Source organism: Haladaptatus pallidirubidus (genome assembly GCF_020700235.1).
Lineage (GTDB): Archaea > Halobacteriota > Halobacteria > Halobacteriales > Haladaptataceae > Haladaptatus > Haladaptatus pallidirubidus.
On the sequence record NZ_CP085303.1, the window covers coordinates 115,344 to 173,014 of the forward strand.

The window sequence follows — 57,671 nt, forward strand, 5'->3', positions numbered from 1 at the left end:
GGTTACGATATTTACAACGACAAGCATTTGGCCAATTGGATCCCAATCTTGATGGGATAACCGATAGGCAATCGCATGAAAACACCCAAGCCCTGTAAGTGTGAAAATAAATCCAATGCCTATAACACAAACAAACCAAAGAGAAACACTTATACTTCCAATCGTAATTTGTGGCCATCCTGCGAGAAGTCCTCCTCCACTAGCCTTACTTCCACCAGAAGGAGTGGGGACTCCAAAACCGAGAACAATTGCAAAGATACCCACCAGAATACTTTTGAAATACTGTTTGTGAACCCATACCGTGGGAAGATTGTCTGCAACAACATATGCAGTGAGGAAACCGACTGGGAGAAAGGAAATTATTCGGCGGCGATTAGACCCAACCATAAATACAACACCAATTACAACACCGTAAACGACTGCCCAGATATAATTGTATAAGGAAATGACCATTAAATTGGTGAGTGCGAGCGCTTTGAGCCGAGGATCGGTTCGGTCTATGAACTGATAGAATCCAATCAAAAGGCAGAGAAATATGAGCGTAAAAGTAAACGCTTTATGACTTGTTTCTCGGAGACGATTAATAAATCCTGCAAAAATAAAAGGGGCAGGGGAAAATGTGAGAAATCCCCACCACGGACGGTTGGGGACAGCTTCACGATAGATAAAGAAGAAGATAAGAAGAATAGTAGATAGTGCGATTGAGCCAATAATTGGACTTAAGAATTCAGTTTCCATCGGTGTAATACCAGTAAGAATAACTAACTGTGTAATTAATAATTGATGTGCAGAGCCATTGAAATACCGGAAGCGGTCTGTTAGAGATCCTGTGTTTAATAATGTGTGTAAGTCAATAAGAAACCGTGCTTCATCTGTTGTCGCTCGATAGGGGAGAATAATCGAGATGAGTGCAGAAAATGTGAAGACAAAAGCAAGTATAACTAGCAGAATTTTCGACTCTCGTTTCATGGAATATATCTTGTATCGTCAAGGATTTAAACATGGCCTTTTAATTTGTGAAAATTTAATTATTAATATCAATTCTGGTTATAAAATTATTAATATTTAATTATATATTCAACCATTAAAATTGGTTGTCATTTCTGTTCACTCATCTATTTGTTTATAAGATAGTGGTCCACTGTTTGTTCGAGTCCCTCTTCAAACGACCACTTTGATTCCCATCCAAGATTCTCTATCTTAGTCGTATCAAGAGCATATCGCTGATCGTGTCCTGCTCGATCATCAACGAACTCAACAAGGTCCTCACCAGCGTTAACATTATTAATAATTTCTTGTGTTACTTCGATATTTGTGCGTTCATAACCACTACCGATGTTATATATTTCACCTATGTTGCCGTCCCGAATAACAAGATCAAGCGCTCGACAATTATCTTCTACGTAGATCCATTCTCGGACATTCAATCCATCTCCATAGACAGGAAGTGATTTCCCTGCTGCAGCCCGCCTAATAAACTTTGGAATGAGTTTTTCACGGTGTTGTCGTGGACCGAAATTGTTGCATGTTCGTGTTATGACAATTGGGAGGTCATGTGTTATAGCATAGCTTTGGGCGAGTAGGTCGGCGCTTGCTTTTGTCGCCGAATATGGGTTTCGTGGTCGAAGGTTATCATTTTCGGAAAATTTTCCGTCAAGAATTTCGCCGTACACTTCGTCCGTGGAAATTTGTAAAAAACACTGTATTTCAGTTTCGGTAGCTGCCTCGAGAAGTGTTTGAGTTCCCATAACATTTGTCTCTACAAACGGGTAGGCACCCTCGATAGAGCGGTCTACATGCGATTCAGCAGCAAAGTTGACAACAATATCAGCGTCTGCAACGAGATCTGTGACTAAATCACGGTCACAGATATCACCATTAATGAAAGTATGGCGTGGATCATCTAAGACACCACTGAGGTTGCTGCGAGATCCAGCATATGTAAGTTTGTCAAGTGTAGTGATTTGAATATCGTTTCGTTCGGTGAGAAGATAATGCACAAAGTTAGAGCCAATGAAGCCGGCACCACCTGTGACAAGTATTTGCATATTAGTCTCTTAGTTAACGGCACTTATTTACATTTCTATCGAGATTTATCCTATATGCGGATACTTGTCATTGGCGCAAGCGGGCTTTTAGGTAGCAATGTAATAACGGTTAGTCAGGATAGGGATATTGATGTTGTGGGAACGTATCATTCGTCAAAACCATCCTTTGATATTCCGCTAGCTAAATTAGAATTGCAGGATATTAAACGATTCGACGAAATTTTAGATTTTTATACGCCAAACGCTGTTATCAACTGTGCAGCGATGACGGATGTCGATTCCTGCGAAAAGAATCCCAATCAGGCGTATGCTGTAAATTGTAATGCACCGGGAGTACTCGCAGAACACTGCACTAAACACAATGTAAAATTCGTTCACGTTTCAAGCGATTATGTGTTCGATGGGACTGCGGTAACTCCTTATACCGAAGAAGCTAGTACGAATCCGGTACAAGTTTATGGTAACTCAAAGTTAAAAAGCGAAGAGAAAGTTACAGCTGCAAATAGAGAGGCACTGATCACTAGACTCTCGTTCGTTTATGGAATTCATGGTGATACAAAGGAGCTCACAGGATTCCCCGCATGGATATATAGTCGGTTAAAAAATGACCAACCAACACCATTGTTCACCAACCAACGAGTAACACCGACTCGTGCTGGCCAAGCCGCCGAAACATTAATAGATTTACTCATCTCAAAAGAATCAGGCATATATAATGTTGCCTGCCGATCATGCGTATCTCCGTATGAGTTCGGAATCAAAATCTGTAATCGCTTAAATACTAAGAATGATCTCCTCAGTAAAGGGTTGCAAGATGATATTGACCGTTCTGCCGCTCGCCCATCCTATACATGTCTAGATGTTTCAAAGGTTGAAGATTCACTTGACCGTTTGCAGCCGACCCTCGAAACAGAGCTGAACGAAATAGAGAATGCGATATTCTAACTTCTATATTTGGTACTGATCACGGTGGTTTAAGAAGTGCTGTTTATCAGTTTCTGAAAGATCCTTAAATCGAAGGACAGTTTGGCAATTTAAGCCAGGACACTTCATCACTCGATTTCTCTCAAGCTCATTTGCCGCTACAACTGTGCTACACTTTGGACAGGTGAACGTAATAATGTGCATGGTTAGAGTTTGAGCTGGGAGTTTTCGCCTACAACAAGTCGCTGACCTTTTGGTAGACAGTCATCTGCATTTCCAATATTTGCACCTCGACCGAGTAGGCCATCTACAATCTTTTTTGAAGTCGTGATTTGAGAATCACCGATGACAACACTATTTTCAATATGAACGCCATCGAGCGTTGTATTTTCACCAATTGATGTATATGGACCAACGTAAGTCCCATCTCTAATTATTGACCCATCACCAATCGATACTGGTCCACGGACGACCGCTCCAGATTCGATGGTAGCTGATTCAGCCAGGCCAATTTGACCACTTGTCTCTGCTCCGTTTTCGATGGTCCCACGTAGTTTTAGTGACTTATCTTCAAGTACAAGCCGGTTAGCCTCGAGAATATCCTCAGGCTTCCCCGTATCCTTCCACCAACCTCCGACGGTATGAGAGTCGATTTTATAACCATCTTCAAGAAGATACTGAATTGCGTCAGTGATTTCCAGTTCACCGCGCCATGAGGGTTCAAGGCGGTCTATAACATCGAAGATGGCAGGAGAAAACACATAGATACCGATGAGAGCAAGGTTGCTCGGTGGATCGTCTGGTTTTTCAATTAATCGTTCGACGTTCCCATCATCATCGACATCTACAATGCCAAACTGGTGCGGCTTGTCGACTTCCTGAAGTGCAATTCCTGCACCGTAGTCTTTAGATTTGAAGCTTTCTACGAGGTCACTAATACCAGACTTAAGAATATTATCGCCGAGATACATTACAAAATCGTCATTCTCGACAAAATCACGAGCACATCCAGCCGCATGCGCGAGTCCAAGTGGATTCCCTTGGACTATATAAGTGATATTAACATCGTATTTTGACCCGTCGCCCAGAAACTCTTGAATTTCATTCCGTCCTTTATTGCCAAGAACAACTCCGATTTCGGTAATCCCTATATTTTTAAAATCCTCAATAGCATATTCGAGCACCGGTTTATTAGCAACAGGAACTAGTTGTTTAGGTCCCGTATGTGTAATTGGTCTAAGACGAGACCCTGTTCCGCCAGAAAGAAGTACTCCTTTCATATTATCACCCATGTGGTTCACTTTGCCAATCTAATGGTATTTTTTCAGTATCGTATGGAAGTCGTTCCTCATCTGGATCATTGTAGTTATAAAGCTCCGTAGGATAATTGAGGAGAAACGCTGGCTCATCACCAACATTTTTGAATCCATGCCAACAATCCCCTGGTATCCTAATGACTTTTGAATTATGTTCACCAATTATAAACGTATTAAGTTCATCTTTTGTAGAGGACTCTTCACGGTCATCATAAATTCCAACTTTAATACGACCTTTTGGACAAATGAAGTGATCAATTTGACCTTTGAGATGTCGGTGCCAAGCTCGAACTATTCCGGGATATGTCATCGAATAATACGACATCGCCGGTTTAGTCTCGTATTCTTCCCAGTCTTCACGGAAAGCTTCAACAAGATGACCGCGCTCATCAGTATTCACTTGTAATGATCGGACGGAAACTCCTTCAATCATATTTATTAATATTATTAAGGTTTCTACTGACTATTCTTCTTTGGTTTGTTTTATCTTTCATTGTAAGTTTGTTTAAGTCTTTTGAGTTCCACGGTTATATTATTTTCGATTTTATTAATCATCATATAATCATTTTTATCCAAACTATTTGTGATGAAAATCGAACTCACTTGGACAATACCGAAGAAACCAATAAGACCAACTAACGCAAAAATTGAAATAGAGTCATCGGGAATTATGCTTCTTGTGATTAAGGCAGAGGTTATCGAAAGCACTGATGGTTGGATCAAATTCATGGTGAAAGGGTGGCCACCAATAGCATTGTAAATGGCAAGAATTTCAACCAAATTGAAAACTGCATATCCTAAAACTGTACCAATTGCTGCACCAATTATTCCGTATTTTGGTATAAGTAAGAGATTCACAATAAAATTCACTATTACTCCGCTCATAGCTGAGATGAGTTCTACTCTAGATTTATTTATTGCCTTAAGTGTAGTACCTGTTGGGCCAACAATTACCCGAAGAAAATAACCAAAAATTAGAACTGTTAATGCAGACGAAGCAGGCAAGTAACTTCTCCCGAATAAGTTTATTATTACACTATCAGAGTATAACCCAGTTACTAATACTATAGGGAGAGTTATTGAGGAGATCCATTTGCTGGAATATCTATATAACGAAATTAAACCAGAATCGTCACTATTTTCATAATGCTCAGTAGCTAGTGGAAGATAAAGAAACGTTACCGAGCTTAAGACAAATAGTGTAATTTGCCTAAGAGGTTGGATAGCGCGATATTGGCCAACGGATTCAGAATTCAAAAACACTCCAATCATAATGACGTCCAAATTCGATAAAAATAACACAAAAGAGGAGCTGATTGCTAATGGCCAAGAAAAAGACCATAATTTTTGAATTGTTGTCTTTTGTGGTGGAGTGTTAATAATGCTAGATATAGGTAAATATTTTATCGAATAATAGAAACTGAAAAGGAGTACGAATGTTGGAAGTGAAATCCAATATCCAATAGCACCGATAATAGGATAGTCAAAGAATGCCAAAACGAAAAAGACAGATAAAGCAAGAATTGGTCCTGCAATGTCTCTAGATAATATCATTGACTTTGACTCTTTTCTACTTCTAAGAATAGAAATCATTACTCGAGAAAGGGGAAAAATGAGAGTGTAAAAGCTAAAGATTGCCAGTAGACCAGGTAATTTTTGGTCATCCATTACTGCTCCAATTTCATATCTTGTAGAAATTATCAGAAAAGTAGATATCATTCCAGTTATAGCCACAATAAGGAATCCACTCTGTACATATCGTGCTTTTGTTTCTTCAAGATCCGAAGCTGATAAAAACCTTGTGACTCCGTCTTGGACTCCAAAGATAGCAATCCCACCAATAGATGAAACAATTGTATAGGCTAATGCTATATGTCCAAATTGCGTTGGTGATAGCTCCCTAACAATAGATACTTGAGCCCCTAATCCTAGCAGACGACCTATTACCATACCAACGAAAACAATACCAGAACCTTTCACTAGCTCTAGTATACTATTAGATGTTTTTGTCATTATAGATAATTAAATTATATAATCACATATAACCAAGCTCTTTGAGTTGATCCTTTGTTGATTCTGATATATCAGGAGTTACATTAGTTTTCTTGACACTGTCCTTATAATCATTTATATCTATGCTAAACTGTTTAATAGCAAATTCAAGAAATTCAGGATCTACCGAAACTTCTTGTTGCCAAGATTTTTTCTCAGGATTCAATTGGAACTGACGCTTGTTCCCTTCTGAATCCCATATTATTTTCATATACTTTTCAAAGTCATAAACTGTTCTTTGAGCGCGATCCCAGAATTTATTATCATTTTCGTCAACCTCACCTCTTCCTGAGCCAATCAGCTCACTTTTTATTACATTCTTATCAACATCTGCTTTGGAATCAGTACAAAGTGATTCAATTAATCCCGGTAGTTGTGTATGTGATATTTCTTTTGGAGAAATATCTTGAGAGGAATTTATAACTAGAAGTGGTACATGGAGTAACCCCTCACTAAGACTTGCTGTATGCTCGATGAGTTTATCATCCTCATCATAACCCAAGTTTTCCCCATGATCTGCTGTAATTATAAATACAGTTTCAGAATTCTTACTAATTTCTTTTTTTATAAAGCTTGAAATTAACTTATCAAGGTAATCAATAGATTGATTATACACTGTTCTAAAATGTTTTATCTCATTTTGAAAGACTCCATCACCACCTGTTCTATTCCACTTGTCCATATTGATCGCATCAGAACTCCATGAATTTGGAACCTTTTCCCCTAAATTATTATATTTCCAAACCTTATGGTGTGGGATGTGAGCTTCCATAAGATTCATGAATATAAATGAATCGTTGGTAGTTTTGTTCAATTTATTTGATGCCATATTTAATATAGAATTTCCACCATAATCCATAAATCTTGGAATTGGATATCCAGATGTGATAGTCGATAATTTAAACATTAAACCATTGCCAAGACTCTCAACAGTATTGCTATCTTGTAGTGATTTCCGTAAGTGATCTACGATTCCTTGTGATTCCCGAGGATCGATTCCATTTGGAAATCGACTACTTTGGCTAATAGTGAATGTTTCATCAAACCATTTATCCCATCCAAATGTTTCTGACGTGAATTGATTAGCTGAAATACTAATGCATTTATGTGGGATACGTTCAGTCAATACAGCATTGTTATCTAAATCTTTAAAGGTTTGGTGATGTGTATGGACACCGTGTTCATACGGTAACTTTCCAGTCAGCATTGTAGCGTGGGATGGAATCGACCATGACGAACCAGCTCTACACTGATCGAATTCAATATCTGCTAATTTACGAAGTCGTGGAGCATATTTATCAAATTCTCTTTTTCGAACGGAATCGAGACAAATTAATACAACGTTATTACTCATGTGTATTATTATTTCAATTTTAATAACTTCTTTCAGCTAAGTGCGATTCAACCAATAATCTATAAAAATAGGCCGATACACTTAATCCTATCTATAAGATTGTTCCTTGATCTAATTAAATTATAATTTTCGTTCATTGAACGTTAAGTATATAATTATAATAAATACAAAGAATTTGAAATGATAAGCCAGTACAAATAGAAAAATAGATCAAAAACAGCTTAATGAGCAGCTGAAAGATATAGGTTATACAGTATAAATGCAAAATATTCAACTATAAATGCCACTATTTATAGCCTAACGCTTCTAATTGGTCTTGTACCATTTGACTAGTTGAACCTTCACTATTTTGTTCCCAAGAGTCTGGTAAAGAATGGGATAATTTCGTAACGTCTATATTTGGATCGAAATTTTCACCATCATCGGTCACACAAGCTGCCAAAGAGATATTATCGTGTTTAGAATGAATAAGCTTCTTTCCGTTTTTATATACAGCCTTTCGCTCGGGTCCATAACGCACTCCCTCACATAACACTGCTCTATCCTCTGGAAGATTATGTCTCCACGACATACCAGAAGTGTCTATATTTTCATTAAATATATATTCAATTAAAGTTGCGGGAAGATCTATAAGTGAAGCATACCCACCCGATGGCTGTAACTTTTTATTGTTTGTTCCAACAGGAACTCGCGCAACTTTATCAAATGGCGTACCACCATGTCCTACACCATAATTTGGCCTAGAATCAGTGAATTCGTGATCTATTTGATAGTGTTCCCAAAAGGCTTCACCATGGTCACCAATTAAAACGAAAAGGGTATTTTCATCTTTACTAAGTTTTCTAAGAGACTCACTCACATAATCAAGTGCAGCTTGATAAAGACGTAATTTATTTTTCCTATAATATTTACATTCATTGCTCGCATTATAGGAGCGGGTATATTTTTTAATAACAGGAAGATGGGGAAGATCAGTATCGACATCTCTCGCTTCAATAAATCTTTGAGGCGGTTCAACAGGTGCATGAAGATCTCCTAAATGTAAATATGCGAATGTTTTATCCTTCGATTTACGCCAAGATCTATAATATTCAGAAAGGGTTTCTGCAGGTTCATCAGCCCAAACTCGATGTTTCATGAACCATGTTTTCGAAGCCATAAATGGCATTGGAAACCCAAACAAACCAAGAGTACTATATCCATATTTTTCAAATACTTCGGGAAGAGACATGTTTTGGTTGAATTGTTCAGGCATTGCAAATGAGTCATCATCAACCATCGTATGCGCAACAGACCCATGTTCGTGAGGGTATTTACCTGTTAGAAAACTCGTCACAGAAGGAAATGTCCAAGTGCTCCCACTAACAGCTTCGGACCAATAGAGAGGAAGATCTGGTACCGAATCTGGCCTTAACGCATCGATACACACCAATAACACATGATTATATTGCCCAGGTTTTTCCGATATGTGCATTAGATCATGGTCGAAATTCGCTTTTTTAGATAAAGCCCTGAAATATAATGGCCGCAATCGTCTTTTCGCCGAATTTACATTCATATTTAACATTGTAAGATTCTACCCTTTTAAGCTTTTAGTTTTTATATATCATAGTAATTAAAGATATCCTAAGTCCTCTAAACGATTTTGAACGTCACCTTCTACTTCGTTTTCTAAATCTCTAGTTTCTACATCTAAATCAGCAAGACGACTCATAACAGCTTCTTGAATTCGATTAGTTTCTGAATTCTCATCAAAAGAAACTTGTTTTGGCCTTGGTTTTCGAAGATCGAAAAGACGCGTATCATCGCGAATTTCATCAACCTCATATAGCCAGTTCTTTGAACGAGCACCGACTACAACCTTTCCGTTCACTTCATGCTCCGCAGTAATATAATCGCGAGGATCATCTTTCCCAAACTGTGTACCTTCATACTCACTTGGTACAGAAAGCCCAAGTGAATTATGGAATAACGGCGGTAGATCAAGCAAACTCACCAATTCATTTTTATATTCTGGCAAATAATCAGGACCATTTGTGATGATCAAGGGGATTTGCAGAAGTTCGTCATACATCCGCTCAGGCTTTCCAAATTTATTATACTCACCGAAGAGCTCACCATGATCAGAAGTAAACACGATTAAAGTATTTTCATAGATTCCCAAATCATGTAATTTTCTAATGATTCTACCTATTTGGAAATCTGTATAAACAACAGCAGCGTCATAAAGGCGGCGAAGAAGATCAATTTCTGTTTCCGATAGTGATTCGGGATTAGTGAGCAATTTTGAATACCATTCAGAGACATCTGTTTGAGAAACGTCCTCGACATCAAATTGAGCTCGATATTTTTTTGGAGGAAAGCATGGATGGTGTACGTCCATATAATGAGACCATCCGAAGAAAGGTTCATTGACGGTATCAAGCCACTTGACAGTATCATCAGTGATAACGTCTGCACTCACATAGGGACGCGGTTTCCCTTTAATCAGTTTATATGAGTATTTTATGGCATCGGTAATATGAAATACATCATCTACTTTTCTCAGTTTTGGATTATTTAATTCGATTCCCCTAGGGAAGACTTTTGTTGCTATTCCCATGAGAGGATTTTGATAATCTTCGAAGATATCAAAACCAACATCGTAGTTAAAATGACGAGAAAGGAAGGGATTGCTTTGGAATCCTCCAGTATTGAGACCCGCTTTCCGTAGATTAGAAGCAACCCTGGGCCTGTCATCATTTAGCGGACCGAGCCCACTGTGAGAAAGCGGCAATGTTCCTGTAAGCATAGCAGGGAATGAAGCAGACGTTCCTGGTCCTGTAGCAAATGCAGAGTTAAAATAGGTACCATCTTTAACAAGCTCGTTAGTAGTTGGGAGTTCGAGATCACCTGTCAAAGTCCAATCGTAGCGCAAAGAATCAACGGTTATTAAAAGCACGTTTTTTATATCTGCTTTAGGTGGATTCATCCGTAGTAATAGTTCTGTATCGCCTTTGTTTTATTTATTTCTATTCTTTTTCGAGTCGTTATCAAATACTGATAGCACAATTCCAATAATTAGCGTATATTCCACCCATTCTATATTTCAATATAGTATGTAAATAATTAATTTATTTTTACAGAATAATATCAGTTATCGATTATCTAATCATGGTGTCCATATATGTCTTTCTCTAAGCTGTCAACGTGTTTCTCGAGAGTATGAGAACAAGCCCAATTTAAGCAATTATGTTGGATCTCGGTATAATTTTTCCGTTTTAAATTGACTATTTTCATGATAGCGTTACTCAAGGCGTCAGAGGATCCTGGTCTAACAAGTTCACCTCTTTTCCCATCTTTAACAAGTTCAGGGATTCCACCAATATCACTTCCGATAACCGGTAGTCCCCTTGCAAAACTCTCATAAATTGTTAAAGGAGAGTTCTCCATCCAAAGAGATGGAACAAGAGCTACAGTAGCTGATTCTCTTAGTTCAGTTAATTTTTCATCAGATACAAACCCATGGTAATTGACATTGGGCAGTGATTCAGAGATCCGTTGGGTCTGATCTTTGAGCGGTCCGGATCCACAAATATGAAATGTGATATTGTCTAGTTTTTGAGCTGCCTCATATAATATTTCTAGTCCCTTAGGTCTAGTTTGTTGACCTGCATACAAACACGCCGGTTTTGTTTTGGATTCAGGAATAGATGTAGCCACCTCAGTTACTCCCAGTGGAAGACACTGAGTCGATGCATCCTTGAAGAACCCATGGTTATGATGAACATCAATAATATGCTGGCTGGGTCCTGTGACTATGTCTGGAGATCCAATCCCTATTTTTTTCCCTTTCGAATGAATTCGACAGGGTAGCGGAGGATTACTACAAACCTCAAATTCTTTGTTAGTAGTCCATTCTCTCAATAATGTACTTTTTGGACAGATAAGACTATAATCATGGAGTGTATGTACGTGGAAACGGGATTGTTTTTGTGCTATCTTTCCTATTTTTGGAGAAATACCCATTAAATTATTTGTGTGAACAATATCTGCATCAAACTCCGAAATGATTTCTCCAGCAACTTTACTAGCGTGAACGTTGGTTACATCTAAAGTATGCCAAATTGCTTTTCCTGCTACGCCAAATGGATTGTCATCACTTCGATGCGAAATATTTAGCGGATAGAACCGTTCTACAGGAACATTATTGACAGAGTCCGATTTAGGTTTAAGCGAAGAAGGGTTTTTATAGGGTTTAGAAGTTAGAATCATTACGTTATGGCCACGCTCTTGAAGAGCGCCTGCTACCCTTATAACATAGTTTTCAGCACCGCCACTCTTGTAGGGTGGCAATTGTGCATTTACTAAACAAATGCGAGTCATGGATGAATTATTCTCTGTTAGAAATACAGCCTTTCGCTGATAAGAAGTTAACGTTTCTAAGACCCTCAATAGTTAATATTTCTATATTTTATAATGCGATGAAGGAATAAACCAAAAAGGGGTTATCTAAGAGTTTACCTTAGTAATATAGATGCGATGATCGCAATAAATATTACTGGGCCAAAATTAGCTTGGGGTAAGTATGAACATCGGTATTAATGCCAGGACTTTTAGTATCAACTCGCCAGCAGGAGCTATTCAAGTTGGAATACAACACACTAAGAATCTCCTCAAAAATATGGGGACAAAGTGTACACTCTATGGCCATCCAGAAGGCCAACAATGGTTTGATACCAACTTAAGATACCAAAGCCAGTTTTTCCCATATAATTCCCAAAGTTATGGAGTCATATGGGAGAGGTCCGTTCTTCCGATGTTGGCAGCATTAGATGACTTAGATGTATTGTTTTGCCCAAACGCGAATGTACCACCTCTAGGTAGTAATGCTCATCAAACAGTGGTAATGATCCACCACGTTGGTACAGAACATGGACATAGTTCAATACAACGTGCTTATCGAAGAATAGCAATTCCATCAGGTGTACAATACGCCGATAAAGTTGTTACAGTTTCTGAATTCTCAAAGAAAAAGATAGTTGAGGAACTTCAAATTGATGAATCAAATGTTCACGTGATATATAACGGAGTCGATGATATATTCTTTAATGATGTAAAAGAGACAAATATTGATCTGCCGGACGATTTTATTCTTTTTGTTGGTTCTACCGATGAGCGGAAAAATTTGAGCCGCTTATTGGCGGCATATAAACAGTTAAACTCAGATATTGAATTAGTTGTTGTCGGTGCTCAAAATGGAATTGCATTTGGGAAAGAGCAAGTTGATCGAAGTGAGATAATCAATCTAGGTTATGTATCGGAAAGGGAGTTAAGGTATATTTATGAGCAGGCAACCTTACTTGCATATCCATCACTATACGAAGGGTTTGGACTACCACCAGTTGAGGCCGCTGCATGTGGAACTCCTGTGCTTACATCAAACGTATCTGCCATTCCAGAAATAATGGGAGAAGCTGCTGAGTATGTTGATCCTTTGGATGTGACCTCAATTCGAAATGGATTAGATATAATCCATGATCCTGAAAGATTGACTGAACTTTCTCGTAAGGGGAAAAAACAAGCAAAAAAATACACATGGGAGAAAGCTACTAAGCGGTTAATGAAGGTATTTAATCAATCAACCAGATAAAATCTTATGTAATTTATCTGGTATATATTCGTTATTTTTCCCCATTATGAATGATATAAAATAAGTAAAATCATACAATATAGCATAAGGAATCCAATAACTCTTATTATTTCGTATGAGATATTCATATTCAGAAACTATGTATTTAATACCGTTAAGTATAAAATCGTCAGAATCTGGAGAAGTGATATCCTTAAATGCCATTCCATCTTTATATCTCCTCAAAAACAAACTACGGATAGAGTAATCGTGGGAATGATATATTTCCGCATCAGAACAGTAATATAGATCATAACCTTCATTGGCGACTCTGTAAGCAAAATCTTTGTCTTCTGACATGTCAACATTGTCTTGAAACTGAAATTTATCCCAAACTGATGAGGAAATAGCAGAGGAAACGTCAGAAATGAATATATTATGGAGGTAAAATTTCGCTTCGTCATTAGTATCATCTTCAGTTACTTTAACATTAGAATCCGGATAGAAATATTTGTAGAAGAATTTGTCGACAGGTTTAGCATCTGGATGTGCTATCTGATTTCCATATGTAACATCAGCCACATCAGTTTCAATTGGATTTATTAAATCTGCTAACCAGGTATCAGTTACGGGATAAGCGTCTTGTACTGTAAAGGCAATAATATCCCCGTTTGCCGCCTCTGCACCTATATTCCGAGTTCGGCCATGGTGAAAGTCATTAGGTGAAATCTCGATTATTTTGTCTGCTAATTTTCTTCCAGTGTCTACTGTTCCATCAGTAGAACCAGAATCGATAATAATAATCTCAGTATCAACCATAGACTGTGATCTTATTTTATTTAAGAGCTTGCCAAATTGATCTCCTGCATTTTTAGTGGGAATGACGACACTGACTTCACTCATAAGTAACGCTTATATGATGTCATTTAAATATTTTCCGAATTTTAATTTTATGAGTTTTAGAATAATTTACTATTTAAAATATTAATATATTTGTGTATAGAATATATAATAGATGAAATTTTAGGAAATTGTTGATATAAGACCACTCCTATAAAATTGGTATTAATTACTCGGCAATCGCGCTCATGAAGAACGACGAGAATACGGTCTGCACACCGAGAACAATCGCGGTGAATGCAACAATATCATCCATTAGAAGTGGCAGCTGAGTGAATCCACTTGTAACCCATTGAATGAACAAGAAACTAGCATAGGCTGCACCCCCAATGAAAACCAATAATCCAAGCGTCGCTGCGTGTTCAAGCTGCAGCCGCTTCAATAACCATCCCATCACAGGCTGCTGCGATTTTTTAATTGGATTACCAGCCACAGTTGCAAACACCCCAAGACTACCAACTTGATAGCCACTGATCGCAAGCAGACTTCCGGCAATCATCGAGTGCAACCCAACATTCACACCACCAATTGGGATGCTGAAATAAGCAAGCGTCATTACCAACAAACCAATCCCAGTCAAAATCATTGCTGGAATCGAGAATAAATACCCTGGCGCATTCACGAGCATGAACTTCACGTGACGCCAACCATCCTCGAAGCTATCAAGCGTCGCATCACCTTCGCGCTCATGGTACGTGATCGGAACCTCTTCGATCTTCATGTCCCGAGCACCAGCCTCCATAATCATCTCACTCGCAAACTCCATACCACTTGTTTTCAACTCCAAATTCTCGAGCGCCTCTCGCTCGATGATCCGGAATCCGCTGTGTGCGTCGGAGACACCCGCCCCATAAAACGTATTGAGGAACTTCGTCAACAACGGATTGCCAATATATTGGTGCAAAGGCGGCATTGCACCAGATTTGATTTCACCCTCAAGGCGACTTCCCATCACCATATCTGCATCATTATGTGTGACTTCCTCTAGAAGCCGAGGAATGTCCTCGAAGTCATACGTCGTATCAGCGTCACCAATAACGATATATTCACCTCGGGCATGATCAAACGCATACCGATACGCATATCCATATCCAGGTTTGTCTGGCTCGACGACGATCGCCCCCATCTCACGTGCGATCTCTGGAGTTCGATCCGTCGAGCTATCGCTGATGATGATCTCGGTCGTTACACCGATTTTACTGATCCCTCGTTTTACCATCTCAATGCATTCTGCAATCCCATCCTCTTCATTGAGTGTGGGCATTATCACACTCAGCACAGGGGTTATAGCGCTGTCTGGCCCAACAAGGAGCTCCTCTGGTGATTGAGAGACTTGTTCTTCTGATGCGGTACGGTTGTGACTGGAAGCTATAGTTTCCTCTTTACTCATTTATTTCGATCCTATTTTTTAGTCATCTGCAATCGGGCTTGATTTAGCAACTGCAGGTTCCTTCTTCTGCATCTGCTTCTTTTCGACAGGAGAGTCCCCACATTTGACACAACCATATGCTCCATCAACAGTTTGTACCACAGGTGCGTTGCATGCGATGCATTTGATCGATGCCGCGCGAACGGATTTTGGATATCGTGACATGAATTCCTCGATTTGACTTCTATTTTTATTATTTTCGATTTCATTCTACTCAGGGCGAGAGTAGATATTCCCTAAGATGATTGATTCGGACAAGACATATATAATTTCCGCTTGGAAGATTATCTGTTAATACTGACATAGACGATAATCGTAAATGTACCCCATAATTAGTTAGATTTCTAAATTCTTTACGAATAGCCGCCTAGATCCCACCTACATGTTTAATTAAATATCATGAGTTGGCGCTCGAATCCTATGTTCAAATGATGCGATAGGCATTGGAGAAGTTGTCAACAAGACATCTGGTTGTCTGATGAGGAACTTGTAATAGTAATTGGATCATTTCCACTTGCAGTATAGACAGTATTTCGATCTGCAAGCCACTGTTGATATTCACTGGCCGAAATCCGTCTTGGAGAATCAGGAAACAGTTGCACTCCAAGAGTCGTCCACGAGCCCTGTGATACAACAGTACAAGTAGGAGGAGTCCCTCCACCTTGCGCCCATTGATACATTGGCGTATAGGTAGCGTTTGTCCGACGGGGGTAGTAATACGATGCAAGCCGCGAAAGATGACCATCACTTACCCATGTATTCGGCACATGGTTTGCTGCAAACGTCGTGGACTCATATTCATTCGGCGCTATAACTGCCTGGGCTGAAGTCGCATGTAGTCCGGCAAAGGCAATTGGTGCACTTATGAGAGCTGTTACAAGCAATATCGGAACAAATCCAACTCGAATAACATTCCAAGCCTGACTACGAGCAGACCCTCGAAGACCGAGATCGACGACTGCAAGTGCCGCTAGCACAGCAGCCGCCAGATGAATAAATATCTGCCCGCGAACGATGAGATCTTGATATGCAACTGTTAATCGACCAGTCAATCCAAAACCAATGAGCGTCAACGGTCCGAGAAGGAGGGCAAGGACAATTGCACCATCTTTAGCGGTTGTAATGTATGGAAGTCCGCGAGTGGCGAGGAGACCAACAAAAATCAGTGGAAGCGTGAGCAATAATGCCGGTGCATCAAGCGTTGCTGTGCCCGGGAAAACAGGAACAAAGAAGTTAGCAACGAGGACACCCACACCACCAAAGAGCGCAAACATAGGTACTCCACGTTGAGCACGAATACTCGTCGATGGGATCCAAATAGCTGCCAAGAACAAAACAATAATCCAAGCGAGGAAGAGTCCAGGGACAGATGAGACTCGAGAGAGTTCGCCCATTCCCATAACTGAATAATAGCTACTCAGGTAGATCCAAAACCCAACTACGGCTAGTCCACCAGCAACAAGTACACGGTGTGTCGACTGGCGAATGGAGACAGCAAGAAGTGCTGTGATGACAAGGGCACCAATCATCGTACTTAGATTGTGGGTCAGTGGAAAGACACCAATCAACAGTACCGTCGATACGATCCACGGCCACCGACCAGTTTGTAGCATTCGATAAAAGACGATCGCCAAAACAGCGACAAATACGAGACCAAGCCCTTCGCTCGTTACTGCCGCAGACCGGCCAAGATAGATACCTTCTGTTGCTAACACAAGACCCGCAAGAGCAGCTGCGATACGTGTATGTACGGGGTCCCAGTGCAACTGATGACCAACACGTCGCGTAAGCCAGACAGCAATCAGACATGGGACGCTGCCAATCACTGCAATCAATGGTTGTGCAATACGAAGCGGTGAGATTCCAGTTAACTGGCTACAGATCGTGAGCAGTACGGAGAATGTGTATTTGTCTGGGTGGAAATATTCATGAGAAGTCGGGAGATGACCGTTGGCTAGGGTATATCGAGCAGGAGCAGCAAATTGGAGGCCATCGAGATTGAATGGAAGATAACTCCAGTAGAGTGGAATAGTCCGCATCGCGACTGCTACCATAAAGACTGCGAGACCAATGAACACATACGGGCGACGGTTACTCATTCAGACCTCCTTGTGAACCAGTACTTGCGTCATGAACGGTTGGCTCGGATGTGAAGAGAGAGACTGGCTGTTGTCGAAGAAGGCCAAGAGTGACAAGGAGTGCACTGAACAGAATGATCATGAGTTCACCGCATAGTACAACACCGATCACTGTTAACGTTATCTCTGGTGTAATCTGAATTCCAAAGACGGTCAAGAATCCAGTCCATGCAAGCAGAGCAGTCGTTACAATCGCACTACTAAGTGCAATCACGGTTGCAACCGCACCAATTTTGAATGCATCGATGAGAATCAAACGGGCAACCTGGTTTGGTACTGCACCAACTGCTCGATGAACGCCGATTGCTTGGCGGCGAGCATGAATTGCCTGTGCGAAGGTCGCTGTTGTGCTGCCGATAGTCATGAATCCAGCTAATACACTAAGGATGCCAACGAGGAACGTAAGATTCCCAAACGCAGTCTCAAGAATACTCCCAATACCGCTACTGCCAGAATATGTGCCTTGATTTGCATAGGCGGAAACAATCCGTTCATCACCAGAGACGGTATAGTTGTCCGTATCAAGTGTTTGCCCAGAGGCCAGTAGACGAATAGTGTATGAACCAGGGGCTATTCGGGCGAGTTGGATTTGCGTTGATTGGTTCGTTCCGGGTGCAATTGAAACAGTACGCGTGCGTTGCTTTCCTGCTGTCGAGAGAACAACTTCTTTGGAGACGTTTGTTTCCCATGGATTGTATAGTGAGACATGCGCACGTGGTCGGACTGCAATCGACGGACGGTCAGGATGAATACGAACCTGGCCGACAAGCGTTCGTGATGCTGTTTCGGAGACGTTGATTGTTTTTGTGATTGATTGATCTCGATGTTGAACTGTGAGCGTCTGCGTGCCAGGTTCATCAAGTGGAACCCGCACACGGCCATTTTGGTTCGTCTCAACGGTTTGCTTCCCGATCGAGAGCGAGGCATTAGAGACAGGGTTGCCAGTCGCATTCGTCACAGTCACTTGTGGGTTACTCGATGGGGGTGCAGATGATGGCAGCCCGTCTACCCGAAGTGCATTTTGGGGAAGGACAGTAACAGACGTTGTCTGGTTTCCGACCTGAACACGTTGTGTCCCTGGTTTGCGAACTGGAACATGCAATGTCACTGTGCGTTGGGCATGGGCCTCAAGCTGGACAGTGGTTTTGTTGGTTTCTTCGCCCACACGAACACGGATCGTTCGAGTAATCGCTTCAGAGCCGAAATTCTGGACGCGAACACGCACTGGAAGTGTCTCTGTAACCGCGACCCGTTCAGGTGCAGTAACATCGAGAATTGTATAGTTCGATTGGGTTTGTGGAGCTGTCGAAACCTGCTTTGTGGTTCGGATAAAGTGCACCATTCCAGGATCAGCAAGTGAGAGGTGCTGTCCAGTTTGAAGCGGGACTAGCAACTGATCATCATACATACCGGGTGCAGAATACGTACCGACAACCGTTACGCGCGTAAATGAAGGTGCCGTACTCCCACCAAGTGTAATCGAATCGCCAACTTGTATATCGCGCTGTTTTGCAATGTCTGCTCCAATTACTGCCTCATTTGGAGATTGTGGTGCATGTCCGTTTGTCATCCTCGCATCCGAAAGAGTAGCAAATGACTCAAACTCAACACCCCTCACCAGGAGTGAATTTCCATTATGCACAGTGAAGAGTAACAGTTCGGGACTTGCAGCGGTTCCTTGTTCCTGGAGTGTATCTGCATAGGAACTGGGTACTTTACTGGCAATCGGGTGTGCTGCACCAGGCTCTGTAATCGTCGAATTGCCAGTGTTCATGAGAGGAGCAAGAACACCAGCAACAGAGGCACCCACAATAACGACCGTTGCAAACACCGCAAGTGTTGCTGTGCTGGGAAGCAAAGCCCGCCAATCAAGAAATGTGAGTGAGAAACGCTCGGAAAGCCACTGAGAGCCTAGCGATGAGGAGGTTGGAGTGATTCGATGACGAAGTGTTGCTGGTGATCGTCGGCTCGCTGACCATGCGGCACTGATCCCAGCAAGAAGACCAGTCAGTGCGACTCCACTGTATCCAAGTGCTAATATTCGAGCGACCTGTGGAGTCACGTTTACAGAAAGCGATGTTGGGAACCCGGAGGCAACTGCGAGATTGACAGCTGCCCGCGTCATAATCATACCGACTGCATACCCACTCCCAATACCAACAAGCGTAAGTAGCAATGCTCGAGCACCAAACAACTTCCAGATGGAAGTTGGTGTGCCGCCAGTTGCTCGGATCAGTCGAATTGTCTGAAGCCGTTCGCGGACAGTCATTCGCGTGATACTGTGGACAACAACTCCAACTAACACTGCACCACCAAGAGCGAGCAGTGTAACCATCGAAAGCAACTGGCGCGTCCCCACAATGAAAAACGCAAGCACAGATCGCAGTGATACGCCAGTTGATGGAACTGTCTCTGACGTCTCGGCTGGTGGTTCGATGGCAAACGCACCAGTAGTACCGAGTTTCTCCACAGTTTTTGGCGTCGTACGATACCAGGAAGGAGGAATGGTTGCTTGCGACTGACTTCCCGTTTCAATAGTAACCGGAACAGTAAGTGAACCGTCGGTCCCTGTTAGTCGTTGGGGTTCATTCCCAAGTTCAGAACCACTAGCTACACTAACGCCGTTTTCTGGCGGGGTCGGAATAGCAATGTCCGTTTGCTTACTAAACGCGCGAGCGTTATCGGGTGGAATGCCAATAACATATCGCTGTGACTCGTTTGGCTGTGTGACCGTTGCCACAGGGAGAACGAGTGCATTGGTGGATGACTGACTGTGAGCAGCCTCAAGCGAGTTGTAATAGGTCGCAGTGCCATCCGAGCTATAATCTTCTGCAATCGTTGTCGTCTGTGTTCCAGCTGCTGTGAGGACGAGAGTCGTTCCTGTGAGAAACGCAACGGTAACTGCAATAACGAGGATCGCAAGCTTATCGCGATGAGACCACCGCAAAAGAATCGAACGACGATAGCCCACGGATTATGACTCCACAGTATTCGCTTGGTGGGTTGCTCCGATCGTCGGTGACTGCAGTGAAGCGGCAGAACCGCTCTGGGTGACGTTGACCCAGAGATGAAGCTCTCGATATGCAGAGTCCTGCGATGGATTTGCAGGAGCAGATCCCTTGTATAACAGATACTGGAGTCGAAGTCGCGTGCCGGTCATCGAAGGGGTGATTGTATGCTGTTTGCGCCACGTCGAATTGTCTTCGAGCGTGGTTTGGAATCGCTTTAGCTCTTGGGTGTTCTGCACCTGCGTCGTATTATTGGCGACCGAGACCTGCTGGAGACGAACCAGCACAGTATATGACACCTCTTGATGTTCGTTGTTTTCGATGCCAACATAGAGTGGTTTGCTCTCCCCTTGCGTGAAGTTGGAAGGATAATCATCGGCAACAAACTGGCCATTCTCATTTTTCGTCAGTAAATAAAATTCTGAGAATGATTCTCCCTGGTTTGGAACAGCGACAACGAAGCCAACACTCGCAACAGCGAGAATAAGGCTAATTGCAAGCACGACATTGAGTGCAGCATCAGCCTTCGTATCTGGATTGATAAGTTCTGCTTTCATGGCTGCGCCCCACTGTTTGTATGGAACCCGAAACCGCTCTTCCTCGGGAAGGTTCCAGCGCCGAACAGCAGCAATCACAGTCATACAAAGAGTGAATAAACTAAGACTGAGCAACACAGGTACCAGTCGAATCCCCCACGGAGTGAAGTTGAGGATAAGGCCAATAAGGGGAACGATGGCAATACTTGTTCCAAATGAAAGGGCAACTCGCTCAAGACCATCAATTCCAGATCCAAACCGCGAGGCAGATTCTACTGTGGAGTTTGGATCGTCTTCAGCTAGGGATGTACCTTCTGGAAAGAGGGCTGCGATAAAGGCATACCCAGGGGGGAAAAGAACGAAGATAAGCCCGACAACCGCCCGAAGTGGGGTAGTGTTAATACCAGGAGTGAAAACAACGGCAAGTGTAAGAATAACAAATGCTCCAATGATGACTAAATCTGCAGGGAGACGGCGGATCGATTGAGGTAAAAGGAGCTTTGGGTCAACGTCACGAGTCATTCATTTCCACATGAGGGCTAACATAATAAAAAGTCCTCGGTGATATTCGCCGTCTTTCACAAGCAACGAATATATCAGATGTGAATCTAAAGTAATCAGTTAATAAAAGGTATAATCAGTTAATATTGAATAGCCACGGGTGAAGATTACCAGATAAGGATACTCGTTATCATAGCCAACTAGTGTCTACCGGTCTCACAGATGAAATATATATGAACTATACACAAATACTCCTCCGAAAGTGGTCACGGCGAGATCGCCTAGCGATGCTTATAATCGCGGTCACTGTCGCCTTTCTCGTTGGAACAACGCTCTTATTATCTGCTGCAAGTGCCCAGTCAGCGGCAGTAACTGGGGGTACTAATGACTCAATGATTGTCCAGCAGTATGATTCGTATGCTGCTGCGCAGCAGGATGCAACGGGGGACGATTTTGTTTTTCCAACAACAACCTTCAGCCACAACGGAACAGAACATCGAGTAGTAGGCATTCCAAAGAATGCACCGTCTGAAATCTCACAGCTATCTGTTTCATGGCGGAACGCAACAATACCGTCACCGCCATCACGTGGCTTCCATGGCCCTGTTTCTGAACCAACACGCCAACAAGTTCAAACGCAGACTGGAGAGACTACATCGATACAAATCGTTCCCTACTCCGAAGAAGATTCCATTTTTCCACAGTCGTGGTATATTGGGGATGTCGAGTCAGTGCGGTCACTTGGAGATACAGGTGCGTTTTTAATACACACCAAACAGGGAACAACAAATAGCCAGCAGCTGCCCCAAGAAGGGACGATGAGTCCCTCGCTCTTTGCATATTTTCTCGGAGGGATGCAGCAGGTACTTCAGACTCTTTTGGCAGCAACAATCGCAGCAGGGCTTCTCATTCTTGTTGTAATTCACAACATCACGGTGATGAGTATTCGAGATCGGCTTACTGAAATTGCAGTCATTCGATCAACTGGCGGCTCTGCACGACGGGTCATTGGGATATTTGCGCTTCGAGCCGGGATCATTGCTCTTGTTGGGTCAGTTCTTGGATATGCGATTGGAGTAATTGCAATCAGAGCAATCGTGAATCTCGCAATTTTCGCGGGGTTACCAATCTCCTTAGATCCGACTGTGACAGCATCGTCTGCGCGAATTTTGTTGGTTGTATTGGTATTTTTAGTCGGTGTTGGTACGCTTGCAGGCGCTATTGCTACCAGAACCGTTGTCCTACCGCCGCCATCACAACTCTGGAACAACAATCAAACAGCTACACCGAGCCAGCGACAATGGTTATCATCATCTCGAGTGCGGCTTCAGCCTAAGCTCCTTCCATGGCGGACGTTGATTCCTGCGACGACAACGCTGACCGTTTTTGCTCTTATTGTGATTCTATCGAGCTCCCTCGTCGGTGCGCTTGCACCGCTTGCAACAACCTCAACAGGGACAGTAACCGAACCTGGCTCGCCCTATCCAATGGCGAGTCGTATTGATAGTCAGTATGCCTCTGCTCTTCGAAGCGAAGGGCTAAGCGCGAGTCCAGAAATCATTGTCGCACAAGTCTCCGACGGGAAACCGTATCTTGCTAGAGGTGCGAATTATACGGCATTTGCTGCTGTTTCGGATGCTCACCTGACTAAGGGCCATCCACCTCGTTCTGAAAACCAGGCTGTAATTGGGCGTGACCTCGCACAAACGCTGAATAAATCAACTGGTGATACGATCGTCGTTGGTGGAAGTACATCGCCAGCAGTATCCCAGGTAACGATTGTTGGCGAATATCGTGCCCCAGGAATGCTGGACGATCAACTCATTATTCCCCTTCCAACAGCGCATACGCTCTCAACAAAGCCAGGAACGGTTCATTTCATTCGGACAGCGGGTGGCAAGCCAAATCAGATACTTGATCCACAAGGAGACGCATCCAATAGTGAATCACAGCACAAAAAGATGCGTATCACAAGCGTCTCTGCCCCAGAGGAGGCCCTTCTAAACCAACCAGTCCCAGTCTCGGTGACTGTCGAAAATACGGGGTCAAGCGAACGCACTCGAAAAGTGGCGGCCTCGATTGGAAGCGAGACCCAACAGCGTTCAGTCACTCTCCAACCTGGAGAAGAAACGCAGATTCAGATGAATATGAGCCTCTCTCAGCCTGGAAATCAGACGCTGCAGGTAGGCCACTATTCACAACCGATTCGTGTGTATGAACAATCACCACTCGTCCTCCCGATTCTGCCAGAAGAAGCACCCCCAGGATCTCAGGTTGCGATTTCGGTTCAAACAATAACGGAGCGAAACATCACAGATGCAACAGTGAGTGTTGGTGAGACCACCGCAACAACGAACGACCAGGGGATTGCACTCATAACACTACCAAGCGAGCCAGGAACCTATGAGCTGACTGCACAAAAAGGCGAACGGACACGTACATCACAAATCCAGGTGTCACGAGATGCTTCACGGCGATTATTTGCAGATATCGAAGTAACGCCGAAGAGAGGAAGCGTCTATACAACTCCAGAAGCGGAAATTCGGGTTGTAAATCCCTGGGGAAAAGAACTCACTCGGAATATATCTCTTGTGACGCCCGCACAGACACGTACACAAACGCGAACTGTCCCCACGTATAATTTGAGCCAAAGAGAGGTAACGCTTGAAAAATCAACCGAACCAGGCTCTGCTGATCAATTTGCGCCAGGAGAGTACACGGTGAGTATAGTATCAAACGGAACAACACTGGCAAGCGATAACTATGTCGTTGTAGGCGACGAACGAATACGATCGACACTCGCACAGAATACACAGTATTCGGCAGGTAGCGGACTCGGCCAGGCAGTAGAGATGGTATTCGGGAATTTTAAACTCCTATTATTTGGGATGATTGGTCTTGCTGGGTTAACGACAATCGGAAGTACAACATCAACATTTGCTCAAGTAGTTCATTCTCGACGCCGATCGATTGGCATCTATCGCGCAACTGGTGCGACTCGTCTACAACTCCTCAAATTACTACTTGGTGACGTACTCCTATTATCAATTCCAGCGGTAATTATTGCGGTAGTTAGTGCACTGAGCACAGTCTATTTGTTATCATTCAGCGATTTAATGACAGTTTTCGGTATTCAATTAAATGTAGCAACTGATCCATACATGCTTCTTGGAGTCGGGATCGGGGCGCTCTTGCTGTCCTGTATAGGCGTATTGCTTGCAGTCGTGCCATTTCTCACTGCACAACCAACAGAATTACAATGACAATATTATCTCTAAAGGTATAGAAAAAGAGTCACGCAGTTCGTTCACATATAAGAGGAAGTGTAAATGGAGTTATTGACGAGATAATTAAGTAAGTTATAAGTATAGAGTTGGATTACTGTTGTATGAGGTTATAATGGGAGAGATATCCCATTAAATAATAATGAGCAAAAGTAAAATAGTGAGTATTTTCCTGGTTGGAATACTCCTCATATCGGCAATCGGCGTTGGGCAAGCAAGCATGCCTACAAATGTAGAGGATAAAGATAAAAAAGATAAAAAAGACAAACTCCCGCAGAAGATCAATCTGCAGGTAGAAAAGGTGACGGTTCACAATTGGTCATTCACCGTTGGACCAGATGATTCTGTGGACCGCACAGTATTCGTTGATCCAGTTACTATTAAAGACAAAAAATATAAAGTGGATCTGAAGAAGCTCGGAAAATCGGATGACATGTCCGATCTTGCGACCTCGCCTGCGAAGAAACAGGCAGAGGCGTACGCGAAAAAGAATGTAGATATAAAAGAAGGGGAAACAGTCCGTATCTGCATTAAGAAAATCCACATTGAGAACGTGAATGTGATGGTGAAACTGCCGAAGCAGACGCCAAATTCGCTGCAGATGTCTGAAGCGCAGGTGCCATCGATGGATTCGGACAAGCCCGGATACATGGTCACGATCAACAAACTGAGCATCGATAAATGGTCATTTGTTGTCGGCCCGAAAAAGAAAGCCGACAAAACGATTACACTCGGTGATATTTCAGTTAAAGACCGTGTCATCCACGTTGATCCTTCGAACCCTGATAACAAAGAAACTAGAGCAGTAAAGGAATCCATTGAAAAGAAGGTAAAAGAAAAGATGGCTAAAAAAGGCGCGAAGAAGGGGCAGACATATCGCGTCATTATTCAGAATGTTAACGTAGAGAACGTTACGTTCGTCTTCGGAAATCCAGAGAACATCGATGTTCCGAAAGACCCAGGGACGACAACTGAAGAGGACACTACGACGAGCGAGGAAGGAGACACGACCACAACGACGACTTCCAGTAGTGGATCCGATGGCGATAACGGAGACGACGGGTCAGAAACAACAACCAATGAGGAAGGAATGCCCGGATTTGGATTCGGAGTCGCCCTACTTGCGCTGCTCGGTGTTGGATTCCTTGCAGTTCGCAGAGACGAATAGATAACAAACCTTTCGTTTTCCGTTTCAGTGAAGTCGTCAGTGACGTCTCAGTGGATTGTTTGTTACATCCACGAGATCCGAATCTTCCATATATTTCAAATAACTATAATCAAATATTAGATAGTCAATTCGAAAAATAGAAATGAACTGATGTTCCCTATTTTTCGTTTAAATAATAAACTCATACAGTACAAAATTAATAAATAGTCGACCGAGAATATCTACAGTATGAAAGCAATTGTCCTCGCAGGCGGATACGCAACACGACTGTGGCCAATCACCAAAAACCGGCCAAAGATGTTTCTTCCAATCGGAGATTCAACCGTAGTCGACCGGATATTTGCTGAACTTGAAACAGACGATCGAATCTCAGAAGTATTTGTGAGCACAAATGAACACTTTGCAGAGGATTTTCGTGAACATCTCGACCAAAGCGATTTTGAAAAACCAACGTTGTCGATTGAGGACACCACCAATGAAGACGAAAAATTTGGTGTTGTTGGTGCACTCGCACAGCTTGTAAACCGAGAAGGAATCAATGACGATATGATCGTTATTGCTGGTGATAATCTCATTAGCTTCGAGATTAGCGACTTCATTGATTATTTTGAGAAGCAAAATGCAGCGACGCTCGCAGCCTATGATGTTGGTAGCCGCGAACAGGCAAAATCGTATGGCCTCGTCGAACTTGATGGAGAAGAAATCGTTGATTTCCAAGAGAAGCCAGACAAGCCAAAGAGTACGCTTGTTTCAATCGCTTGCTATGCATTTCCCCAAACAACGGTGCCCTTGCTCGAGGAATATCTTGATGAGGACAACAATCCGGATGAGCCAGGTTGGTTCATTCAGTGGCTCCAATCACAAGAATCCGTATATGCATATACGTTTGATGAAGCTTGGTTTGACATTGGCACGCCGGATAGCTACTTAGAAGCGGTTCAGTGGGAGCTCGGAACAGAAAACTACATTGCCGATAGTGCTACTGTGAGTGAGTCAGATCTCGGGGAAAATGTACACGTAATGGCTAATGCTGAGATTATTGATTCAACAGTCTCTAACTCGATTATTTTCCCAGGAGCGACTATTGAAAACACCATTGTTGAAGACTCGATTATTGATAAGGATGCAGAAATTCAAACAATGGCTTTACAAGGCGCTCTTATCGGTGCACATTCAACCATCGAGCAATAGCGTTATTCTTGCCTACCTTTCGCTTTCTGTTGTTCCCTTCTGTTCCATCGGGCGAGGAGATATCCCTGATTGACTGACGTGTTGTGAAGATATATCGTGTTCACAGCCAGCAAGACTCTACAGATGCTGATCCGGAACAGCCTATTCGTATCCTGTCAGCCTAGTAGGCTGAAACCGGCAATAGTATACCAGCATTCCGTGAAAGGGGGCTCTGGAATTTAGGTTGGCAACGATATCACTCCGCATTCGACGCAGACTCGTTTTCACTAGATCCATACGAGCTCGCAAGTTCGATTGCTCTTTCAGCGCTCTTTTGGGATGGCATCTCTGTTGTAAACGTTGCTTTCTCGTACAGCTTCGTCAGCTCATATAGCCGCTCAAGTTGCTGGTCAGAGAAATCCTGATTTTCGCACATTTGATAAAATTCCCAGTGAGTCTGTCCAGCTTCCAAAATCGAGTCATCAGCACTCAAGAAATGGCGACGGCCAGCAGCATAGGCCATTTCAATACTGGTCTGGAAATTACCCTCTGTTACAGCAGTTCTTGCGCGATCGACCAAGAAAGAAGTGGTTACTTCTGCAGTTACCTCTTCTTCGTTAGTATCAGACTCGATTACAGCCTCCTCGATAAATTGCTCTGACTCATCTGATTCTTTAGATTCAGAAAACCAATCCGAGCGCTGAATTGCAAAGCCACTCATCGCGATAAAGCCAAGGAGACCAACAATGCCAATCCAGATCAAAGCCGAGCCATCAAGTAACGATCCCGATTCGAACTGAACAGTAGCAGTGGCATTCGACGGATTCAGATTGGTCTTATCGCCTGTATAGGACGCAGAAAGACGAAGCTGTGATTTGTCTTTGTTTTCTGCAAGTTTGGCAGGGAGGTGAATCTGTGTGTTGTATGTGCCGTTTGCATTAGTTGTTGCTGTTCCAACTTGTGTACCATTCTGTCGAAGCACAACTGTTTCATTTGGAATCGCGACTCCAGCAGCCGTTGTCAAATTCCCCTGTACAGAGACATTGCGATGATCAAATGCTTGTCCTGTGAGGTTTATTTTTGTGTCCGTCGGTTGGACTGTGAGTGGCGCTTCTGCCGTCGTTGATGATAACGCTTGCTCACGAAGCGGTAGTGTTGCTGAAATTTGTTGTTGGCCGGTTAAAACGGATTTCGGAAGTGGCTCAGAAAGAGTAAATCGGCCATTTGAATCAGTTTTTACTTCGCCAAGCACTGTTTGTCCGCTTCTTATGACAACAGGAACGCTATCTGCACTAATATCTTCTACATGAACTCGTCCGCTCACTGTAACGGATTTGTTGAACTGTGCACGTCTTGAGCTTTGAGAGAGAGTAATTGTTGGGTCAATCTGTTGAACATCGGTCTGAATGGTATCATTCGATCCGAGATATACTGATGAGGCATTAGGAACATGCCGAACCGTCACTGATTGCTCACCAAGTGGGAGCAATGTCGGACGACCCATAAAGGTGAAATCACCATCTTCATCTGTTGTTGTATTATTTACTCTTCCATTACCAAGTTGTATTTGAACCGTCTCGTTCTCGAGTTCGGATCCGTTTTCATCAACGAGCTCACCACTTACCATGATCGGATCCACAAATGAAGATTCAGCCGATTCATCCGAAGCTGAAATCTCTGTCCGAGAGAACTCTGCTGCTCGGATTTCTTCTTGCTGTTCAGAAATATTTGAATTGATGTCTCCGACGGTATCGGTTTCTGCAGTGAAATCCGCATCAGTCGAATTAGAGAGGTTTTGATAGTTTTGTGTGAGATTCTGGCCGTTTTTCTGCACATTATCAGATGACCGTTCGAGTTGTCGAGCTAACTTCCGAGCTTTTTCGTCATTCCCGTTTTGTTTAGCTTGTTGATATTTTTGGTATGTTTGGCGATAATTACTAACGTTGTTGGCATAATTCTCCTGGTTAGCTTGTGCCTTTTTGAACTTTTTGGCACGCGTATCATCTTGTTTCCCTTCAGTCCGGCCAGAAACTTCGACATATTTTGATAGCAAATTATTATATCGATCACCTACTATCGAACGAGCTGATTGATACTCACCTTGACTGAGTTTCGTAGAACTCTCCCCGAGACGAGAACTTAATTGACCAGCCATCCATTGTTCGAGTGCAGATAACTCTTCTTCAGATTGAACCTCTGATGGATCTTGATGGCGTGGCTGACTAGAATTATTTGGAGCTGATGTCCCTGCAGTTTGTTGTGCAGCCGATGAAATAGAAACACTGTTCAATGAGTGAGCATCATCGTGTGCAACGGAACCACCGAGTGCAGGGGCTGAAAGGCTAGTTACTCCCAAAAAGATAAGCAGTATAGCTAGTTTTGGGTGAGCGGAGATTTGAACCATAGTTTCCAATAATGCGACTAGATGGAAAATACCTTTCCCTTCGATAGTCAATAATTCAAGAATATAGAGAATAGATAGAATAATCGTATTAGGTTAGATAGGAATGATCGCATTTATTCCATTGGTGAATTGGAAACGTATAACTGTAAATAGAAAGGAATTAGTAAGGAGTGCATAATAAAGAGAAATCTAAGCCTGCTATTGAACAGCCTGTGGAAAACTAAGTAACTGGTGCTGGATGTCGAAGTATGTCGCAAGCAAGTGTACTTGACCAGAGTGTGGGCGAAATATTCGAAGAGCTGTTTGACGAAACAAGCGAACCGATCTTGATTGTCAATCCATCCGGCGCACAACTTAGGGCCTCAATCAAAACGGCGGTTGAGTACGAAGATACGCTTCCAGAACTGCGGATCATCGCGAGAGAACAGTTGATTAAAGAGATAACAGAGGATTTCATAACGACAAGCGAGGCAGTAGACCTCATTCAGCAAAACAAGCTATCTATTCGGATAGCTGAAGACATAAACAGAAGTTCGATGTTGATTCTAGAAGATGCTGTTATTTCACTTCTCCAACTCAACGACTATACTGAGGGAATGCGTACAGAGGATGAAGAGCTCGTTGAGACAGCACGAGACACACTGATGTCAGTGTGGGAAAATTCAGATGAATTCTCCTTCCGTACACCACCACTTTCAGAAGTTGAAGAAAGTTTAGAAGAGAACATTGGATCGGAAACGAAAGAAGACTTTATGGCTGTTATCGAAAATCGTGATGAAATCCGCAGTTCAGGCGATATTAATGAGGTCTCCGTCAGCCTTGTAATCGCAGCAAAGAATAACATATTACTGTACGATATCAGCAAATGGGGAGAAGATACTGGGGTTGCAAGTAAAGCAACATTTTCCCGGACAAAAACCCAATTAGAAGATCTTGGTGTGATTGATACTGAAAAAGTTCCAATCGACGTGGGTCGACCACGCCTTCGCTTGAAGCTTGCAGACGAGTCAATGACAGATATGAGTGCTGATGAAATGGTCGAAGAAATTGAACAAAAGATCTCGGCATAAGACTACCCGTCGCGTAAACTAATCTGCGCGTTGGAGATAGTTTTCTCTCATTTTCAAGGAAAAGCCCGCTGTTCACGGCCAGGAGGCAGTCATTTCCCTGATGCGCTTTGCAGAAACCAACGTGGCTTCTGTAGAGACCGAAGTTACCTGAACGCAGGCGCTAAGGCTCCTGTGTCTGCAAAGCGCGTCCTCGAAGCAGGAAGCCCCGTCCTCAGCAAGGCCATACGGCCGAGCAGGGCGGGGTAGTTCACAATCTGCAATTGCGAGAAATCCCGGTTTTAGCTAAAATATAGACGGGTACGCCCCCTTCCGCAATGAGCGATCGAGGGGAGTGAGTAGTACGGATACACCCGCCGTCTTTGGTCACTGTACGCCAGCGCCATACTTCTTTCACGGTTGAACGGCGTAGCAGGTAAGACACTCACTACAATGCGTCTAGTGTTTAAACGCGACAAGAAGCGCGTATCGACCGTAGTAGTCGAGTGTCTATTTAGTCAGAGTGGGACACTCCGAACCGTCGGTAACGGGAAATCGCTTGTGGACTCTGGAAACGCTGTGAAAACGGTTTCTGCACGTTCTGACACGGAAACAGGACACTCCGTTCGTAACAAGCGAGGGTCGGGGAGGGCCCAAGCGCGGAAGGACGGAGAAGTTCACACTGGCGGAAACCGTATAAGCTCTACTCCACGATCTCCCGTATTTAATCGGTACTATCTTTCATCAGCGAGAGAATCCCGCCGTTAACGGCGGGTGAGGATGTCACGCTTCCACATTCGTCCGACCGGCCAGGTGATTTGATTGTCGTCCTCGATACCGTGAGCATTTGTGAGAGCCCTAATATTGATATTCAACGCGCTTTTTGAGAGGAAGCGTAGACTTTGCAGTCCATCATAGTTATTAACAGTAAATGACCCAATTGAATAGGGTAGGACACACCCTACTCATTGTAATATTGGGCCTAATACAATAGATTAACGTTATCGGTTTCCATATCTTCAAGCATGAAACCAACGCGCCGCTATTGGGCTGGGGTCGGGGTAGTTTGTTTCCTCGCAGGAGGTGCATGGATTCTCAAGCTTCCACTGCTTCTCATCGGTGCAGGCGGAATTGGAGCAATTCTTCTGTCTTCACAATTCGTATTCCTATTGTCTGTTTTAGAGATTAAGGATAGCTTAGAAATTTCACAACGGCCTGTTCAAAGCCAAGTTTCAGAACAGTCTGATATCGATATGATAATTCATGGGAGTCTCCCAAAACCAACAACGCTTGAAATACAGATTGAAGCTCAGCCACCAAAAACTGCCACTGGGATTAGATCGAGTGATCTCACGGCTACCGTTGCGATTGATGAGAGCGAAACACAAACAACGGCGACGTTTCATTGTCCCATCGCGACACGCTTGCAATTTCGCATGCCGACAGTCACGTTGACAGATCGAGCCGGATTCTTTCAGTCTTCATTTGAACATGGGTCAACCGCCACAGTAACGGTGACACCAAATCGCGTTGAATCGGCTGAAATCGGCGCTGATGGACAGCATCAATTATCTAGTCTTGGAGAGCATAAACATGGAAAGCGAGGAACGGGGCTTGAACCTGCTGAAGTTCGTCAATACGTACCAGGAGACACCGCTCAGCGTATCGATTGGAAGGTAACAGCACGACTTTCAACCCCCCACGTCCGCGATTTTGAAGCAGAGGCGGAGCTACAAACATATCTATTCATGGATCACCGCCAGTCCATGTTTGCAGGATCAGCAGAAACAACGAAATACGACTTCGCACGAGAAGTTGCATTGCAGTATATTACACATGCTCGCACCGCAAGTGAATCACTGGGGCTCACGGTCATAACTGATGACCAAGTAGTCGATTTTCCGCCGAAGGCAACACCCAATCACTTTATTCGGCTACAGAATTATCTGTATGATCAAACACCAGCGGGCACAAAAGGCACACATTCGAACGCACAATTCCCCATTGAGCAATTAACAGCGGCAAATAGTAAATCTCAACAGCTTCAATCACGTTCTTCACCCTTTGCAAAGCAGCTGTTCCCCTTGCTAAATACGAAAGGCACACGCATACAGCGCGTAAAAGAAGATCCGCTCTACCAAGCAGTGAGATCACAGCTAAAGAGTAAGACTGGGATCGTCCAAGCAGTACTCGTTACCGATGATTCAAATCGAGTTGAAGTGTACGAAACAGTGAAATTAGCGCGACAATGGAGTGATTCAGTTACCCTCTTTTTGATTCCATCCGTATTGTTTGAGGAGGGGAGTATTGCAGAGGTCGAAGACGCCTATCAACGCTACCGTGATTTTGGACAGCTCCAACAGTCACTGAGCAAGATTGATGGAGTCACTGTCTTTGAAGTCGGCCCAAAAGAACAGCTAGAGAATATCCCAGCAGAGAGCCATCAATCATCGGAACAACAGGTACCACAGTAAGTTAATCAAGACAATGAACTGGAATACAACATGGATTAGTGCGCTTGGAATTGGAACAACAGTCTGTATGCTCACTCTCGCTCACGGATTCCCCGGGGTGATTGCTGGTGGATTGCTTGTGGTCTTTTGGTTCGCTGGTCCAACGCTATATGCTGTTGGATATGGACAGATCGCAATCAGTGCATTGTTTTCGCTTGATGGTCTTCTCTCTCAACTTGTGCTCGCTGAACTCGGTCTGTTCTATGCACTTCTTGTCCCAAGCGCGGTGCTAGATCATCCGTCAAAACGATTGATAGCTGCAATCATCGGCATGACCCTATTAGTTGGTGGAATACTACTCGGCATAACATGGGAGATTGATGAAAGAGATATCGGTATTGTTTTACTCTGTGTTCTTGGGATAATTGCATATAGTATGCATCGATACGAACGGGTAGCTGTTGGCGCAGTTGAGGGTGCACATGAGTAAACAAGAACAGACGCTACACGACGATCAAAAAAACCGTTCAGACCAAACTGTGGCAAAGTCAGAACTTGAAGACCTGCAGGCTCAACTCGATATTTTAGCGGAGGAAAATGCTCGGCTTCGAACAGCCTATCGACGATCCAAACAAGTCGAGTATCGTAATACTGCCCTTGGACTCGCCGCAATTGGTCTTATTTGTGGCCTTGGCGCATTCCTATTTCCGGAGTCCCAAACCGTTCTTTTAGCGCTGGCTGGCTGTGGCGGCTTCGGTGCGATTCTCACATATTATTTAACACCCGAGCAGGTCGTACCAGCATCAATTGGTGAGCGAACGTATTCTGCTTTTGCAACAACGTATGAAGCCCTCAGTGCCGAACTTGGACTTCAAGATACAACCATCTATGTCCCCAATAATGGAGCATCACCGCAATCGTTTGCCGATATTCGCTTGTTTCGCCCACAACACGCACGGTACCAACTTCCAAATACGGACGCGCTCACCTCTGTGCTTGTCGTCACAGAAAATGAGTTAGAACATGGGCTGTCGCTATATCCATCTGGTGCTGCATTGCTCACTGAATTCGAGAAGATGACGGGCGATCTCCCATCGGAGCTTGATGACTTAGCTGGCCAGCTTGCTGAAACATTGACTCACGGATTCGAATTAGTAGATGACGCCAGTGTTGAAAACATAGAAGCCGGACAGCAAATTACAGTCAGTATCGCAGGTAGTACCTACGGTTCAATCACGCGATTGGATCATCCAGTTTCGTCATTTCTTGGCTCGGGCCTTGCTGATCAGTTGCAGGAACCAGTAACAGTCGAAACGGTCCAAGTTGAAGATGAACGGAGTGATTATCTAATCACTTGTTCGTGGGATGAAGGAAATGAAGAGACGTAACAAGGGAACTAAAAAATACAGTTCCTCGATACGGGATGGTTCGTTTGAGCCCAATTGTAGGTCCACCATTATATTATAAGTATTCTGATATTGGGACAGTCCACAAACGTGTGGAAAGGTATTGTCGGCGCCTCCCTACTCCGTTCGCTCCGTTCACTCCATAGGAAAAGGGGGCTTACCGCCTGCAATTCAGCTAAACGACAAGCTTGTATTCTATTTAAGCTATGGTTGAAAGGAACGAAGCACGTCAGTCGGGAAAGCTGGGAAAGCTGGGAAAACTAGCAAAACTAGCAAAACTAGCAAAACTAGCAAAACTGAGAATGCTGGTTTTGCTAGTTTTGCTATCAAAATTTCATCAGCAAACCGCTGTACGCTCTTTTATGAACTGATGAACCCACAGGAAAATATAGAAAACGAGAGCGTTCGATTACTGCGGCATTTGACTTTGTATTTCAGTATCAGTTCTATCCTCTGCTTCGAGCTCGGTGTCGGAATCACTTCCAGGAGGTGTAACCGAGTTCAGGATCTCTTCGATAATGGAATCAGGTGTTTGATCGGCCAACTCTGATTCAGAACTGAGGACAATACGATGGCGCAAAACGGGCATCACTAGCTGTTTAATATCATCTGGGATGACATAATCGCGCCCATGAATCGCTGCACGGGCTTTTGACGTCTTTAGCAACGCGATTGTAGCCCGTGGTGATCCTCCATGTTCAATGTCACCGTGCGTTCTCGTTGCGGCGATCAAATCTCGGAGATAGTGTCTTGCTTCTTCAGCAATGTGAACCTGGTCAACTACTGATCGTGCAGCCGTCAGGTCTTCCAGCGTGATCGCTTGTGAGATCTGTGATGGATTGAGATTCGGCTGGGAATTAAATCGATCAATCAATGCGAGTTCCGTCTCTTCATCGGGTAATTCAACAGTGAGTTTGAGCTGAAAGCGATCTCGTTGTGCTTCTGGAAGTTGGTACGTTCCTTCCATTTCGATCGGATTTTGTGTTGCGACCACCATGAACGGAGTCGGTAACGGTAACGTATCTCCTTCAATTGTGACATTGCGCTCTTCCATCGCTTCTAAGAGCGCGCTTTGTGTTTTTGGTGTTGCCCGATTGATTTCATCAGCAATAACGAGATTCGAGAAAACCGGTCCTTTTTGTAGTTCGAATTCACCGGTCGGTTCTCGATAAATATGTGTTCCAGTAATGTCAGCGGGAAGCAAATCAGGCGTCATTTGTATCCGAGTTGACTCAATACCCGCTGCACGGGCGAACAGATTTGCAATTGTTGTCTTTGCAACGCCAGGAACGCCTTCCAATAAAACATGACCTTGTGTGAGAAGCGAAATGGAGAGGCCCTCAATAATATCTTCATTGCCAAGAAGGACGGTATCGACTTCATTGATGATTTGATCATGGATCGCTGCGGGCGAAGTCATTGGTATCATTTTCGAACCAAATATCTTAAATCAATTGGAAGCAGAATAATGATATTGAACCAGTAGGTCAAGTGCGCTATAGCGAGGGATGCGAGTTGCCTAATGCGATGCAAGTTGCAACACTATACTGTCACCATCGTTATTCAATGAAATATTCAAGAAGACTTCAAAGTGACATTCTCCCCACCCTGAAGGGCGAAGCTTTCTCTCCTGCAATCACTCAAAATATAAGTTTCACATTCGATTCTTGCTTTGGAATTGTGTCAAATTAAATCAATTTATTATATTCCTATAGGTACACATACAGCTGAATCGATGAGAACTGGCACAATTACGATTAATAAAAAAGAACAATAAAGAATTAGTAATGCAGTCTCTAACAACACCACAATGTCTGAATCTCGAGAAGAACTCTTACAAAAGTTAAATGATAAGCTAGCAGTCCAGGGTACCACACAGGAGGGTCGAGAACTCGTTGGGTTGATGTACGCGACAGTCCAAACCCTTGGTGAAGAGATTGACTCATTAGAAGAGCAATTAGACGAGATGGAAAAACAATTGGAAGAAGTCGAAGATGGTGATCAAAGCCGGAAATGGTATTCAGAACGGTAGCCGGCCCGCTACTCGGTTGTTTTGCTGACTTCCTTGAAGAGAAACGTCTGTCTTGAAAACTAGCTAATTTTGGCTTCGGTGATTAGGCGAGATTTTGCGCCAAAGCTGGAGCCCAGGCAATCCATCGTGGATCCAAAAGACAATCGCAACTACGACTAAGAGGAGTTGAAGCGCGAAAAACCCGGTGAACTCCATATTCGTGAAGTGGGCAGTGAAACTTGGGGCTGTTTCATACGACGGTGTAGAAAGAACTGGCCACAAAAGAAAATTCGCATAGGCAGTCTCGCCTTGAAATATTGGGAGGGCTGCGTCTGCGACCAGATGTGATAAATATCCAATTGTAAAGGCCAGCCAGATAGCGCGATGATTTGTTTTCCGAGAATAATAATAGAGGCATCCGAGTAGAAGAGCAGCAAAAAAGAGAGAATGAGTAAGTGATCGACCTGTAGGGAGAATTCCGAACGACCAAGCAAGTGGCTTGTCAATTATATCCGGAAATTGCGTACCAAGAGCAAGAACAAAAACGGATACTGCTGTAGGTCGATTCTGTGATTGGATTGAACAATAACCGGAATAGAGCAAGTAACCTGTTGCAAGATGTCCCCAGGGCCACATAGATACGTCCACGCAATCCGCTTTGTTAGCTTCTTCGCACTTCGTTTGAAAAATCGGTACTTTAGTAAGCCTACTTCCGTTAGTTCAATTAAATGCCGACACAGCAGAGCCGCCAATTTATTCATTATCAGCTTTTGTGGATGTTGGGTGCAATCGTTATTCTTTCACTTTTGAAAGCGCTCACCCTTGAGCTATTCTTCGTTATTTCACTGATCGGTCTGCTCATCATGATAGAGCTGACTGCACCAATCTATGTTACACCGCAGTGGCGACATCGGCTTAAGTGGCTAATTGGTCTTGGCTTGTTGGTGTTTGTCTATATTGTCATTCAGCGAATATTGGCAATTCTTCCATCGGGGGTGGTCTAAGTGAAATCACCACGAGATTGGGACAAACCACAGGTAATACTTGCTGTATTCACTGGTATTGCGCTGGTTGCCTTAATCACAGCTGCAAGTACATCAGCTGCATCGTTTGGTATTTATAATTCCGCTTGGGATGGAAGTTCAAAGCTCAGTGCTGAAGCAGAAGCCACAGGCTCAACAGTAACTGTTGCACGAAGTGTCGAAGAATATGACTCTGTTCCGCCAAAAGGAACAATCGCGTTTGTTCTATCACCAGATAAACCATATAATCCATCTGCACGCCAAAATCTCCAACAATTCGTTCAAAATGGTGGAACACTTGTTATTGCGGAGGATTTTGGTTCGCATTCAAATGCACTTGTGCAGGCATTAGGCGTTAACGCACGGTTCGATGGGCATCTCGTTCGTGATGACCGATATAACTATCAATCACCGGCACTACCCGTTGCTCACAATGTTAAAAATCACTCATACACAGAAAATGTCTCCGCGCTCACGCTGAATCACGGAACAGCGATCCGAACACAGAATGGGAGTGCAATAGTACAATCATCGGGATACGCGTATCTGGATACAACACCGAACTCAAAGCTCGATAATAATGAAACAATCACGAACCATTCAGTTGTCACAACGCACTCAGTCGGACAAGGACAAGTTGTCTTGGTGAGTGACCCCAGTATATTCATCAATTCTATGCTTGAACGACCAGGAAACAAGGCCTTTGTTCAAAACCTCGTCAGTGAGCATGAGAACGTTCTTTTAGACACGTCACATACGTCACAGCTTCCACCTCTCATGGCAGCGGTACTGTTTATTCGTGATTCTGCAGCGGCACAGATTCTCCTTGGTGGCAGTGGAATCTTTGGACTTATTGTCTGGGGATTCCATGCAAAGAAAGTAAAATCACGCATACCAAACAGAGCCGATCCAGAATACCGACAATCACAGGAAATGAATGCTGAAGCGATGAGTTCATACCTTCAACAGAAGCATCCGGAGTGGGAACAAGATAGGACGGAACGAGTTGTCACATCACTCCAAGACCAGTATCGAAAAGAGTGAGCTAAATTCTGTATAGCAATGCAAATACCGTGGATTTATTTTGTTGCCCTCTATAAAATCGTCTATGTCAAATGTTTTCATCCAGAATATTATTGGAATGGATGTATCAAGTACTAATGGTGTTGCAATTGGAACACTGAAAACCGTCACGATGAATATGAAAACCGGCAAGCTTTCAAATTTGATTGTGGAGCCAACTAAAGACTCAAAAATGCCGGGAGATATATCAGTAGATGAAAATGGTCAGTTCCAATTCTCAATCAGCAAAGTAAGGGCAGTTAATGACCATATAATAGTGGGGCCAGAAGATAATCCAGATACTGACCAAATACTTTGAGATTCAAGTCAACCATATTATTAGAAGGTTTCACGAAAGATAGATTTTAGGATCGATTGATATATTGGTTTGATATTCAGGTGGCTCATACCTTTGCCTACAACGGCAGTCAGATGATTCAGTAACAACTGAATGGGATATCGATGGGCACTTTGTACACAGTGGTCACGCCGTGACCGCCTAACAATTGTCATTATTGCGGTAGCAACGGCATTTCTTGTCGGAACAACACTGCTCTTAGTCGCTGCTAGTACCCAGACAACAGCTCTTTCGTCAGGATACGACCATTCGATGGATGCAACACACTATAATTCATATACAGATGCAGCAACATCGGCTTCGGCTGATGAGATTCTGCTTCCAGTTGCAGCCGTTACTCAGAATGGGTCAACTCGGTATGTGATTGGAGTCCCAAGCGATACACCAGTCATCCTCGAAAATCTCTCGGTTTCATGGCAGACAGCACAGATTCCTCCGCCACCATCGAACGCCACGCTGAAGGGGCCAGTATCTATGCAAACAAAGCAAAAGTTCGTCGGAGAGCAAACAACTCGAACACTCTTGGTATCACCATATGATTCGAGTGACTCTATTTTCCCACAAACATGGTACATCAGTAAGCCATCCACGGTTCGCTCATTAGGTGTGACTGGTGGGTTCGTTATCGACAAATCATCAGCTGGTACCGAGAGTTCTCATCTGGCTCCGAAAACTGGTACGATCAGCCCTTCAATATCCAAATATTTCGTTGGTGGAATGGAAGAAGTGCTTCGTCTCCTCGGGTTGGCTACCATTGGTGGAAGTGTACTCATCCTTGTCGTAGTTTATAATGTCACTCGAATGAGCGTCCGCGATCGGTTGCAGGCTATTGAAGTGATCCGTTCAACCGGGGGAAATCCGCGGCACTTACATCTCATATTTGGGTGCCGAGCAGGGTTGCTCACAGCAACGGGGATTATGCTTGGCTACGCGCTTGGTGTTCTTCTTACGAGGGGAGTCATCAACATCGCGATCGTTGCCGGACTTCCCATTTCACTCGATCCAACGGTCAGCACAGAAGTACTTAAGATCATTTTGCCCTGTTTTGTCGTTCTGTTGTTTGTTGGGATCGCTGCTGGTGTTCTTGCCGTCCGACCAGCGACGCTCACGCCCCCTGCTCGGCTCCGCCAGAAATTTAGCGTAATGTCGGGGAAAAGTGAAACAGATGATTCAGACTCAAAAATCTTGGAATTGGCAAACCCAACCATTCTCAAATGGCGAGCTTTCTTCCCTGCAACCACAGTACTCACCATTTTCATCCTTATCATTGTTCTTGTAGGGTCCCTTGCTGGAACCCTCGCACCGCTTGCAACCACGGCAAGTGGAACAGTGACTGAACCGGGTGCGGAGTATCCAATGGAAAGCAGAATCGATGCTGGATACGCAAACCTTCTTCGAAGCCAGGGTGTGGCAGCAAGCCCAGAGATCATTATTGCACAAGTTCGCAATGGCCAACCATATCTCGCTCGTGGAGCAAACTATAGTTCGTTTGCAACAGTATCGAATGCAACGCTAACTAGTGGACGAACGCCAAATACAAAGCACGAAGCTGTCATCGGCCGTGATCTCGCTCAAACATTAGATGTCAATCTCGGCGAGCAAATCACGCTCGGAGGGACAACGTCACCAGCATTCACACAGGTGACCGTCGTTGGGATGTTCACGGCTACAGGAATACAAGATGACCAACTTATCGTTCCGCTGGCGACGGCACATGATCTTTCGACAAAACCAGGAATTGTCCATTTCATTCGGACAGACGGGACGAGCCCCTTGCTGACGGATTCAGCACAATCAAAGCCACCTAAAAGCATTATTGATGGCGTTTCCGCGCCGTCCTCTATAGTTGCTGGACAACCCCTTTCAGTCCGAGTATCAGTTCGGAATTTTGGACAGGCGAAACAAACACGTCAAGTGACAGCATCGGTCGGAAACACATCCCGATCACATTCTGTGAGGCTTGCTCCAGGCGAGCAACGTGATGTAACAATTAACATGACGATAGATGAGCTTGGAAATCATACCCTCCGCGTTGGTACCTATTCGCAATCTGTGACAGTCTATCGTCATGCACCACTTACTGTCCAGCCGCTGCCCGCAACTGCTCTACCAAACGCAAAGATGGCGATACCAGTTCGGACAGCAGATGGCAAAAACGTATCTGCTGCTACAGTTCAGGTGAGCAACTACACCACTCAGACAAATAAAAATGGAATTGCAATGATTCGCTTGCCCAATCAAGAGGGAGTGTACAATCTCACTGTTCAAAAAGGAAATCGTAAGAATATCTCTCAAATTCGCGTTACTGCCGATGCAGTTCGGCAACCGATTGCAACGGTCGATGTCTCTCCAAAAACCGCAAGCGTATTCACCCAACCAACTGCGTCAGTGACTATATTTAATCCATGGGATCGAACGGTGACACGAGAGATTGCATTCGTAACGCCAGCAAAAACAATAACACGGAGAGTCACGCTCAAACCATTCGGGATGGCAAAGCTATCAGCTGAACTCGGTGATTCGACAGAGAAAACATTGCCAGGAAAGTATTCGGTTCAAGTTATCTCGGGTAGTCAACAGCTGGCAGCGGATACGTATACTGTGCATGGTGATGATCGACTGTTTTCCACACTCGCACAAGATACAGAATATACTAGCGGATCAGGCCTTGAGCAAGCCATTCAGGGAGTATTCGGCAATTTCAATCTCTTATTGCTCGCGATGAGTGTGTTGGCAGGAATGACAGCTATTGGCGGCACAACAGCAACATTTGCACAGGCAGTGCATGCTCGTCGTCGCGCATTAGGTGTGTATCGGGCAACTGGGGCGACACGATGGCAAGTCCTTCGACCCCTTATTGTCGACGTCTTTCGAATTTCAATTCCTGCCATTAGTATTGCGCTGGTCGTGGTACTCACAATTGTCCGCTTACTCTCTTATTTCGAATTGTTCACAATCTTTGGATTTCGCCTTTCAACACAAATACCATTTTCAACCCTCTTTCTTGCTGTTGGAGGTGCGCTCGTTCTCATGTGTCTTAGTGCAATCATCGCTGCAGTCCCGTATCTTCTTGCTCAGCCCGCAACAGTGCAAAAGGGGATTGGTTCACAGACAATTGATACCGCTGGCAACGAAACAAACAGCAGCCAAGATGCGAAGGTACAGTTCAATGATTGATTCCTCCAAATGCGGAGACAACTAGGGAGGAAACTTAGTATGATTCAGCACGAATTCCCAGCAATGACAGAGAACGTATTGGAAGCAGAATCAATCCGCGTCGTCCGAGATGGGAAAGAGATCATTTCTGATGCCTCGCTTTCAATCCCAGAAGATACACAACTTCTCGTTCAAGGACCAAGTGGTGCTGGCAAGACTACGCTTTTTAACATTCTTGGACTTCTCGACGTTCCAACAAGTGGGACTGTACGAATCGTCGGTGAAGATACAGCGTCATTTTCGGAGCGAAAGCGAGCACGGCTTCGTCGAGAAACGATTGGATTCATTTTCCAAGACTTCCAACTCATTGATGACCTAACTGGCTGGGAGAATGCGGCACTTCCACAAGATCATGCCGGAGAGCGAGACGAGGAATGGCTTCAAACCTTGTTTACGGAACTTGAAATTGCTGATCGCGCTGATCAGTACCCAGCAACACTCAGCGGTGGTGAAAAACAACGTGTTGCAATTGCTCGGGCGCTAGCGAATCGACCGGATATTGTACTAGCTGATGAACCGACCGGACAACTTGACCCGACTACAACTACACAAGTGCTGGATCTCCTGTTCCGATTACAGGATACTACAGATACCTCACTAGTAGTCATTAGCCACGATATGCAACTCCAACCACGATTTGACACTATTGTTCGACTTGAAGATGGAACGATTCACAATCATGAACCGAGAACAGAAGATAAACCAAGTATCGATACATAGAATTGCTGGAGAAAATGTATAAATATAGTCGATTTTTAACCAGACAACATGGAAATAGCAGCTAATATGAGGAATATAATAGCAAGTAGACGCGCAGTTTCCGGTGGCAGCTCATCGATGCCGTACACACCAATACTATAGGCAAGAATCGCGAGAATGACAAACAGAATTGCTAATTCAAAGATAGCCATCTTACCTTCTCCATATGAGGATTATCTCAGTAGTCAATTTTACTGTCGTTCGTGCTGCTTTCGGCGCCATTATGGGTCTCAGTTATAAGAACGGGCCCAATGAACTTTATTATTCATTTTGAAAAATGATAAAATCCGTAAAACCATCATGAATAGAAGAATGTAATTAGATATCCAATATATACATATCGAAATAGCAAGAGATATCGCTGAATTCGACGAGCACAGACAGCACAAAAAGTACTAGTAAATTCAACTAGTGAGAACCTTCTTAACCACTTCTGGGTCTTCAAGAAGTCGGTGTTCAGTATAGCTACCTTCTGCACTTCCTCCACTCTGTCGAGCTTGTTCAATAACATCCAAAAACGCTTGTTCACGAAGGAGGTCACGAACACGTCGAGTTGAGAGTGGATCACTATCCATTTGTCGACAGACTTGTTCATAGACTTCATAAACTCGGCTCGTTCGAAACGCATCTACGCCTGGATTTTCGAGCGAAAGGATAGCAAGTGCTTGGAGCGCGTATTTCGAGTGCGGCGTTGCGCCACGAATTAGCTCTCGAAAACGGTCATTTTCGGCTCGTTCACGCGCCTTTTTGACGTACTCTTCTCGAACTGTATCAGCGCTTTCCGTTTGGGCGAGTTCTCCCGCATACCGAAGAATGTCGATTGCTTTGCGTGCGTCCCCATGTTCTTGAGCAGCCTGTGCAGCTGCAAGTGGGATCGTTCCTGGTTCGAGAACACCTTGTTTAAATGCATCACTTCGGGCTTCCATAATAGCACGTAGCTGATTTGCGTCATATGGTGGAAAGACAAACTCGCGCTCGCAAAGACTCGATTTGACGCGTTCGTCCATTCGATCTTTATATTTGATTTTGTTGCTAATGCCAATAACGCCCAGTTTACAACGCTCGAGTTTTCCTGCCTCGCCCGCACGTGAAAGCTGCATTAGAATATCGTCATTTTCGAGTTTGTCGATTTCGTCAAGGATGATGATGACTACATCGTACAACTCATCAAGAATTCGCCAGAGACGTTTGTAGTATGTCGACGTCGAAATCCCCTTATCTGGAATAGAAACTTTAGTTCCCGAGCAATTGATTGCACTCGCGATTGTTTGGACAGCCTGCGTTTCGGTACTGTCCTGTGCACAATCTACATAGGCAACACCGACGACAACCCCTTCTTCGTCTGCTTCATCAACGAGTCGGCGAGAAACGTGTTTTGCACAGAGTGATTTTCCAGTTCCCGTCTTTCCATACAACAGGACGTTACTCGGTGATTGGTTGAACAGTGCAGGATTGAGTGCGTTCGCGAGTGCGGAAATTTCGTCATCGCGTCCGACAATGCGCCCGTGGTCGGGAAGATGGTTAATTTCGAGGAGTTCCTTTTTCTCGAAAATAGGATCTTCTCGAGAAAAGAGTTCATTCGAATTGACGTCGCTCATAGACACCACGTTTCCAGTGAAATCTCTTTACTGTTCCGGGAAATACTAGATACCGAATAAACACTTTTCATATGAACGGAGGAACACGAAACTCAACGAAACGTGGCGAGACACACACCACGTTTCCAGTGAAATAGTGGAAAAAGGTGAACGAGGTTGTGAGAACACGGTTAATTTTGCCGAGGTTTTCTGTTACCAACTAGTCACATAAGTCAACCCTACCGTATGTTATTTATAGTACCGGTCCGTAAAAGTCCATTAACTTAGTCATAAACAATATACTAGTGACGTAGTCACGAAGACTCGTGTACGTTGCACACGAACTAATGGGCCGGTGGTACTCTCCACGGGGGAGAGGAAATTGCCTTCGGGGTAGCGTTGGACGGCCCGACACCCCACGAAGGAATCCCACCGTTCACGGTGGGGAGGATGTCAATGGAACGTCTGATCTTCGACGGTGCATGACGCTACAACATCACCGTTCGTGGTGGGGATACAGCATCGTCTCCGGTTATTTTCATCATTCGTTGAAATTCGTATTCTTACAGCCTGGTTTAGTGAATGTACGCAGAAAATTTGTAGTTAATTCAGTAGTTATTTGATCAAAATATTATACAATTGCAATATTCCGTGAAATGAATAGGTGGCTCAATGTCCCATGCTAGTACCACAAACGGCTTTGTGACACCCATAGTGAATAACAGTATATAATCCATATATTCCAATTATCAAATATAATGGGGTACCAGAAGAGTTTTGAGAAATCCTGCTCTTTAAAGCAAGAAAAATATTGCTATAACCTACCCGTTGATATCAGAGACCTCATTTCCAGTGAAATCCGAAGGTATAGGTCCCATAGTCTATGATTCTTCCCTCTTGGGACACCTCGTTTCCACTGAAATATGTAGCCGTTTTATACTTCACATCCATTAACTCTGCAATTCGTTATTGGTGTGTGAGATTGTGCACTTATATTTACAATACATTAATCCAATTGAGTCGTTTTAATAAGCGGGCGAGCTTGATTTGGATCTACAAAGCACCAGGTAGCAGTCGTATTTTCACTGGAAACGAGGTGTGCTCACTATTTAATTTCTAATGGAATAGGTGGTAAAAATCTACTTTATGGCTATTTTGGTTATTGAAGATCTATGAAAGCTATCGGGATTCATTGAGGTAATCATAACGAGATCTTTGATGCACGTTGCTTATATTTTCTTCTATAACCCCCGTTTCATCTGCAACCTTCCCCACGCGTATTCCCTGTTTCACTGGAAACGTGGTGTGTGTGTCTATCCGATACTGGCTACCAAATAACATAGTCTTCTCCGAAAATGTGATCTCAACAATCTAATCTGTGGATCGACTTATCGTGAGTGATGTTGCTTACGACAAGTATTCTTTAAATACGGTTTCAACTTGTTCTGGTAACTCATTTTCCGCAACATACCTTGTCGCGATATGGACGCTGCCAATTCCAAGGACTATCCCTGCAACTACATCTGTTGCCCAGTGGATTCCGAGGTACATCGTAGCAATAACGATGCTTACAGCTATTGGAATTGCAACAACGACCCAACCGGGATATTCTTCGCGGGTTCGGTACGCGAGTATTGCAGTGCTGACCGACAGCGACGTATGTAGCGATGGAAAAACGTTGGTGTTCGCGTTCACTTCGCCCGTTAAAATCTGTGACTGAGGATATGTCGAGTATAGCAGTGGACTGACGACGTCTGGAATCAGGTTTCGTGGCCCGTATGAAATGAAAAGAACATAGAAGATCAGCCCCAGGCCGTAGTTTACCGCGTAGGCAATAGCTGTTTCTTTTAACGCTCCATCGTCCGGCAACGCAAAATAAGCGATGAAGGGGAATACGAGCAAAAATACATATCCATAGATGTACATAAACGAGAAATACATCGTCAGTTCTGGCGTTGCAATCATCTGTACCTTGCCGACAAAATCACCTTCGATGGCATGGATTAATCCTGTAATGTTCCAATCGAGAAGCCACGACAGTTCTGGGCCGAACTCACGAGCTACTTTGTTCACTCCGAGGACACCAATGAGCAGAGCGAGATATGGATATACAGATGCTATGCGTTCTCGAAACTGGTTGTGTGCGCGTTTGAGCCCATTTCGACCGACGAACAGTAGCGTAGCAATCCCAAGTAGTATTGTTTCGCCAATGAAGACTCTCCCGGCAATGTCGGCTAAACTCACGATTTCACCGTTTTGATACCTGGGTCTTCGGTGTCTAGTTTCTCAAGGATTGCTTTTAGAGCCGTTTCCTTTTGACCGCGTTTCTTTTTCTTTTCCATTTTCTAGGGTATCGTGACATTAAATCCCGTTTTTACGTTTACTTCTCTCATTCTTGTTCCATTTGAGCTTGGCCATGCTATGTTTTGCCTTTTCTATTGGCCTCTTATCATTGACGAAGAAGCTTTCCGTTGTTCGTGTACCGAAAGCCTGCATCCTTAAACAGATCTTTGGCCTTCGCTTGATTGAGCGTTCCGTTTGTTCCCGGGAATGGAAGTTCGGGGTCTACGTCAACCCAGCGAAGGTCTTCTGCGAGCGTGTCATGGCGGGCTAAGGGACTTGCTGCTGGTTTTGCATAACCGTCGAACACTTCCTCGACGAGATACTCTTTATCCAATAACTGCGCCACTGCTCGACGGAATCGGACGTTACTAAACGGCGTTTTTCGGGCGTTGAAACCTACATGGTACATCGCCGGTGATTGGTCAACGTGTAACTGCACATTATCGGCGCGTCCAATTGTGCGTACGTCCGCCGACGACACTCCAGTCGCTGTTGCATCGGCTTCATTGTTCAACACAAGTTGTGTCGCAGCCGCTCCTGATGGAACCACAATAAATCGTAATCGTTCAAATTGGGGCCCGCTGGCATATCGTTTGAGGTGTTCTAAATGCGATGGCTGATCACTACTGGTGTTAACCGTCACTTCATCGCGGTAGATATGTCTAAGAAAGTGATGATCAAATCGTTCAAGCGTCAGCTGCTCCGTGGCTTCTGTGTTCAAAAATTGCAGCGGACCACTACCAATTGCTTGTAAATTTTCCCAGACAAGCGCCTGCGTGGCAGGCGTATCGTTTTCAAAAACGGTGTTTGCTCTTTTTTGTTTCTGTTCCCAAATGTGTTTTGGAAGGACTGGTACCGTAAAGGCACGTCTAGCGACTGCTTGACTTGCTGGATTAAAGTGAATGCGAACTGTCTGGTCATCTATCGCTGTTGCGGACTTGACCAACGTGGCGGCACCGCGAAAGCGTGGTGATGGAACTGGGTTCTCAAGTGACCCAAGCGCTGTATCTTTGAGAAATTGGTAAGTAAACGCGACGTCTGTTGCTGTGAGAGATTCTCCATCGTGCCACCAGAGATTGTCTCGAAGTTGAATGGTTGCAATTGGTCCTTTTTCTGGTGAATCTGGTGTCGACTGCCATTCCCATGAGTGGGCAAGCCATGTCTGAACCTCACCATCTATCCAGCGCCCGAGGGGATCATACAATAGATCGACTATCGCTTCATCGCTTTTGTACTCTGCTGTAAGTGGATTGAGGTTTTCTGTTGGGCGGGCATCTTGCGTTGTCATTCGAAGTGTACTTTTCTCAGTCGATGTTTCAACTGAGAGATAGCCAAGGGCGGAATGTGGTTGTTGAATGTTAGCCCATCCGTTGAATGTATCCGTTCGCGTAGCACGAATTTCGTCTGGAAACGCAACAACAGAAAATGGTTGGTTACGAGCTATTGAATGTTGGATCTGCTTTATTGTTTTAGTTCGCTGGAGACCACTCTGTTTTCGCTGTGCAATCAACTGGCTATCTGTGTTGAGATTTGCATAGCCAAACGGGTTTTGCCACCCTGCCCCGGTACTGAACCGAGAGTGTAACAGTGTCCGAAGTGCATCCGGCTCGTCAAAACCGGGAAAGCATGCGACATAGCAATCAAACGTATGGTCAAGGAGGATGTCGCTAAGCAACTCGACGCGTTCCATTGGTACGACCTGCGCCGCAATCCCAACTTCGTTAAGTCGTTTTGCTAAAAACCGAGCAATGCGAATTGCTCGTGGATCTGCATCAGCCGGGAGGGTTTTGATAGAAAACGCTATTTGCTTAGCATTGTCCCGACTCACAAGCGATTGAGCTTCTTCGATACAGCCACTTCCGAGTGTCATCCCGAACGCAGCGAGTAGCTCTCGCCGTCCAATGTTCGGGATCGTTGGGAAGGTATCAGAATCGGTTAAACCCTGTTTTGATGGCATGGTTGCGGTATGAATCACGCTGATAGTTGATAGCCGAGAGATGAACGCCGTTTTGAGAGATTCGCGCGGATGATACTCTACTTGGTTCTTATCTCTGGAGAGTGTTTCGCTTTGTTTTATTATATAGGACTTAATACCACTCCACTTCACTACTGTGTATGACTTTTGTAACCTGTTCACATGGTATCGATGCTTCCGCAAAATTAACTATAATGTACTGTACTCCCTACTATATGAATCGTCGAATAGTGTTTCATAATTTCATTGCCTTAGCGGAATACTATGATATCGTTCATCGAACGTTCATACGGTTTCTCAGCGGCTTAGTGACGCGATAATAAAAAGTGACCACGTATATTCTATGGTAAGGATGTTTCCCCGGAAGCTCATTCGTCTCGTCTTTGCTTCCCTCATCGTCCTCTCAGTTCTTGCGCTGGCGAACGGAGCAACAAGCTCTTCAGTCGGACAAACTGATGAACAGATCCGCCAAGCGAATATTTCGACTGGCGACGGCAAGCAAATCGCACCGCAAACAAACAATATTACCGTTATCGCAACTGACTCAAACACGTGGATGGGCAACGCGGGAGACGGTCCCCGTGCTCGCGCCGAATTAGTTGCATTCAATCCGAACGGGACGGCTCTCTACTATAATGATTCCCACACGCGATACTGGGACATCGATCCAGTAGAGGGGACAAATACAACCGTCGAATATCTCTACGCGGATCACCTGAACAAATCAGAGTGTGGTACTGAGGTCTGCACTCGCAACGGAGTCGAGCGCGTTAATCTTTCTACTGGCGAGGTCACTGATATTTACAGCCGTGTCACGCCTGGAAAACATTCTACACGATGGCACGATGGTGACCGAATCAACAAATCAACCTACGCCATCGCTGACATCGCTCAAGATCGCGTTTTCGCCGTCAACACGACAACAGGATTGTTGGAATGGTCCTGGGAGGCACAAAATGATTTCGACCCGAAGAAAAGCGGTGGCCCATATCCCGAGGACTGGACGCATCTCAACGATATAGAAGTTCTCGATGACGGTCGACTGATGGTTAGCCTTCGGAACCACGATCAAGTTGTTTTCCTTGACCGCAAGACTGGGTTAGAAGACAATTGGACGCTCGGAAGCGACGATCAACATAATGTCATCTACGAACAGCATAATCCCGATTACATTCCTAAATCAGGAGGTGGCCCAGCAGTTCTTATCGGTGACTCTGAAAACAACCGCGTAGTCGAATATCAACGCGAAAATGATGAGTGGAATCAGACCTGGACGTGGCAAGACTCGCAAATGCAATGGCCCCGTGATGCCGATCGCCTGCCGAATGGTCACACACTCATTACTGACTCGAACGGAAATCGTGTCTTGGAGGTAAACCAGCAAGGAGATGTTGTCTGGTCGGTTGATATTGCATTCCCATACGAGGCCGAACGTCTTGAGACAGGCGATGAGAGTACGAATGGACAGAGTGCGAGTGTACTTGGTCTTGCTTCGAAGTCGCCAAACGAAGCCAGTACAGTTGATACAGATGTTCAAAGCGGCCAGAAAGAAAGTATAGTTGGACGTAGCTGGATACAGATAAAGAATATTGTCCCGGGACGCTATATGAACGCGCTCATGTACGTTCTACCCGCCTGGATGGGACCAACCGAAGTGTTTGCCCTCTTTGCACTCGCTCTTGGGCTGCTGGCATGGGCAGCAGCTGAATGGCATTGGTCGTCTCGGTCACTGACCATTCCGTGGACAATTCACATCAAGCGAAAGGGATGATAATGTATAGCTGGACTACAAATCGAACCTTGAAAAGAAGTGATTCATAATGGCGCACAGTATTAACGATTATCAGCAGTTGGACCTTACATCCAAACTAGTCGAATTAGCAAGTGACAAGCGAGCGTGGCTTGCAATGGCGATAGGAACTGGACTATTTGTTCATTTTATCTATCTATTGACGCATCCTTATCCTGCTTATGGAGCCGGATTGTACCTCCAGATTGCTGAAGAAATCAGTGCCCATGGATATGCGCTACCAGAGCGTATTCCGCTCTACACACGCGATGGTGTCCCCTTCGCCTATCCCCCGTTGATGTACTACGTTTCGGCTGTGATCATGGATACGACGGGTGTTGATCCGATTACGTTGAGCCGGCTGCTACCCGGATTCATGACTGTCTTGTATCTCATTCCATTTTACTATCTAGCAAGTGAGGTACTTGAGTCAACGCCGCAGGCAGGCTTTGCGACAGTCGTCCTTGCAGTGACACCACCCGTTCTTCAGTGGCACCTTTCGGCGGGTGGCATTGTTCGCGCATCTGCGTTCCTTTTCGCAATAACCGGTGCGTACACTGGTATAAAGCTATTTAAAACCGGTCAAGTGAAATGGCTCATTCCTTCAACTATGTTGTTTGGGATGACGATTCTCACACATCCAGTGTATACCGTCTTTTTCGGAACGACGTACCTTGTGATGTTTGCCTGCTATAATAAAACACCGCGTGGCCTGATCCACGGAGCTCTTGTTGCTGGCGGCGGTATTCTTCTGGCCTCGCCATGGTGGCTCCAGATCATCGCCACACATGGTACGGATATTTTCACGGCGGCATCCGGAACTCACTCAGGGCTTGGCGGCGGTGTTGGTCGTCTCCTTGATCAATTCTTGTATCCACTTGCCCCAGAGTTGCCCGCTGTCTTCTTCGCTGGGTCGTTTGCAGGTGCCGTGTATTTGGCTACAAAACGGCGGTTTTTCCTGCCCCTCTGGCTGGTAGCCGCCGCATTCATGCTTGGAAAAAATCGCTTCCAGTTCCCCGCTGGAGCGATGATGCTCTCCGTTTTCCTTTTCGAAGTAATCGTCCCCCGTGTTCAACGCTGGTCAGCAACAACGCGCTATTCGCGGTCGGCTCCACTAGCTATCGTCATGGTTGTCGTACTCATCGTCTCTAGCATCGGCGTCTCATTTGCCGCCAGTGGTCTCAATTCCCATCTCAGTAGTACTACACAGCCAGCATTCATGGACGACGATGACAAGGCTGCAATGGAATGGATTCAGGAAAACACTGCTTCTGACTCTAATTTTGTTGTTCTCGGTGATGCTGCTGAGTGGTTCCCTCTTATGACTGACCGAGCAATTCTCGTCGGTCCATGGGGTGTTGAATGGGAGGGCCATGAGAACTATCGCCATCATCTTGGTCTCTACAAGAGACTGTCACGGTGTCCAGGAAAAGCATGCCTGACGAAAAAGATGATCGCAAACGATGTTAACCCGACCTACATCTATGTCCCGAAGAACCACTATACCGTTCGGGGTATCGATGAATATCAGAAACCATGGCTTCGTGGACAGATGGTTGATTCCGACCGATACAGACTCGTATACGAAAATGAAGGCGCGATGGTGTTCCGCATCGACGAACCAATGGAACCAGTCGAAATCCCTGAAGATGGACCACAGCCAGTTTCAGCATAATACAGGCGCTAAGCCTCCTTCCTCATGAAGCGTCGAAGGTAAAGAAATTAAGGTGACATCCTCGCCCGCCGTAAACGATGGGGCTTCCTGCACAGCAGGAACTCCTTGTGCTGAGGTTTCGGAACTACACTCCACGACCCTCAAGCGGGTAATTCCTACCCATCGGAATCGTGGCGTTCCAAGGCCCTGTCACCGGGGCTCCCGTCTTCCACCGTGTCATCGGCACCCGGTTTCTCGGGGTGACTCTCACCATGGAAGTCGAGTAGCTGGAAACCACACGAATACGGAATTGTGTCGTGCACGACACAGTCGTGCGTATTTAATTACGCATCAATACGACTTCAACCTATCAATAACGACGATTGCACAGATTTCCGAACGCATTCCTCCCCGTCCTAAAGGACAGGATTTCCTGCTTACAGAAAGATGATTGCCTTCGAACTGTCTAAAATTGTTACGCAAATTTCTTCGATGAGATGTCACATTGGTATTAGCATGTATTCCATATACAATCCCTCTTGAATTGGGTATGCGGAATTTTCGCACGAAAGGAACCCTTTTGTCTACCCCTGATGACATACCAACAATGTTCGGTACTAGTGGAATTCGTGGGCCTGTCGGTGACGTCGTCACCGGTGAAATCGCACTGGTAGTCGGCCGCGCACTTGCCTCAACCGGCGTCGAGCGTGTTGTCGTTGGCCGCGATCCTCGTGACAGTGGTCGATTTCTTGCAGACGCCCTTTCAGCAGGCTTGCGGGAATGCGGAACGGACGTGGTACACCTTGGCCTCGCCGCAACCCCCACTGTCGCCCGGAGTGTTCAATGGAAGAACGCTGATGCAGGTGTTTCAATTACTGCATCGCACAATCCCGAGACGGACAATGGAATCAAGCTTTGGAATCCATCCGGGCAGGCATTCAACGCCGACCAGCGCGAGGAGATCACTCGAAGAATCGAGGAGGAAGATTTCGATCTCGCCAAGTGGGACGAAACCGGTAAGAAAACACATTGGGCAGATGCACACGATCGACACGTTAAAACACTCGTCGACGCTGTCGAGCCAGCCGACCTCTCTGTCGTTGTGGACGTCGGAAATGGCGCTGGAGGGGTAACCGCTGATGCACTCTATGAACTCGGTTGTGATGTGGAGACGCTGAACGCCCAGCCAGATGGCCGATTTCCGGCACGCCCAAGCGAACCGACTGCGGAGAATTGTCAATCCCTTTGCAATCACGTCGTCGCAACCGGCGCAGATCTCGGTATCGCCCACGATGGTGATGCAGACCGTATGATGGCTGTTGATGAAACTGGCGAGTTTATCTCTGGTGACGTGCTCATGACTCTGTTTGCCCGTCAGCGAGCGGGCAATGGCGAGACCGTTGCAACGCCTGTTGACACGAGTCTCATTGTTGAAGACGTTCTCGCCGAGCAGGGTGCAGACGTGGTTCGAACCCAAGTCGGCGATGTATACGTTGCTGAACGTGCGACTGAATCTGGGGTTGTCTTTGGTGGCGAGCAATCGGGCGCGTGGATTTGGCCAGACCAAACGCTCTGCCCGGACGGATCGCTTGCAGCTTGCCGACTTGTGGAACTTATTGCCCGAAAAGGGTCGCTATCAGAAATCGCCGACAATGTCGGCGAGTATCCGATTCGTCGGAAAAACATCGAAGTTGATGATAAAGTTGGTTTGATGGCTGCTCTTTCTCATTCCGTGACCGACCGCTACACTGATACTACCACTATCGACGGTGTCCGCGTCTCGTTGGATCAAGGTTGGTTCTTGATTCGTGCTAGCGGAACACAACCATTGGTACGTATCGCGGCTGAAGCGCGCGACCCGGCAGCAGCAGATGACATTTTTGAGACAGCAAATGCGTTCGTTGCTGACCACATGAACTAGGTGTCTAAGTAGATGGCCATGCGAAAGCGACCTGGAACATCCTTTCTCACGGTCTTGAAGACGTAGGAGCGGTTCACTCCGAAGAAACGCCTGTGGAGACTGCGCTCCCTACGGACACGGTTGTGTCTGGAAAGCGCGTTGTTGAAACAGTAAGCCCCTCCCTCAAGGAGTGAACGGCGTAAGTCGTGAGCGAGTAGGGTGAGGTAGCTCACGTGGATACCAGGCGTGTTTTTTCATCCTTCACGCTTATGAGGCACAAGAATTCTCGCATTCGAGAGCTGACATTCCCATTAGTCGCCAATGCAAGCGACTTTCTTCACCCGTGATGTTTTGGCATGTGATAACTTGAGCAGGTATTCAGCATGCATGACGATTTATCATATTAAAATAATATGGACACAATTGATAAATGTATTGAATTCATCATTGAAATAATATAAAATACGCGCAGAATGTGGCCCAAAATTATTACTGCTTGTATCACATACCGGTGAATGTCCCATCGTCGCCGTGGCACCGCCGACGGGACACTGTCATCCACTCCTTTCGCTGAAATGACTAAAATGATAACTGACTAGTATCGACTCCAATTAGCGGGGTACCTCTAAATGCGATAGTGGACTGTTGTACGCTCTACCTATTCAACAGTGACACTTTTTGCCAAATTTCGTGGTTTATCGATTGGTCGTCCAAGGTTTCGGGCGGCATGATAGGACACCAACTGTAGTTTGACATTCGCGAGCAGCCCCGACCACACTGGGTGCGTATCAGGAATTTCGAGGAACGAATCCGCGATATCTGCCGACGAGTGCTTTTCACTTGCTACTGCGATAACAGGCGCACCGCGGGCCTGTGCCTCTTTTGCATTCTGTAGTGTTTTGGTGTCATTCTCGCCATTAAATAATACAAATATCGGCGTATCCGGCGTTACGAGTGCGAGCGGACCATGTTTGAGTTCGCCAGAGGCAAACCCTTCCGCGTGTTCGTAGGTGATCTCCTTGAATTTCAATGCACCCTCTTTCGCGACTGCGTTGTTCAGTCCTCTCCCGATGAAAAAGTACGATTTGCTTCCAGCGTATCGACTGGCAATACGTTTTGCCTCTGTCGAAGTAAGTAGCTTCTCGACATTTTCAGGCAGGACTTCCAGGCTTCGTAAAAGTTCGGCCTTGTCTTCTGGTGGGGTCGCGGTTTCGATATCTTCGGCGAGGCGAAGAGCGAGCAGGGAAAGCGTTACTGCTTGTGAAGAAAACGTCTTCGTCGCGGCAACTCCAATTTCCGGACCAGCGCGAATGAACAGTGAGTCGTCAGCTTCGCGGGCCGCTGTTGAACCCACTACGTTGGTTACGGTGACGACGCGAGCGCCCTGCGATTTTGCCTGTCTAAGAGCTCCAAGGGTGTCTGCTGTTTCGCCACTTTGCGTCACTGCAATAGCAAGTGTCTTGTCCGAAACCGGACCTGGATTAGAACCGACGTACTCGCTGGCGCGGAATGCCTGTGCTCTAATTCCCGCTCGGTTGAGCATCTGTTGACCGTACAGTGCGGCATGGTATGATGTTCCGCAGGCGACGAAATGGACGTCGTCAATACCGCTAAATGTACCCTTCGGGAAATCTTCAAGACAGATTTCATTGTCTTGTATGCGACCTTCGATGGTATTCGAGAGCGCGTTTGGTTGGGTGTATATCTCTTTGAGCATGTAGTGCTCATAGCCACCCTTGCCAGCGTCTTCGGGATCCCAGTCGATTTGCTTGACATCACGATTAATCTGATTTCCTTCGAGGTCAGTCATCGTGACGCCGTTCGGCTTGAGAACAGCGACATCACCATCTTCGAAGTAAACCACTTTGTCGGTATGATCGAGGAAGGCGGGCACATCGCTTGCAAGGTAATACTCGTCATTGTCCAATCCAAGAATGAGTGGTGAGCCTTGCCGGGCTGCATAGATGGCATCAACGCCATCCACGAGTGCAGCAACTGCGTAGCTTCCTTCGAGTTTGCGAATCGTCTTGCGGAAAGCATCTTCGATAGTCGCCTCTGTTTCGAGGTGTCGCTCAAACAAGTGTGGAATGACCTCGGTATCGGTTTCGCTTGTGAACTCGTGACCTTGCGACTTGAGCCACTCTTTGAGTTCAGCGTAGTTTTCGATGATGCCGTTATGAACGACTGCAACTTGATCGGTCTCGCTTGTATGGGGGTGGGCGTTTGCGTCGGTTGGCGAACCGTGTGTGCTCCAACGAGTGTGACCGATACCAACGTTCCCCTGTGGTACATTTCCGACAATAGTGTCTTTTAAATCCGAAATCTGACCAGAACGCTTGTAGACCGAAATTCCAGAGCCGTTCTGGATGGCGACGCCAGCCGAGTCGTAGCCTCGATACTCAAGATTTTCGAGGCCTGTAACGAGCTTTGTAATTGCGTCACCTTCTCCAATACGGGCGATAATTCCACACATCTATGTCTCCTCCGATTGGATTGTGGATCGCTCATAATGGTCGCTTGGTTCTATTCGTCTCACTATAGAGCGAGTCGTTACAGAATGAGCCGTCGCATATTCATTGATGAGTAGCTGATTCATGGGTGTGTCCTGTAGCCACGTCGTCTTGATGGCCAGAACGACAGGTGGCTCTTACCTCAACATTTCACTCTATCCCCATTACTATAGACCGATTAAGGAAGCTTTAGCAGGCCTGTAAACCAAAAACATGTGTTCTCATTCCAGATTCATTGTGAAAATTAGCCGCTAAGCTGTAAAAAACAATCCTAAACTTCATAGATTTAGTAAAACCGTTATTTTATATCACTCATTCTCATTTTCCGAAGAGGTGACTACATTATCGGGTTCCTGTCCATACAAAACCACGATATTCTTTCGACCAATGTTTATTTTGCTGATTTGCTGATTGTCTTCCATTTTCGAAAGTAACCGACTCACTTTCGATTTTGACCAGCCGGTTTTTTCGATAATTTTCCCCTGTGCAAGTCGGCCGTTGTTTTCACGCAGGTGAGAGAGTACTTGATCTTCATCAGTTGCCACTTTGGTGGATTGTGCTGCTTCTAACGTTGGTTCCCGTTGAATATTGTTGTTACGTAGCTTTGAAAGCCAATTATTGTCCGTACGCTGAAACAGTACTACACCTCCAATGAGCACACTCAGCAAAACAAGATACAACCCACCTGCAATAACAGGACTCATTGGATTTGTCCCAAATCGATGCTCGAATCCGTCACTAAGTCCG

42 protein-coding genes and 1 pseudogene (2 of these 43 cut by a window edge) are annotated in these 57,671 nt (G+C 44.9%); 19 read left to right on the plus strand and 24 right to left on the minus strand.

Annotated elements, in window-relative coordinates:
- Both LIX15_RS24335 and rfbB read right to left on the minus strand, forming a co-directional pair.
- Nucleotides 1-969, minus strand: the 5' portion of a protein-coding gene (locus tag LIX15_RS24335) for a hypothetical protein (RefSeq protein WP_227777779.1). 447 nt of this gene lie to the left of the window's left edge; only the first 969 of its 1,416 coding nucleotides appear in the window; the start codon lies at nucleotides 967-969; its stop codon lies beyond the left edge, outside the window.
- 146 nt (nucleotides 970-1,115) lie between these two features.
- Complete coding sequence (gene rfbB / locus LIX15_RS24340; protein ID WP_227777780.1) at nucleotides 1,116-2,048, minus strand: dTDP-glucose 4,6-dehydratase; 933 nt, start codon at nucleotides 2,046-2,048, stop codon at nucleotides 1,116-1,118.
- Nucleotides 2,049-2,102: 54 nt separating this feature from the next.
- On the opposite strand from rfbB, the gene LIX15_RS24345 reads away from it, so the two are divergent.
- Nucleotides 2,103-2,993, plus strand: coding sequence for an SDR family oxidoreductase (locus tag LIX15_RS24345; RefSeq protein WP_227777781.1), 891 nt, complete (start codon nucleotides 2,103-2,105; stop codon nucleotides 2,991-2,993).
- A 3-nt stretch (nucleotides 2,994-2,996) separates the two neighbouring features.
- Here LIX15_RS24345 and LIX15_RS24350 read toward each other — a convergent pair whose 3' ends face one another.
- The 8 genes from LIX15_RS24350 to LIX15_RS24385 all read right to left on the minus strand — a co-directional run bounded on the left by LIX15_RS24350 (nucleotide 2,997) and on the right by LIX15_RS24385 (nucleotide 12,059).
- Nucleotides 2,997-3,176: a hypothetical protein gene (locus LIX15_RS24350; RefSeq protein WP_227777782.1), complete on the minus strand. Its 180-nt coding sequence runs from the start codon at nucleotides 3,174-3,176 to the stop codon at nucleotides 2,997-2,999.
- 2 nt (nucleotides 3,177-3,178) lie between these two features.
- Nucleotides 3,179-4,252, minus strand: a complete 1,074-nt coding sequence (locus LIX15_RS24355; RefSeq protein ID WP_227777783.1) for a glucose-1-phosphate thymidylyltransferase — start codon at nucleotides 4,250-4,252, stop codon at nucleotides 3,179-3,181.
- A gap of 4 nt (nucleotides 4,253-4,256) precedes the next feature.
- Nucleotides 4,257-4,721 (minus strand): cupin domain-containing protein, encoded by a 465-nt coding sequence (locus tag LIX15_RS24360; protein WP_227777784.1) that lies wholly within the window; start codon nucleotides 4,719-4,721, stop codon nucleotides 4,257-4,259.
- A 50-nt stretch (nucleotides 4,722-4,771) separates the two neighbouring features.
- Nucleotides 4,772-6,301, minus strand: coding sequence for a flippase (locus LIX15_RS24365; RefSeq protein ID WP_227777785.1), 1,530 nt, complete (start codon nucleotides 6,299-6,301; stop codon nucleotides 4,772-4,774).
- Between the two features lie 22 nt (nucleotides 6,302-6,323).
- Nucleotides 6,324-7,694 carry a sulfatase-like hydrolase/transferase gene (locus tag LIX15_RS24370; RefSeq protein WP_227777786.1) on the minus strand — a complete coding sequence of 457 codons (1,371 nt, stop codon included), beginning with the start codon at nucleotides 7,692-7,694 and terminating at the stop codon, nucleotides 6,324-6,326.
- 286 nt (nucleotides 7,695-7,980) lie between these two features.
- A complete protein-coding gene (locus LIX15_RS24375; RefSeq protein WP_368410712.1) occupies nucleotides 7,981-9,261 on the minus strand; it encodes a sulfatase-like hydrolase/transferase in 1,281 nt (426 codons plus the stop codon).
- Nucleotides 9,262-9,309: 48 nt separating this feature from the next.
- On the minus strand, nucleotides 9,310-10,665 hold the full coding sequence (locus LIX15_RS24380; protein ID WP_227777787.1) for a sulfatase: 1,356 nt from the start codon (nucleotides 10,663-10,665) through the stop codon (nucleotides 9,310-9,312).
- A gap of 176 nt (nucleotides 10,666-10,841) precedes the next feature.
- Complete coding sequence (locus tag LIX15_RS24385; protein ID WP_227777788.1) at nucleotides 10,842-12,059, minus strand: glycosyltransferase family 4 protein; 1,218 nt, start codon at nucleotides 12,057-12,059, stop codon at nucleotides 10,842-10,844.
- Nucleotides 12,060-12,261: 202 nt separating this feature from the next.
- On the opposite strand from LIX15_RS24385, the gene LIX15_RS24390 reads away from it, so the two are divergent.
- Nucleotides 12,262-13,326, plus strand: coding sequence for a glycosyltransferase family 4 protein (locus tag LIX15_RS24390; RefSeq protein ID WP_227777789.1), 1,065 nt, complete (start codon nucleotides 12,262-12,264; stop codon nucleotides 13,324-13,326).
- Here the strand turns inward: LIX15_RS24390 and LIX15_RS24395 are convergent.
- The 5 genes from LIX15_RS24395 to LIX15_RS24415 all read right to left on the minus strand — a co-directional run bounded on the left by LIX15_RS24395 (nucleotide 13,315) and on the right by LIX15_RS24415 (nucleotide 21,838).
- Complete coding sequence (locus LIX15_RS24395) at nucleotides 13,315-14,208, minus strand: glycosyltransferase family 2 protein (RefSeq protein WP_227777790.1); 894 nt, start codon at nucleotides 14,206-14,208, stop codon at nucleotides 13,315-13,317. The genes LIX15_RS24390 and LIX15_RS24395 overlap by 12 nt on opposite strands.
- A 166-nt stretch (nucleotides 14,209-14,374) precedes the next feature.
- The gene (locus LIX15_RS24400; RefSeq protein ID WP_227777791.1) at nucleotides 14,375-15,595 is read right to left on the minus strand and encodes a glycosyltransferase family 2 protein; all 1,221 of its coding nucleotides are present in this window, start codon (nucleotides 15,593-15,595) and stop codon (nucleotides 14,375-14,377) included.
- A 494-nt stretch (nucleotides 15,596-16,089) separates the two neighbouring features.
- Nucleotides 16,090-17,733: a sodium/phosphate symporter gene (locus tag LIX15_RS24405; RefSeq protein WP_227777792.1), complete on the minus strand. Its 1,644-nt coding sequence runs from the start codon at nucleotides 17,731-17,733 to the stop codon at nucleotides 16,090-16,092.
- Complete coding sequence (locus LIX15_RS24410; protein WP_227777793.1) at nucleotides 17,726-20,743, minus strand: FtsX-like permease family protein; 3,018 nt, start codon at nucleotides 20,741-20,743, stop codon at nucleotides 17,726-17,728. The genes LIX15_RS24405 and LIX15_RS24410 overlap by 8 nt, the downstream gene beginning before the upstream one ends.
- Before the next feature lie 3 nt (nucleotides 20,744-20,746).
- Nucleotides 20,747-21,838, minus strand: coding sequence for a DUF1616 domain-containing protein (locus LIX15_RS24415; RefSeq protein ID WP_227777794.1), 1,092 nt, complete (start codon nucleotides 21,836-21,838; stop codon nucleotides 20,747-20,749).
- A 371-nt stretch (nucleotides 21,839-22,209) separates the two neighbouring features.
- On the opposite strand from LIX15_RS24415, the gene LIX15_RS24420 reads away from it, so the two are divergent.
- The 3 genes from LIX15_RS24420 (at nucleotide 22,210) to LIX15_RS24430 (ending at nucleotide 27,460) form a co-directional block, all read left to right on the plus strand.
- Nucleotides 22,210-25,080, plus strand: a complete 2,871-nt coding sequence (locus tag LIX15_RS24420) for an FtsX-like permease family protein (protein WP_227777795.1) — start codon at nucleotides 22,210-22,212, stop codon at nucleotides 25,078-25,080.
- A gap of 163 nt (nucleotides 25,081-25,243) precedes the next feature.
- Nucleotides 25,244-26,269: a PGF-CTERM sorting domain-containing protein gene (locus LIX15_RS24425; RefSeq protein WP_227777796.1), complete on the plus strand. Its 1,026-nt coding sequence runs from the start codon at nucleotides 25,244-25,246 to the stop codon at nucleotides 26,267-26,269.
- Between the two features lie 228 nt (nucleotides 26,270-26,497).
- Entirely contained in the window at nucleotides 26,498-27,460 is a 963-nt protein-coding gene (locus LIX15_RS24430; protein ID WP_227777797.1) for a nucleotidyltransferase family protein, read from the plus strand.
- A gap of 235 nt (nucleotides 27,461-27,695) precedes the next feature.
- On the opposite strand, the gene LIX15_RS24435 is transcribed toward LIX15_RS24430, so the two are convergent.
- Nucleotides 27,696-29,843 (minus strand): MSCRAMM family protein, encoded by a 2,148-nt coding sequence (locus LIX15_RS24435; RefSeq protein WP_227777798.1) that lies wholly within the window; start codon nucleotides 29,841-29,843, stop codon nucleotides 27,696-27,698.
- 248 nt (nucleotides 29,844-30,091) lie between these two features.
- On the opposite strand from LIX15_RS24435, the gene tbsP reads away from it, so the two are divergent.
- From tbsP to LIX15_RS24455, 4 genes are all read left to right on the plus strand, one after another.
- A complete protein-coding gene (gene tbsP, locus LIX15_RS24440; RefSeq protein ID WP_227777799.1) occupies nucleotides 30,092-30,913 on the plus strand; it encodes a transcriptional regulator TbsP in 822 nt (273 codons plus the stop codon).
- Between the two features lie 1,001 nt (nucleotides 30,914-31,914).
- Nucleotides 31,915-33,363: a DUF58 domain-containing protein gene (locus LIX15_RS24445; protein WP_227777800.1), complete on the plus strand. Its 1,449-nt coding sequence runs from the start codon at nucleotides 31,915-31,917 to the stop codon at nucleotides 33,361-33,363.
- A 13-nt stretch (nucleotides 33,364-33,376) separates the two neighbouring features.
- Nucleotides 33,377-33,832 (plus strand): DUF8163 family membrane protein, encoded by a 456-nt coding sequence (locus LIX15_RS24450; RefSeq protein ID WP_227777801.1) that lies wholly within the window; start codon nucleotides 33,377-33,379, stop codon nucleotides 33,830-33,832.
- A complete protein-coding gene (locus LIX15_RS24455) occupies nucleotides 33,825-34,730 on the plus strand; it encodes a DUF7982 domain-containing protein (RefSeq protein WP_227777802.1) in 906 nt (301 codons plus the stop codon). Before LIX15_RS24450 ends, LIX15_RS24455 begins: the two co-directional genes overlap by 8 nt.
- A gap of 427 nt (nucleotides 34,731-35,157) precedes the next feature.
- Here LIX15_RS24455 and LIX15_RS24460 read toward each other — a convergent pair whose 3' ends face one another.
- Nucleotides 35,158-36,168: an AAA family ATPase gene (locus LIX15_RS24460; RefSeq protein ID WP_227777803.1), complete on the minus strand. Its 1,011-nt coding sequence runs from the start codon at nucleotides 36,166-36,168 to the stop codon at nucleotides 35,158-35,160.
- Between the two features lie 483 nt (nucleotides 36,169-36,651).
- Between LIX15_RS24460 and LIX15_RS24465 the strand changes: the two genes are divergently transcribed.
- Nucleotides 36,652-36,780, plus strand: a complete 129-nt coding sequence (locus LIX15_RS24465; protein WP_227777804.1) for a DUF5320 domain-containing protein — start codon at nucleotides 36,652-36,654, stop codon at nucleotides 36,778-36,780.
- 63 nt (nucleotides 36,781-36,843) lie between these two features.
- Here LIX15_RS24465 and LIX15_RS24470 read toward each other — a convergent pair whose 3' ends face one another.
- The gene (locus tag LIX15_RS24470) at nucleotides 36,844-37,395 is read right to left on the minus strand and encodes a metal-dependent hydrolase (RefSeq protein ID WP_227777805.1); all 552 of its coding nucleotides are present in this window, start codon (nucleotides 37,393-37,395) and stop codon (nucleotides 36,844-36,846) included.
- A gap of 92 nt (nucleotides 37,396-37,487) precedes the next feature.
- On the opposite strand from LIX15_RS24470, the gene LIX15_RS24475 reads away from it, so the two are divergent.
- From LIX15_RS24475 to LIX15_RS24495, 5 genes are all read left to right on the plus strand, one after another.
- A complete protein-coding gene (locus LIX15_RS24475) occupies nucleotides 37,488-37,763 on the plus strand; it encodes a DUF8044 family membrane protein (protein ID WP_227777806.1) in 276 nt (91 codons plus the stop codon).
- Nucleotides 37,764-38,825, plus strand: coding sequence for a DUF4350 domain-containing protein (locus LIX15_RS24480; protein WP_227777807.1), 1,062 nt, complete (start codon nucleotides 37,764-37,766; stop codon nucleotides 38,823-38,825).
- A 64-nt stretch (nucleotides 38,826-38,889) separates the two neighbouring features.
- Nucleotides 38,890-39,162 carry a PRC-barrel domain-containing protein gene (locus LIX15_RS24485; protein WP_227777808.1) on the plus strand — a complete coding sequence of 91 codons (273 nt, stop codon included), beginning with the start codon at nucleotides 38,890-38,892 and terminating at the stop codon, nucleotides 39,160-39,162.
- A 291-nt stretch (nucleotides 39,163-39,453) separates the two neighbouring features.
- Nucleotides 39,454-42,378 carry an FtsX-like permease family protein gene (locus LIX15_RS24490; RefSeq protein ID WP_227777809.1) on the plus strand — a complete coding sequence of 975 codons (2,925 nt, stop codon included), beginning with the start codon at nucleotides 39,454-39,456 and terminating at the stop codon, nucleotides 42,376-42,378.
- A gap of 63 nt (nucleotides 42,379-42,441) precedes the next feature.
- A complete protein-coding gene (locus LIX15_RS24495) occupies nucleotides 42,442-43,137 on the plus strand; it encodes an ABC transporter ATP-binding protein (RefSeq protein ID WP_227777827.1) in 696 nt (231 codons plus the stop codon).
- A 35-nt stretch (nucleotides 43,138-43,172) separates the two neighbouring features.
- On the opposite strand, the gene LIX15_RS24500 is transcribed toward LIX15_RS24495, so the two are convergent.
- The 4 genes from LIX15_RS24500 to LIX15_RS24515 form a co-directional block, all read right to left on the minus strand.
- On the minus strand, nucleotides 43,173-43,328 hold the full coding sequence (locus LIX15_RS24500) for a DUF1328 family protein (protein WP_227777810.1): 156 nt from the start codon (nucleotides 43,326-43,328) through the stop codon (nucleotides 43,173-43,175).
- A 252-nt stretch (nucleotides 43,329-43,580) separates the two neighbouring features.
- Nucleotides 43,581-44,774 carry an orc1/cdc6 family replication initiation protein gene (locus tag LIX15_RS24505; RefSeq protein ID WP_227777811.1) on the minus strand — a complete coding sequence of 398 codons (1,194 nt, stop codon included), beginning with the start codon at nucleotides 44,772-44,774 and terminating at the stop codon, nucleotides 43,581-43,583.
- A 1,386-nt stretch (nucleotides 44,775-46,160) separates the two neighbouring features.
- Nucleotides 46,161-46,997 (minus strand): phosphatase PAP2 family protein, encoded by an 837-nt coding sequence (locus tag LIX15_RS24510; RefSeq protein ID WP_227777812.1) that lies wholly within the window; start codon nucleotides 46,995-46,997, stop codon nucleotides 46,161-46,163.
- A gap of 205 nt (nucleotides 46,998-47,202) precedes the next feature.
- Nucleotides 47,203-49,053: an ABC transporter substrate-binding protein gene (locus tag LIX15_RS24515; protein ID WP_227777813.1), complete on the minus strand. Its 1,851-nt coding sequence runs from the start codon at nucleotides 49,051-49,053 to the stop codon at nucleotides 47,203-47,205.
- A 361-nt stretch (nucleotides 49,054-49,414) separates the two neighbouring features.
- Here LIX15_RS24515 and LIX15_RS24520 point away from each other — a divergent pair, with 361 nt between their 5' ends.
- The 4 genes and pseudogenes from LIX15_RS24520 to LIX15_RS24535 form a co-directional block, all read left to right on the plus strand.
- Nucleotides 49,415-50,842 carry an arylsulfotransferase family protein gene (locus tag LIX15_RS24520; RefSeq protein WP_345411006.1) on the plus strand — a complete coding sequence of 476 codons (1,428 nt, stop codon included), beginning with the start codon at nucleotides 49,415-49,417 and terminating at the stop codon, nucleotides 50,840-50,842.
- Nucleotides 50,843-50,891: 49 nt separating this feature from the next.
- Nucleotides 50,892-52,535 carry an ArnT family glycosyltransferase gene (locus LIX15_RS24525; RefSeq protein ID WP_227777814.1) on the plus strand — a complete coding sequence of 548 codons (1,644 nt, stop codon included), beginning with the start codon at nucleotides 50,892-50,894 and terminating at the stop codon, nucleotides 52,533-52,535.
- Between the two features lie 586 nt (nucleotides 52,536-53,121).
- The gene (glmM, locus tag LIX15_RS24530) at nucleotides 53,122-54,435 is read left to right on the plus strand and encodes a phosphoglucosamine mutase (protein ID WP_227777815.1); all 1,314 of its coding nucleotides are present in this window, start codon (nucleotides 53,122-53,124) and stop codon (nucleotides 54,433-54,435) included.
- 11 nt (nucleotides 54,436-54,446) lie between these two features.
- Nucleotides 54,447-54,608 (plus strand): annotated as a pseudogene (locus LIX15_RS24535) (RNA-guided endonuclease TnpB family protein); the annotation flags it as partial.
- Nucleotides 54,609-55,072: 464 nt separating this feature from the next.
- On the opposite strand, the gene glmS reads toward LIX15_RS24535, so the two are convergent.
- Together glmS and LIX15_RS24545 are read right to left on the minus strand one after the other, a co-directional pair.
- On the minus strand, nucleotides 55,073-56,887 hold the full coding sequence (glmS, locus tag LIX15_RS24540) for a glutamine--fructose-6-phosphate transaminase (isomerizing) (protein WP_227777816.1): 1,815 nt from the start codon (nucleotides 56,885-56,887) through the stop codon (nucleotides 55,073-55,075).
- 345 nt (nucleotides 56,888-57,232) lie between these two features.
- On the minus strand, nucleotides 57,233-57,671 hold the 3' portion of the coding sequence (locus tag LIX15_RS24545) for a helix-turn-helix transcriptional regulator (protein WP_227777817.1). Its footprint extends 947 nt past the window's final position; 439 of the gene's 1,386 nt are visible here — the last part of the coding sequence; the start codon falls outside the window, past its right edge; the stop codon is at nucleotides 57,233-57,235.

Coding starts and splice junctions, on each gene's coding strand:
- LIX15_RS24450 (WP_227777801.1), top strand. CDS start 33,377: ATGAACTGGAATACAACATGGATTAGTGCGCTTGGAATTGGAACAACA.
- LIX15_RS24435 (WP_227777798.1), bottom strand. CDS start 29,843: ATGGTTCAAATCTCCGCTCACCCAAAACTAGCTATACTGCTTATCTTT.
- LIX15_RS24425 (WP_227777796.1), top strand. CDS start 25,244: ATGAGCAAAAGTAAAATAGTGAGTATTTTCCTGGTTGGAATACTCCTC.
- LIX15_RS24485 (WP_227777808.1), top strand. CDS start 38,890: ATGTCAAATGTTTTCATCCAGAATATTATTGGAATGGATGTATCAAGT.
- glmM (WP_227777815.1), top strand. CDS start 53,122: ATGTTCGGTACTAGTGGAATTCGTGGGCCTGTCGGTGACGTCGTCACC.
- LIX15_RS24445 (WP_227777800.1), top strand. CDS start 31,915: ATGAAACCAACGCGCCGCTATTGGGCTGGGGTCGGGGTAGTTTGTTTC.
- LIX15_RS24490 (WP_227777809.1), top strand. CDS start 39,454: ATGGATGCAACACACTATAATTCATATACAGATGCAGCAACATCGGCT.
- LIX15_RS24365 (WP_227777785.1), bottom strand. CDS start 6,301: ATGACAAAAACATCTAATAGTATACTAGAGCTAGTGAAAGGTTCTGGT.
- tbsP (WP_227777799.1), top strand. CDS start 30,092: ATGTCGCAAGCAAGTGTACTTGACCAGAGTGTGGGCGAAATATTCGAA.
- LIX15_RS24360 (WP_227777784.1), bottom strand. CDS start 4,721: ATGATTGAAGGAGTTTCCGTCCGATCATTACAAGTGAATACTGATGAG.
- LIX15_RS24370 (WP_227777786.1), bottom strand. CDS start 7,694: ATGAGTAATAACGTTGTATTAATTTGTCTCGATTCCGTTCGAAAAAGA.
- LIX15_RS24515 (WP_227777813.1), bottom strand. CDS start 49,053: ATGCCATCAAAACAGGGTTTAACCGATTCTGATACCTTCCCAACGATC.
- LIX15_RS24405 (WP_227777792.1), bottom strand. CDS start 17,733: ATGAGTAACCGTCGCCCGTATGTGTTCATTGGTCTCGCAGTCTTTATG.
- LIX15_RS24520 (WP_345411006.1), top strand. CDS start 49,415: ATGGTAAGGATGTTTCCCCGGAAGCTCATTCGTCTCGTCTTTGCTTCC.
- LIX15_RS24460 (WP_227777803.1), bottom strand. CDS start 36,168: ATGACTTCGCCCGCAGCGATCCATGATCAAATCATCAATGAAGTCGAT.
- LIX15_RS24470 (WP_227777805.1), bottom strand. CDS start 37,395: ATGTGGCCCTGGGGACATCTTGCAACAGGTTACTTGCTCTATTCCGGT.
- LIX15_RS24500 (WP_227777810.1), bottom strand. CDS start 43,328: ATGGCTATCTTTGAATTAGCAATTCTGTTTGTCATTCTCGCGATTCTT.
- LIX15_RS24390 (WP_227777789.1), top strand. CDS start 12,262: ATGAACATCGGTATTAATGCCAGGACTTTTAGTATCAACTCGCCAGCA.
- LIX15_RS24385 (WP_227777788.1), bottom strand. CDS start 12,059: ATGACTCGCATTTGTTTAGTAAATGCACAATTGCCACCCTACAAGAGT.
- LIX15_RS24455 (WP_227777802.1), top strand. CDS start 33,825: ATGAGTAAACAAGAACAGACGCTACACGACGATCAAAAAAACCGTTCA.
- LIX15_RS24355 (WP_227777783.1), bottom strand. CDS start 4,252: ATGAAAGGAGTACTTCTTTCTGGCGGAACAGGGTCTCGTCTTAGACCA.
- LIX15_RS24430 (WP_227777797.1), top strand. CDS start 26,498: ATGAAAGCAATTGTCCTCGCAGGCGGATACGCAACACGACTGTGGCCA.
- glmS (WP_227777816.1), bottom strand. CDS start 56,887: ATGTGTGGAATTATCGCCCGTATTGGAGAAGGTGACGCAATTACAAAG.
- LIX15_RS24375 (WP_368410712.1), bottom strand. CDS start 9,261: ATGTTAAATATGAATGTAAATTCGGCGAAAAGACGATTGCGGCCATTA.
- LIX15_RS24395 (WP_227777790.1), bottom strand. CDS start 14,208: ATGAGTGAAGTCAGTGTCGTCATTCCCACTAAAAATGCAGGAGATCAA.
- LIX15_RS24345 (WP_227777781.1), top strand. CDS start 2,103: ATGCGGATACTTGTCATTGGCGCAAGCGGGCTTTTAGGTAGCAATGTA.
- LIX15_RS24350 (WP_227777782.1), bottom strand. CDS start 3,176: ATGCACATTATTACGTTCACCTGTCCAAAGTGTAGCACAGTTGTAGCG.
- LIX15_RS24380 (WP_227777787.1), bottom strand. CDS start 10,665: ATGAATCCACCTAAAGCAGATATAAAAAACGTGCTTTTAATAACCGTT.
- LIX15_RS24495 (WP_227777827.1), top strand. CDS start 42,442: ATGACAGAGAACGTATTGGAAGCAGAATCAATCCGCGTCGTCCGAGAT.
- rfbB (WP_227777780.1), bottom strand. CDS start 2,048: ATGCAAATACTTGTCACAGGTGGTGCCGGCTTCATTGGCTCTAACTTT.
- LIX15_RS24505 (WP_227777811.1), bottom strand. CDS start 44,774: ATGAGCGACGTCAATTCGAATGAACTCTTTTCTCGAGAAGATCCTATT.
- LIX15_RS24415 (WP_227777794.1), bottom strand. CDS start 21,838: ATGACTCGTGACGTTGACCCAAAGCTCCTTTTACCTCAATCGATCCGC.
- LIX15_RS24525 (WP_227777814.1), top strand. CDS start 50,892: ATGGCGCACAGTATTAACGATTATCAGCAGTTGGACCTTACATCCAAA.
- LIX15_RS24400 (WP_227777791.1), bottom strand. CDS start 15,595: ATGAGTAAAGAGGAAACTATAGCTTCCAGTCACAACCGTACCGCATCA.
- LIX15_RS24465 (WP_227777804.1), top strand. CDS start 36,652: ATGTACGCGACAGTCCAAACCCTTGGTGAAGAGATTGACTCATTAGAA.
- LIX15_RS24475 (WP_227777806.1), top strand. CDS start 37,488: ATGCCGACACAGCAGAGCCGCCAATTTATTCATTATCAGCTTTTGTGG.
- LIX15_RS24420 (WP_227777795.1), top strand. CDS start 22,210: ATGATTGTCCAGCAGTATGATTCGTATGCTGCTGCGCAGCAGGATGCA.